The following is a 57,671-nucleotide window of genomic DNA, read 5'->3' on the forward strand; positions in this document are numbered from 1 at the left end:
CAGATTTACGTCTTGATCCAAAGCTATCATAAAAATGATAGTCTTTTAATAAGTTCCCCGTCTTGGGCTCGAACCAACCCCGATAGCTATCGGGGCTCTGATTAACAAGATCCTTTGGAGTAAATATCAAAAAAAAATACCACTTACAATTTGTAAGTGGTATTTAATAAGCTCCCTCTCTTGGGCTCGAACCAAGGACCCTCTGATTAACAGTCAGATGCTCTAACCAACTGAGCTAAGAAGGAATCACCTTAAAGGTAAATATGTTTGCTAAAAAAAGTTGCTCCCCCTCTTGGGCTCGAACCAAGGACCCTCTGATTAACAGTCAGATGCTCTAACCAACTGAGCTAAGGAGGAAGTTGTTGCTCTTTTTAGCGAGTGCAAATATAGTTGATTTTTTAATTTACCAAAAATATTTTAACTCTTTTTTTAATTATTTTTTTTACTTGACAATCGCTTTGTAAATATCGTTTCCGTTAGCAAATAAAAGTAGTGCTATAAGTAGAACGAAACCAACCATTTGGGCATTTTCAAGGAATTTGTCGCTTGGTTTTTTGCCACTAATTATTTCGTACAATAAAAACATCACATGACCACCATCAAGGGCCGGAATTGGCAATAAATTCATAACACCAAGCATAATTGACAATAAAGCCGTGATCGACCAGAATGTTTCCCAGCTCCAAGAACTCGGAAAAATGTTAAAAATAGCTGCAAAACCACCTACTTGTTTGTACGCTTTTGTTTCCGGATTAAAAATCATTTTCAATTGTTTACCATAACCTACTAATTGGTCTTTTCCTTTTGTAAGACCAACCGGAATAGATTCAGCAAAACTATAATGTTTTGTACTTACTTTATAGTAACCTAGTTTTTCTAAAGATTCAATTCCTAATCCACCAACATTTACACCTAATTTTCCAGCCTTAGAAACTTTAACTGTAATTGGTGTTTCTTTTAAATCACGTATTACAACAGCCGGAATTGTTTTTCCTTTATTTGCATCTAAGATCGCTTTTACCTGATCGTAATATTTAGCTTGTTGCCCGTTTAAAGAAACTACTAAATCTTTTGCTTTTAATGAAGTATTTCCAGATTCAGCCGGAACATCTTTAATAGCAAAAGGAAAACGCATTTCTACCAGTGCCGATTTTTCATGTTTTGACAATTGGTCAATAAAATCATTAGGCATTTTAATTGTTTGTTGCTGACCGTTTCTTTCAATCAAAACTTCTTTAGACATGATAATGTTTATATTTAAATCATTATCAAAATTCTCTACTTTTTTCCCGTCAATAGCTACGATTTTATCTCCGGTTTTGAAGCCAGTTTTAAGCATCACCGGATTTTCAATTAAAACACCATCTTTCAAATCAGCATTTGCAACATAAGTATCGCCATAGGCAAAAGCCATTCCGATATAAATAATAAAGGCCAGAATAAAGTTTACCGTAACACCACCTAACATAATAATCAAACGTTGCCAGGCTGGTTTAGAACGAAATTCCCACGGTTGAGGTGGAAGCGCCATTTGTTCTTTGTCCATACTTTCGTCAATCATTCCTGAGATTTTTACATAACCTCCCAAAGGCAACCAACCGATTCCGTAAACAGTTTCGCCAATTTGTTTTTTAAACAATGAATATTTAACATCAAAAAATAAGTAAAATTTTTCGACTCTGGTTTTAAATAATTTAGCAGGGATAAAATGCCCTAATTCGTGAAGAATAATAAGTAAAGATAAACTCAATAGAAATTGAGAGAGTTTGATAACTATATCCATTTTGTATTTTTAGTTCGTAATTTAACGCACAAAAGTAACGTTTCTATTTTAATTTGATAGCGCAATATAAGACATAAGGTTTTAAATGTTTGTTAATTAATAAACATTTAGATTTCTCCTTTTAACAAGATGCTGTAACTTTACTTTTTTATCCGCTATCGTATCTAATAGGTAGCCTAAATCCATTAAAAGTTACATATATATGGCTTCATTATTATTTTCTCCACTTACCATAAAAAAAATCACTTTAAAAAATAGAATTGTTATTTCACCAATGTGTCAATATTCAGCAGTTGACGGATTTGCCAATGATTGGCATTTGGTTCATTTGGGAAGTCGTGCCAGCGGAGGCGTCGGCTTAATTATTCAGGAAGCCACAGCCGTTTCTCCCGAAGCCAGAATTTCGCCTGCCGATTTAGGAATCTGGAAAGACGAACACATTCAGAAATTAAAAACAATCAATCAATTTATAGTTTCTCAAAATTCAATTCCGGGAATTCAATTGGCGCATGCCGGCCGAAAAGCAAGCGTTTCTGCTCCCTGGGAAGGAAATAAAAAATTAGATTTCGCTCAAGGCGGATGGCAGACGGTTTCTTCAAGCGCGATTCCGTATCATGATGATGAACCATTTCTTCCGGAAGCTTTAGATAAGGACGGAATCCAAAAAGTGATTTCTGATTTCAAATCGGCAACCAAAAGAGCTGTTGAAGCAGGTTATCAGGTTCTGGAAATTCACGGCGCACACGGTTATTTGTTGCACCAATTTCTTTCTCCTTTAACGAATAACAGAACCGATGCCTACGGTGGAAGTTTTGAAAACAGAATCCGTTTTACGTTAGAAATTGTAGAAGCGGTTCAGTCAGAATGGCCTTCGGATTTGCCTTTATTTGTGAGAATCTCAGCAACAGACTGGGCTGAAAGTGGATGGAATCCGGAAGAATCAGTAAAACTTTCTGAAATCTTAAAGGAAAAAGGAGTTGATTTAATTGATGTTTCATCGGGCGGATTGGTTTCACATCAACAAATTCCATTGCATCCAAACTATCAGGTTCCGTTTGCAGAAAAAATCAAAAAAGAAGCCAATATTTTAACTGGAGCAGTTGGCCTAATAACACACGCCATTCAAGCCGAAGAAATTTTGAAAAACAATCAAGCCGATTTGGTTTTATTTGCCAGAGAATCACTTAGAAACCCTAACTTGCCTTTAGATTTCGCCAGAGATTTAAACGACGATATTCAATGGCCAAAACAATACGAACGCGCTAAAATTAAATAAAAAAATAGCCACGAATTCACGAATTTTTTTTTAATAAATATATAATTCGTGAATTCGTGGCGAAAAAAAATCATAAAATGCAAAAAATAAGAACAGCACTATTATCATACGGAATGTCGGGAAAAGTTTTTCACGCTCCATTTTTGGACATTCATCCCGGATTTGAATTATTAGGTTCCTGGGAAAGAAGTAAAAACCTTATCCAGGAAGATTATCCTTATGTAAAAAGTTATCCTTCAATCGAGGATGTATTAGCAGATGAGGTCGATTTGGTAATTGTAAATACACCTGTAGGAACCCACTATGAATATGCTAAAAAAGTGCTTTTGGCTGGAAAACACGCCGTTGTCGAAAAAGCTTTTACTACAACTGTGGCCGAAGCGGAAGAATTAGCTTCAATCGCAAAAGAAAAAGGATTAAAATTAGCTGTTTTCCAAAACAGAAGATGGGACAGCGATTTTAAAACAATTCAAAAAATAATTAAAGAGGGGGTCTTGGGAGATTTAGTTGAAGCCGAATTCCATTTTGACAGATACAATCCTTTATTGAGCCCAAAAGCACATAAAGAAACTGTAAATGATGGTGCAGGAATCTTAAAAGATTTAGGGCCACATTTAATCGATCAGGCAGTTTGTTTGTTCGGATCTCCAAAGTCGGTTTTTGCAGATATTCGTTACACCAGAGAAAATTCCCTGGTCGACGACTGGATTGATTTATTATTGATTTATGAAGATTTCAGAGTACGATTAAAAGCCAGTTTTTTCGTGAGAGAAGCAAATCCTGCCTTTACAATTCATGGTAAAAAAGGTTCTTTCTTAAAGCCCCGTGGCGATGTTCAGGAAGATGAATTAAAACTGGGCAAAAAACCAAATCTGGAAGAATGGGGAACTGAATCAGAAGCGTTACAAGGATTATTACATACAGAAGTCAACGGAGAAATAATTCGCGAAAAAGTACCAACACTTCAGGGAAATTACTTCTCCTTTTTTGATGGCGTGTATGATTCCATTGCCAACGACAAACCAGAACCGGTTACCGCGCAAGATGGCGTAAAAGTAATGCAGATTATAGAGGCTGCTATTGCGAGTAGCGCACAACAACGGGCAATTAGCTTATAAGTTTAAACACATAGAAACATAGTTTTACTTTGTCTACAAAGGCGTTTCACTTGTCAAAAAGACACATAGCTATGTGTTTTTGACAAGTGAAACGCCTTTTTTATAGTCAGATAAAAAAACCTTTGTCCCTTTGTTCCTCAGAACCTTTGTTCCTTAAAGAATTTATAAACATATAACGTTATAAATTCACTAACTGGCGGCGTACTGTAGTGTGTAAAGTACATTTTTCGTATTTTTATACTACCAATCCAAAAATACATCATTTTGATCAACTTCAATCCACTATCACTATTCCAAACCAAAGGTAAAATCAAGAAAGTCTATAGAGATGCAAAAGCATCTTATTTAAACCGAATTCGTATTGCTGTTGGAATGTTTTATTTTGGAATGGGGTTAAGTTTTGCAACCTGGGCAAGCCGAATTCCGGATATAAAAACGGCTTTGCATTTAACTGAAGGTGATTTGGGTTCTATACTTTTTGCCTTGCCAATGGGACAATTAGTGATTATGCCTTTTTCAGGAAAAATGGTAACCAAATTTGGTAGTCACCGCATTTTAGTTTTCTCCTTAATAATGTATGTTTTATGCCTCGCCAATTTAGGTTTGGCAACAACAGCATTTCAATTGTCTGTTGGTTTGTTTTTGTTTGGATTGTTTGGAAATTTAGCCAACATTGCAGTAAATACACAAGGAGTTTATACAGAGGTACTTTTCAAAAAAACGATAATGTCTTCTTTTCATGGAATGTGGAGTTTCGCAGGATTCACCGGTGCATTGGTTGGTTTGGGTATGTTAGCATTAAACCTTTCACCACTTCATCATTTTTTAATAGTTGGCGGAATTGTGATTATAATGGTTGTCTTTAACTTTAAATTTTTGGTCAAAGCCAAAGAAAAAATCAAACATAAAACCTCAGAAAAGAAAAAATTATTTGTAAAACCAGACAGTGCCTTAATCTGGCTTGGCGTAATTGGTTTTTGCAGTATGGCGAGTGAAGGTGTTATGTTCGACTGGAGTGGTGTTTACTTTAAAGATATTGTAAAAGCCCCCGGGCCATTGGTGATTTTAGGCTATACGTCATTTATGATTATGATGGCTGGCGGACGTTTTTTAGGAGACGGTCTTATCAATAAATTTGGGCGTGAACGCGTAATGCAAATTAGTGGAGTTATGATTTCAGCAGGACTTTTCACCGCGGTTTTTCTTCCTTATATTATTCCGTGTACAATTGCTTTTATGGCGGTTGGTTTAGGCGTTGCAACTATTGTTCCCACTGTTTATAGTATGGCAGGAAAAAATCCGACAGTTCCACCAGGAGAAGCCCTAACGATTGTTTCGAGTGTTAGTTTTCTCGGATTCTTAATGGGACCTCCTGTAATTGGGCACATTGCTCAAAATTTCGGACTTCAATTTTCTTTTGCGTTTATCGGAATCTTTGGTGTTTTGATTGCTTTTATGGTTTCTAAAATTAGAACGACAACCTAATTTTTTTGAAAAAAAAACAAAAAATGACAAATCTACTTAATTAATTTTAAATTTCAATCAAAACATTAGTAGGAAAATATTTATTTTTTTAAATATTTTATTTACATTTGAATTTCAGATGTCACTAAGAATCTGAATTAGAATACTTTTTTCCAAGAACCAATTTTATCTTTTGAATAGGGATTAATATCCGAAATCTATTTTCAAAATAAATTGGAATTTTTAATGGGAAAAAATCACTTACTCTTTTTTGTTTTACTGCCTTTTAATTTTGTTTTTGCTCAGGAAGAAACAACTTTTTTTGGATTTGTTATTGATGCCAAAACACAAGATCCAATTGAGAATGTGGTGGTTTCTATCCAAAATTCTTCGCTAACACAACTTACATCAACTAACGGAAGATTTGAACTTCATTCTCCAATAAAAGGAGAACAACTACTATTAATTCACAGTCAGGGCTACAAAGATTTGCTTTTAAAACTGGAATCTAATTTTGGGTTTAAGGTTAACCTCGGAATAGTGCAGCTCGAAGATAATTTTTCAGATGAAACACCAGCTGCTTTAATCACATTATTGGATAGTGATCTAACAGATGATAATAGTTCCTCTGAAATGACTTCAGGACTTTTACAGTCTTCAAAAGATGCTTTTATGCAGGCTTCCGCTTTTAGTTGGGGTCAGGCCCGATTTAGAGTCCGCGGACTTGATAGCGAAAACGGAACCATGATGCTCAACGGTATGGTCATGAATAAACTGTATGATGGAAGACCGCAATGGAACAATTGGGGAGGTTTGAATACGGTACTCCGCAATCAGGAATTTTCTGTTGGAACTGCACCTTCCCATTATACTTTTGGAGGCATTTTAGGAACACAGCAAATTTTTACACAAGCGTCGATGTATCGAAAAGGAGGACAGTTAACGTTTTCCGGAAGTAATACTTCATACAATTGGCGCGCCATTGGAACTTATGCTTCCGGAATGAATGCTTCCGGTTGGGCATATGCAATTTCAGCCGGAAAGCGTTGGTCAGATGAAGGCTTTTTTGAAGGAACAAATTTCAAAGCTGAATCTTTATTTATTAGCGTCGAAAAGAAATTAAACAAGAAACAATCTTTGAATTTTACAGGTTTTTACGCGCCTAATTCCCGGGGAAAAAATTCAGCAAATACAAACGAAGTAACGCAACTAACAAACGAAAAATACAATTCGTATTGGGGTTTTCAGAACGGAAAAAAACGAAATGCAAGAATTAAAAAAATTGAGGAACCACTTTTAATGCTCAACCATTATTTTAAAATTGATGAAAAAACAAATCTCAATTCAAGTCTAATGTATCAGTTCGGAAAAGTCGGAAACAGCAATATAGACTATCAAAAGACAGATAGTCCGGATCCAACTTATTACAGAAAGTTGCCTAGTTATTTCAGTTCGCTGTACGCAAAAGATCAGGGAGAATTTTCGGGTGCTTTTACTCCGAATTATGAAAATGCGGAAAAAAACAAAATTTCCTTTTTAGAAAATTCTCAAATAGACTGGAGCGCCATTTATCAGACCAATCAAAAACAACTTGCAAATTCTGATAGTACAATTAGCGACTATGGACCTGCACAAAGCCATTATGTTTTATACGAAGACAGAACAGATGATAAAACTTTTGCAGCAAATTCTAATTTGAATTCACAGTTAACAACCAATATTTATTTTGATGGCGGAGTTACTTTTCGAAACCTGAAATCGCATAATTTCCAATACCTTTTAGATTTGCTTGGTGGGGAATATTTCGAAGATGTTGATCCGTTTTATAAAGGAAATCAGTCACAATCTGATTTACAGCATCCAAACCGGGAAGTAAAAGGTGGCGATATTTACGGTTATAATTATAATTTTCTGGCTAGTAAAATTGATGCTTTTACTCAGTTTCGACTTTCTTATAAAAAGACGGATTTCTATCTGGCACAATCATATTCAGTATCCAATTATCAACGGGAAGGTTTATATCAAAACGGAATTTATCCCACAACTTCTCTCGGCAAAAGCCAAAAAGTAAATTTTGAGAATTTTGGATTCAAAGGTGGATTTACCTATAAAATTTCCGGAAGACAATCTCTTTTTTTGAATGGAGAACATTTGACCAGAGCACCTTCACTCCGAAATACCTTCTCCAATTCACGCTTAAATAATTCAATTGCTAACGGAATTGAAAGTGAGAATATTTCAAGTGCCGAAGCCAATTATGTTTATCATTCGCCCAAGCTAAAAATACGTTCGACAGTTTATTATACTTTGATTAAAAACAGTACAAAAACTTCCTTTTTTTACGCCGAGGGTATTTTTGACAATGGCGCAGGTTACGATGCAACAGATGCTTTTGTGAGCCAGACACTGACACATTTAGACAAGAAAAATGTTGGAGCCGAATTAAGTTTTGAGTATCAAATTTCATCTACTTTGAAATCTACTTTATCTGCAGCTTATGGGAATTATACATTTAACAGTAATCCTGATGTTTTGATCACAAATGATGCAAATGCTGTAAAAGCGGATAAACAAACCACTTTTGATTTCGGGAAGGCCTATATTAAAAATTACAAACAGGCCGGAATGCCACAACAAGCCTGTTCATTTGGGCTAGAGTACAGAGATCCGCAATTTTGGTGGATTGGCGCAAACATAAACTATCTGTCAGAAAGTTATATCGATATTTCTCCAATTGCCAGAACGGCGCAGTTTTATATCAATCCGGCGAATGGTTTTCCTTTTCCGGAAGCGACAAAAGAACGTGGTGACGAATTGTTAAAACAAGAAAAATTTAATCCTATTACATTATTAAATTTTTCAGGAGGAAAATCCTGGCGTGTACACGGAAAATATATCGGCCTTTTTTCAAGTGTAAATAATGCCCTGAACTCTATATATAAAACGGGTGGTTTTGAGCAGGCAAGGAATGCAAATTTTAGAGCTTTAAACCAGGATGTTTCAAGCGGAACGCCATCCTTTGGTCCAAAATATTACTACGGATACGGTCGGACTTACTTAGTAAATCTTACTATTGGTTTATAAACCTGAAAAGAATTGTTATGAAAAAGATATTTTTTAAGTTATTTTTTGCGCTTTCAATATTGCTTATTTGCGGATGTAATAATGATATTGAGACACCCAAATTAGAATGCACCCAACCCGATTTGGCAGTAAATAAAACGGTCGAAAAAGTGCAAGAACTTGCAGGTACGGTTACGAAGCAATACGTTTATGATGATATTATAGAAGCTTATGTGGTGTCTAGTGATGAAGATGGGAATTTTTTTAAGACCATTTCGTTTCAGACGTTGCCAAAAGAGGGAATTCCTGCTACAGGTTTTAGTGTGCCCGTAGATGCTTCAAATACTTATATTGATTATCGTGTGGGAAATAAAGTGTATGTGAGATTAAAAAATCAGTTTACAGATCTATTGTACGGCGGACTCAGAATAGGAAGTTTGAACGTCAGTAATGCGGGCGATCCAACTATTGGCAGAATTTCGCAGAATGATTATAAAAACGTATTGAATGCTTCATGTACAATGATTGATGAAAATCTATTGGTTAAGAAAATTTCTATCGAAGAAGCATTAGACGATACTAAATTAAATACTTTGATAGAACTTACTGATGTAGAGTTTACAGAAGGAGCTTTGGGTCGTCATTATTTTGAAGAAACAAATAATGTAGGAGGTTCTACCAATTGGAATTTGCGTGATAAAACAGGAAATCAGATTATTTTCAGAACCAGTAGTTATGCCAGTTTTTCAGATCATTTAGTCCCCGAAGGAAGTGGAACCGTGCGCGGTATTTTGACAAAATTCGGTTCCGATTATCAAATGGTGATTCGGTCGGAGCAAGATGTCGTAATGAACGGAATAAGAAATACTCCATTTTTTGCTGAAGATTTTCAAACAGTAAAAAACAATGTAAATTTTGCGCTTCCCGGGTGGAGCAATATTGTCGAAAAAGCCTCAAAATTATGGAAAAGTATGGTGTACGGAGGCAACGGTTACGCCGAGTTTAATACCACAAGTACAACAGCTGCAGAAAATATTGCCTGGTTAGTTTCGCCTAAAATTAATATGACAGGTTATAAAAAGGCAACCCTGTCTTTTAGAAGTGCACAACATGATTTGAAGATGGATTCTCCATTAAATGCCTTAGAGGTTTACGTGTCAACAAATTTTGATGGCTCAAATATTTTGAAAGCAAAATGGACAAAATTAGAAGCAAAATTTCCCTCTTTGTCAACACCGGTTCGTGCATTTATAAGTTCTGGTGCAATTGATTTATCTCCTTATTCAGGAAACATTTATATTGCTTTTAAATATATTGGTTCCGGAAAAGACAAAACACTTAATGGTGCATTTATGGTTGATGATATTAAAATTTTTGGCGAGAAGTAAGATATTTTTTTTCTAAATATGTTTAAAGTATTGATTTTTTGAGATGTAATTTAATAGTGTGCTTTTTTTGAGATTTAAACTATTAAAATTTGATGGAATTTTGTATTTTGGTCATCCCAAATCGATACTTAAAATTATGAAAACTTACTTTATCGCCATCCTGATGATGGTACTTCCGTGCTTAGTGCATAGCCAGGACAACACTGCGCCAGTCCGTTTAAAACAAATCAATATTGTAAAAACAAACTATCAGAACTCGACAGATGGTGAAATTATCAATAAAACTGTTGTGTTTAAAGACGGTAAAATACAAACTATCACCACTTCAGATGTTATACAGCATTTCTTTTACAACAAATCAGGATTACTGGATATGACGGTAAAAGACAAAGTTGGAAGCGACTGGAAAGAAGTTGTAAACTACACGTATGATGCAGATAACAACATTACAAAATTTGTAAAAAAATATCAGGAAGGCCCGGATTATATTACAAAAGTGGTCACTTTTGGTTATGAAGGAGCGAGAATAAAAGTAACGACTAAAAAAAGTACCAATCACCAAAACTTAGTTGATGATATTGAATATATTGTTGAAAATGGTATTATTGTCAGACGTACTTCCAGAGATAAAAACAAACAGATTGTTGGTAAAATTGAATATGTTTACACTAATGATAATGTGATAAGACATAAAGGTCTGGTTGGAGATAAAATATCTAAAACCTACACTTTTGATGATAAAAAATCGGTAGATCAACTTATTGTTCAGAGTTTATTTGGTGATAATTACAAAGTAATTGTTCCTATGATTTCTTATCACGAAGATGAGTTTAGTTTTGAAGCAATATCTTATAATAACGAAGTGAACTTTAGTCCTTCGTCTACCGCTTTGGTTGCTGTAAGCAGAAAATATAAATACAACAAATTGAATTTTCCAATTTTCTGTACTCAGATTGAAGAGAACGGAATTGTAAAAACGGAGAAGACATTTATCTACGAATAAAACTGGGTTTTCAGTTTGATTAAACCATTTAGAGTAATTTCTAAATGGTTTTGTTTTTTAAAAAAGCAACAAACTCTTAAATAGAACTTAAAAACAATATTCTATAAGGGTTAGTGTGCTACAAATCATTAAATTTGCACCTTATTCAAAGCTATGTTAGAAAAAGAAGTTATAAATTTTGAAAGAACAGCCATTGTTGGTATTGTGACTCAAAATCAAAGTGAAGAAAAACTTAACGAATATCTTGACGAATTAGAGTTTTTGACTTATACCGCTGGAGGTGAAGTGATCAAACGTTTTTCGCAAAAAATGGAACGCCCGAATCCGAAGACTTTTATGGGAACGGGTAAAATCGAAGAAATCAATCTTTTTGTAAAAGAAAATGATATATCGACTTTAATTTTTGATGATGAATTGTCGCCTTCACAGCAAAAAAACATCTCTAAAATTATTGATTGTAAGATCTTAGACAGAACCAATTTGATTCTGGATATTTTCGCGCAACGAGCTGAAAGTTCTTATGCAAGAACGCAGGTTGAATTAGCGCAATGTATCTATTTATTACCTCGACTTTCTGGTTTATGGACACACCTTGAGCGTCAAAAAGGGGGTATTGGTATGCGTGGACCTGGAGAAACGGAGATCGAAACAGACAGACGTATTGTTCGTGACCGAATTTCATTATTGAAAGAAAAAATCAAAACGATTGACAAACAAATGGGTGTTCAGCGTAGTAACCGTGGTGCAATGGTTCGTGTGGCACTGGTGGGTTATACCAATGTTGGAAAATCGACTTTGATGAATGCTGTTGGTAAAAGTGATGTTTTTGTTGAGAATAAATTGTTCGCGACCTTAGATACAACAGTTAGAAAAGTGGTGATTAAAAACTTGCCATTTTTACTTTCAGATACAGTAGGTTTTATTAGAAAACTGCCAACACAATTGGTAGATTCTTTTAAAAGTACGCTTGATGAGGTACGTGAAGCCGATTTATTATTGCATATTGTAGATATTTCGCATCCTGATTTTGAAGATCATATTGCATCTGTAAATCAGACTTTACAGGATATTAAAGCACATGAGAAACCAGTAATTATGGTTTTTAATAAAATTGATGCTTACAAACATTTGACAATCGATGAAGATGATTTGATGACGGAGAAAACGCCAAGACATTATACGCTTGACGAATGGAAATCAACCTGGATGCATCGCTTGGGAGAAGAAAATGCATTATTCATTTCGGCTACCAATAAAGAAAACTTTGAGGAATTTAGAGAAAGAGTTTACGAAGCGGTTCGCCAAATTCATATTACCAGATTTCCGTATAATAAATTCTTGTATCCGGATTATAAAGATGCAATCGAAAAGGAAGAAGAATAAAAAAAGTAATAAAAAACCCAAAACTTAGTTTTGGGTTTTTTTATGAATCAATTATATTATGCTTTTTTCAATTCTAATTTTTCATCATCCGGAGAGGTGTAAACGTCATCAGACTCACTTTCGTAAGGTTTAAAAGTACCATCGGCATTTTTTACGACCATGATGGCTTCTCCCTGGTATTTCTTAAATGAGATTTCTTTTCCATCTTCAGTTTTAACATTAAACTGATTTCCATTTGGCCAAACATAACCTGCTTTATCAGTTCCTTCATAAATAGCTATTGCAGGAGAATAAGAATCTAAACTAACCATACCGCTTGAACCACTTGAAGCTGGTCTAAATCTTGTAAATTCAAAAGTTCCCACGAATATTTTCTTTTTGTAATAGGCAGTTCCTTTAAGAGTTACGCAATAGGCAGTTCTTGAAGTTATAGTTTCTATTTTGTGTGGAAAATTACTTTGGTTTACAAATTCTAAACGTTGAAGATTCTTTTTAGCATTGTCCGGCCACATAGCTAACATACCAGCGTTATCTTTTGCAATAGCAAGGTATTCGTTTGCTTTTGGAAAATTAACTTTAAAAATTTCAATTAAACTTAAGTTCAAATTAACGATTTTCGTAATTTCTTTATCTTTAATTTTTCCAACAGGTTTTCCAAGATAACCTTTGTAGAAAGTTTGCATTTGATCTAAGTAAGCATCTTCAAATGTAAGTGCTTCAAGTTTACCAAGTAATTCTTGTGTTTTAGTATTAAAATCAACTAATTCAGGGAAGGCTTCACACTTTTCAAAAATTCCGTAATTAAAGGTTAATTCAACTTCATTTTTTGTGATAAGATATCCGTCTAATAAGTCATAAGCCTGAAGACATAAAGCATTAGCCATCTCAGTTTCCTGAACACGTCCTTTAACTCTGTCTAAAGGAATTGTTCTGTTTACAGACGCCATAGTTATTATCTCATTGTTTTTACCTAATATTAAAAAGCTGAGATCACCTGTTACACTTGGCTGACCAGATGAATTAAAAAGGTATTTTGAAGGATTTAAACCTACAATAATTTTCATGTCAGGATTAATAGAATCAATCTGTTTGTCATTTTTGTATCGATCAATGGTAATATCCTTTTGAAAAGTTTCATTTGGAAGAAATTCTCTGGATCGATCCCATTTACTAATACCCTGAACAATGATATTGTATTTTTTAATGGCATTAAAATAATCTGATTTTGGTACAGGAATTTTGAATTTTTTAGTCTCTGTATCTGTCTTTTGAGCATTTACTGCTACAGCGATCATCAAAAAAAAGGCGGCAATGTGAATTTTAGTCATATAATTGGGGATATAGTTTAAGGACGTTAAAAATAATATTTTATTTGTTTGAAAATTAATATGTTTGTAAAAATTTTTCTAATAATTTTTTATTTAAATTTTTTTTACTGACAAACCCTTAATCAACTTAATTTCACTATGAAAAAAATTACTCTTTTATGCTTTTCGTTATTCTCAGTTGCTTCTTTTGCACAAAAAGTTGACCTGGATCGCTTCTATTTTAATGTAAGTTATCAGGATCTTCCAAAAACAATAGTTCCTTTAGAGCAAAGAACTTATGCAACTAATATTATTACTGACGGGCCTATATCTGTTCAGTTTCCAAGTGCGAAAGTTTTAAATAATCAATTAAACATTTATGGTTGGAAAAAACTAACCGATAACGCAAGTGTAACGGTTGATCTTAATTTGGCAGATTTTTATGAAGAAGGAACTACTGTTGAAACGAGAAAAGTAGAAGAAAAAGATAAAGACGGGAAAGTTTTGAGATCATATCCAATGTACACACTTGTTACAACGTACAGAGGTAAAGGATATGCGGTCGTTACTGCGCCAGTTGTGGCTAAAGCTCCTGTTGCTGCGGCTCCGGTAGAAGCAGCTCCAAAACCAGCGAATAGATTTTTGAAAAGCACAAATCAGGAAGCTCCGGCAAGTGATGCAGGTGCAGCTTCAAATACAATGAAATATAATTTCTCTGATCAGTACACTTATAGATCTGCGGAAAATGCCAATCAGTCTTTTCTTGAAAGAGAAAATGCCAAAAACAGATCTGTTAATTTACAAAACAGATTAAGAGAGTATGTTGAAAATGCTATTAAAAGTGCTAATACACAATTGAATTACAATTTCGGTTTTACACCAATCAGTTTTCAGGAGCAACTTTGGATTATGGATTCAAAAGAAGAAGAAGGTGCAATTCAGAAAGAAGCTATAGAAGCTGTTAAGGTGCAATTTGCCGGAATGAGAGCAGATCAGCCAATTGATAAATTAACTCAGGATTTACAACCTTTAATAGAATATTTTGAATCTCTTAAAACAAAATATACAGAAGATAATAAGGGAAGTAAGAAAATCAGATATTCTGCTTACTATAATTTAGGGAAGATTTATTTGTATTTAGATCAACCGGAAAAAACAATAAAAGAAGGTGAAGGATTAATTGCAAATGATTATGATAAGGGAGATGGTAAAGACCTTATTTCAAGCGCAAAAAAATTAATTGATAAATTTAATGCTGCACAAATCAGAACAAGACACAATCCGTCATTGTAAATTTGATTTTAAACAAAAACGGGAACATATTTTTTATGTTCCCGTTTTTGTTTTTTTTAAAATCCGAAATTAAGTCCTAAACCAAAAACTTCTCTGGTTTGAAGACCCTGATAAGCATTGTCGTCATAAATTGCCTGAAATGATAAATTAGCCGACAAAAATTTATTGACTTTCATAATAATATTCAGAGAATAATCAATATCAACATTTTGAGGATCTTCTAAATAATTAGAATATAAATTCAGCGTGTTTTCTGCTGTTACGTTGGTCATAATAGCTAGTTTGTAATAAACAGATGCATAGAAACCTAATTCGTAACGCATGCTTTTTCCTTCATCAACACCAAAATAGTCTCCATCAACATAAGGTAAACCATTTGACTGATTAATTCCTGTGGTATAAGCACTGTCTACAAAAGTGAATTTTGAAGTTAGTGGAGCGAAGTTGATTTTTAGATTAGCATCTTTCGTCCAGTAAATACCCGGACCGGTTGTTAGGTATCCTGGAGACATGAATTTGGTACTTTCCGTTCTGATTTGTTTTCCGTTGTCATCCTGACCATAAATATAGCCAGTTGAAAACTGAGTTCTAAAATTCAGAAAGTAGGAGTAATACCATTGACCGAAAGCTTTTTTTTCAACGATGGAATTGAATTCTAAACGGTCATCTGTTTTTTTTGTGAAGTCATCATTTTTGGTCTGTAAAAGTCCGTAAGAAGCGAGAATTTTATTGTCCCACGTTACATCATCTTTTTTGTAATTGAAATCATAGTTGATTCCCAGAGTTCCGGAAAAGCTATCTTCTCCACCTGCAATCCAGTTATTAAAACTCGATTGATTTAATAAAAGTGATACGGTCCCTTTTGTCTTCCAACCTTCTCCTTCTATAGTGTCATTAATTTTTTTTACTGCTTTTTCAGTATTCTGAATTAATTCTTTTTCTGAATTTTGGGCTTGTACAAAAGTGAAGTTTACTAAAATGAAAAGTAATAATACTAGCTTTCTCATAGTTTTTAGTTTAGAAGTGTGTTAACAAATATACTAAAAACCGTTAAAAGGTCCGAAATTAATTGACTGTAAAAGAAAGTTATTTCTTAGTTTCTTTATATAAGGGAACTGCTGAACATGCTTCTCCGTACATAATACTTCTGGCAAAAGGCTGTAAATATGTTGTAGCTAAAATATAAGCACGCATAGGAACCGGTTTTTTCGAACAGCCTTTTACAATGACAGGTTTGCTTTGGTATGCTGAATAATCAATGTTTTTTAAGATCTCTTCGTATAAACTTCCGTCTAAATCTTCGATAGTTCCATTCACTACTTTTTTGGCATAAGGCGCCAATTGTACCGCTACTAAAATTAATGCCCAGGCAGGAACAATTGCATCTGTACTACAATTTACAGCCACATATTGATCTTGATATTGCGACCAATCGTGGTTTTTTAGGTGCTCTCTAAAGTCTTTTTCTTTCAATAAAAATCCTTCTAAAAGCCATTGCGAAATGTCAATTTGCACGCGCATTCCCTTCGGATAGTAATCTTCTAAATCAAATACTTCTAATGCGCTATTGGCAACTTTATTGATAATTTCTTCCATTTTATGTAGTTTTCAGTCGCAGTTTTCAGTCTCAGTCTCAGTCTCAGTCTCAGTCTCAGTTTTCAGTTTCAGTCTCAGTTTAGTATTGAAAACTGAGACTAAAATTACTTATTATGTCACAGTGAAAAACTGAAAACTGCGACTGAAAACTGTATACTTTTTTAAAGCATTCCTAATTCTAATTTTGCTTCTTCGCTCATTAAATCTTTACTCCACGGCGGATCGAAAGTAATTTCAACATCAACATCTTTAATGTTTTCGATTGTTTTTACTTTTTCTTCAACCTCTCTTGGCAAACTTTCCGCAACCGGACAGTTTGGCGATGTCAATGTCATTAAGATTTTTACTTCGTAGTCTGTGTTTACCATGACGTCGTAAATTAATCCTAATTCGTAAATATCTACAGGAATCTCCGGATCGTAAATGCCTTTTAAAACTCTTACAATTGATTCTCCTAATTCGTTTGTGTCAATTTCTTGTTCCATTTTTTTTGGTTTTTTTTTCCACCATATAAGTGATATAAGTTCATTTAAAAAGGGGCCTTATTATGCAACTCTATAAAATGGTTTTAGATCATTTAAGCGACGGGCTTATATCTCTTAATATTACTTATATGGTTTAATTTTAATTTTATTCTTCGAGCCAGCGATATAATTCGTTGACGTATGTTTTTTGACCCTCGTGATAAATATTTGTAACGTTAAAGTTTATCATTAATCCTATCGGGCATTTTAAAAGTTTCATATAAGACATCAATTTGGCAATATGAACAGGTATAATTTGATCAACAGCTTTTAATTCAAAAACTAAACAATTTTCTATAAGCAAATCACATCTTAAATCTGATTCTAATTCTAAGCCTTTGTATTCAACAGGAATCACTAACTCAGATCGAAAATTTATTCCTCTTAAAGATAATTCCTTGATCATGCATTGATGATAGATATTTTCTAAAAGTCCTGCTCCAATATTTTTATGAACCTCAATTGCTGCTCCATTAACTTGATAAATTAAATCTTTCAAATATTTCTTCGTTATCATTATGCTTTTTCAACAATAATAAGAAATAAAAAAGAAAGATAAAACTTACTTTTTGTTTTTTCCACCATATAAGTAATATAAGTTCATTTTAAAAGGTTGGATTTTACCCCCTTTCTTATATTTTAACTTATTAGCTAGCGTACACAAGCTTATAATTTCTTAAATGCGCTTATATGGTGAAAAATTCGGCACTAATTACTCTTAGCATTAAAAGCCAAAGCGTACATTTTGATGTTTTTGATCATCGAAACCAAACCATTTGCACGTGTTGCAGATAAATGTTCTTTTAAACCAATATCATCAATAAATTGTGTGTCGGCATTTATGATGTCTTCTGCTTTTTGATTCGAGAAAGCACGGATTAAAATCGCGATTATTCCCTTCGTTAAAATCGCATCACTGTCTGCAGTAAAGACAATTTTGTCGTCTTTTTGCTCTCCGTGTAACCAAACTTTCGATTGGCATCCTTTGATTAAATTCTCCTCAGTTTTATACTCTTCATTAATTATAGGAAGACTTTTTCCTAATTCGATGATGTATTCATAACGTTGCATCCAATCATCGAACATGGAGAATTCGTCTATTATTTCGTTTTGTATCTCTTTTATTGTCATAATTATTCTTTAGCAAAATCAGTCAGCAAATTTACCAATTTTTCTATTTCCTTGGGAGGAAAACCATTGTCGAAACCTTGCGTCTGATATGTTTTTTGATTCTGAATTATTGTTAGATTTCCAATTGCCGCGCCATCATAAAATCGCTTTTCAGTTGGTGCTTTTAAAGTTGGAATACTTTCTAAGTTTATTTTCGAAAATTCTGTTGCAATCTGTTTCCATTTTGCATCGTCGATTTTCTTTTCTACCGGTTGAGCATCTCTGCCATTGGTAATAGAAACCATTTTATTCTGAACAATGATCTTTTTATAAACTCCCCGCGATACGGCAGAATATTCTATCTGTGTTGTTGTCATATCCGCAATTTTTTGGCTTGAACAGCTCGTTCCGAAGAAAATCGTCAGGAGTAATAAAGATAGTATTCTCATAAATGTGTTTTAGCTTAACATGGTTTTTGCCTTTTTCACCGCTTCAACCATAGTGTCAATTTCTTCTTTTGTATTATAAAAAGAGAAAGAAGCACGAATAGTTCCCGGTATACAAAAGAAATTCATGATCGGTTGCGCGCAATGATGTCCTGTACGAACAGCAATTCCTAATTTATCGATAATTGAACCAACGTCATAAGGATGAATTCCATCAATATTAAACGAAACTACAGAAGCTTTATTTTTCCCCGTTCCGTAAATTCGTAAACCTTCAATTTCTAATAAACGTTTTGTAGCGTGTTCTAATAATTCGTTTTCGTATTGTTGAATATTTTCGAAACCAATATTGTTTAAGTAGTCAATAGCAGTTCCTAAAACAATTCCACCAGCGATATTTGGAGTTCCTGCTTCAAATTTATGAGGAAGATCAGCGTAAGTCGTTTTCTCAAAAGTCACTTCTTTGATCATTTCTCCTCCACCTTGATAAGGAGGAAGTTTGTTTAACCATTCTTCTTTTCCGTATAAAATTCCGGTTCCGGTAGGACCGCACATTTTATGCCCTGAAAAAGCATAAAAATCACAATCTAATTCCTGAACATTAGGTTTTAAATGCGGAACAGCCTGTGCACCATCAATCAAAACAGCCGCACCAACAGCGTGTGCTTTGTCAATAATATATTTTATCGGATTGATGATTCCCAATGCATTCGAAATATGATTTACGGTTACGACTTTGGTTTTTTCTGATAATAAAGCATCAAAAGCTTCCATAATCAATTCGCCGTCTTCGTTCATCGGAATCACTTTTAAAGTCGCTCCGGTTTTTTCGCATAACATTTGCCAAGGCACAATATTACTATGGTGCTCTAAAGAAGAAACAATTACTTCGTCGCCAGGTTTTAAAATCGAAGCAAAACCGTTGGTCACTAAATTGATTCCGTGTGTTGTTCCTGAAGTAAAAAGAACTTCGTGAGCAAATTTTGCATTAATATGTTGTTGTACTTTACCACGAGAAATCTCGTAAGCATCGGTAGCTAATTGACTTAATGTGTGAACACCTCTATGAATGTTGGCGTTTATTTCCTGATAGTATTTCACTTCGGCATCGATTACAATTTGTGGTTTTTGTGAAGTTGCACCGTTGTCGAAATATACCAATGGTTTTCCGTTTACTTTTTGTGAAAGTATTGGAAATTCAGCTCTTATTTTTTGGATATCTAGCATGTCTTATTTAGAAAAATTCTATCTACAAAAGTACTAAAACTAAATTTGTTTCCACGGCAATTCGATAATTTCCTTTTATAGTGCCATCAATTGCAGGCTTAAATGCCGATTCCGTAAAATTAGATTTGATTTTATAAATTATATGAAACGGAAATCTAAATTAGATCATAATATCGTGATCATAAATTAATTATATTGCATTAAAAATAGCTATCAGTCTTATGAAAAAATTTCTCAAATTACTTGTTCTTGTTTTGGTTCTTGCCTTTTTGTATTTCGGATTTACTACTTATCCAAAGCTGGATTTGATTTCTGGTTTTTCTGCGAAAAGTGTCGCTTCTGGTCATTTTATGGATAATCGACCGTTAGAGTTGATTCAGAAAACGGACAATGATATCGATATGATTGATTTGGCTAAGAATTCAATCGATGATGCTGGTAAGTTTGCAACAGCTTCTGTTTATGGTTTAAAAGAAAGAAAAGCTATTTATAGAGAAGGTTTGGGAGCAACTTTAATTAATGATGATTTTGATGTTTCGAAACCTTATTTGCTTCCGAAAAGAACAAAATTGGTTAACAATCTTCCTTTTCCTTACGGGAATAATGAACCAAAAGATACGACGTTTTCAAATGTTGATTATGCAAAATTGAAAAGTGCTGTTGATAATTCATTCGATAAAAATGGAGGAAAAGCAAAGAGAACACGTGCCGTTGTAGTTTTGTATAAAGATAAATTGATAGCCGAAAAATATGATACTGGTTTTAATAAAAACAGTAAAATTTTGGGATGGTCGATGACAAAAAGTATTACGAGTTCGGCTTTTGGCGTTTTAGCCAAACAAGGAAAAATTGATATTTATAAACCAGCTCCAATTGCAGAATGGCAAAAAGATGATCGTAAAATTATCACGATTAACGATTTGCTTCATATGAATTCTGGTTTAGAATGGGAGGAGAATTACACCAAAATTTGTGATGCGACAAAAATGCTTTTTCAGGCCGAAGATATGGGAAAAGTGCAAATGGATAAGCCAGCTCAGTTTAAACCGAACACGCATTGGTATTACTCCTCTGGAACGACCAATTTATTATCCCGAATTTTAAGAAGCCAATTCAAAACCCAGCAAGAATATCTTGATTTTTGGTACGGTGCTCTAATTGACAAAATCGGAATGAATTCGATGATTGTCGAGCAAGATATGTCAGGAACTTTTGTGGGTTCCTCTTACGGATGGGCAACGCCAAGGGATTGGTCAAAATTTGGATTATTATACCTTCATAAAGGAAATTGGAACGGAGAGCAAATCTTAGATGAAAGCTGGGTAAAATACACCGCAACACCAACAAATACTTCAGAAGGAAAATACGGAGCGCAGTTTTGGCTAAACGCCGGAGGAAAATTCCCGGATGTGCCGCGAGATATGTTTTACTGCAGTGGATATCAAGGACAAATGGTAGCCATTATTCCGTCTTTGGATATGGTAATTGTGAGAATGGGAGTGAAGGAAGAAGAGCCTGGATTTGATTTTAATGGGTTTTTGAAAGGGATAATTGAGAGTGTGAAGAAATAAATTGTAATATATTTCTTTCTTTTTGTATATTGCTTGAAATTTCTATTTATGAGGTTATTTGAAAATATATATTTTATTGGTGGAATTCATGGAGTTGGAAAAGGGACTATTTGTAAAGAAATAACATCTAGAACGGACTTAATTCATATAACTGCTAGTGAAGTTTTGAAGTGGAATGAAATTAGTTTATCAGAGAATAAATTAGTCAAAAATATTTCTTCGACTCAAGAAAGGTTAATTTATGGCTTAGAAAATTTAATCGAAGAAGATAAAGAATATTTATTGGATGGGCATTTCTGCTTATTAAATTCTTCTGGACTTCCAATCAGAATTGATGAAGATACTTTTGATCAAATTAATCCAAAAGCAATAGTAATTGTAATTGATGATGTTGAAAAAATTGCCAAAAGATTAGAGTTGAGAGATAGTAAAATTTATAGTATTCAAATTCTTAATGACTTGCAAGAAATGGAAATAGAATATGCAAAATATCTTTCAGATAAGTATTCAATTCCTTACATCGAAATAAGAGGCGGAAATTATAATCAACTAATTGAAAATATTCGATGAAAATTTTACTAGACACTAATATCATCATTCATAGGGAAGCAAACAAAATATATAAACCAGAAATTGGTCAGCTTTTTAAATGGATTGATAATCTTAAATACTCCAAATATATTCATCCTTTAACACTTGAAGAATTAGAAAGATATAAAGATCTAAATGCTCTTGATACGATGAGTATTAAGATTGAAAGTTATAATTTACTGAAACATCAAGCTCCTTTAGGTCTGGAAATATTAAAAGTTAGCAAAAATATTGATAGTAAAGACAATGATATAAATGATACTCAAATCCTAAACGAAGTTTATGAAGGTCGAGTTGATTTTTTAATTTCAGAAGATAAAAAAATTCACACGAAGGCTAACTTATTAGGTATAGCAGATAAAGTTTTTAAAATTCAAAATTTCTTAGAAAAAGTAACTTCGGAGAATCCTGAGTTAGTTGATTACAAAGTATTGGCTGTTAAGAGAGTTGATTTTGCAGAAGTTGATATTAAAGACTCTTTTTTCGATAGTTTTAGAGAGGATTATACCGAGTTTAATAAATGGTTTAATCGCAAAGCTGAAGAAAAGTGCTACGTTTGTTATAGTGACAACAACTTAACTGCATTCTTGTTTGTAAAAATAGAAAATAAAAATAGTGAAAGTTATTCAGAAATCACTCCAACTTTTATTCCTAAAAAGCGTCTAAAAATTGGGACTTTAAAAGTTTCTAGTAACGGATATAAAATTGGCGAAAGATTCTTGAAAACGATTTTTGACAATTCGATAAAATATGGAGTAGAGGAGATATATGTTACACTTTTCACTAAAAGACCTGAACAAGAACAGCTAATAGAAATGCTTGAAGAATGGGGATTCATATTCTACGGACTAAAAACGACTCAGAATGGAGAAGAAAAAGTTTATACAAGATCATTTGGAAAAAATATACCCGTAAATATTAAAAATCCTAAAATTACTTTCCCTTTCTTATCCAGAAAAACTGATAAATATATAATTAAAATTGAACCACAATATCACACTGAACTTTTTCCTGACAGTATTAACACAAAAGAGGATAAAACGAAATATACTGAAAATGAGCCTCATAGAAATAGAATTAGTAAGGTTTATATTTCTCATTCCCAAGATAGACAATTAAAATCAGGAGATATAATAATCGTATATCGTATGGGAGAAACTACACCCAAAAAATATTCTAGTACAGTAACCAGTATATGTATTGTCGAAAGTGTTCAAAACAATTTCACATCTTTTGAAGATTTTTTTAATGCATGTAATAGACGAACTATGATAGCAAAAGAAGATTTAAAAGTTAGTTGGTGGGATAAATATCCGAATAATAGACCTTTTATTGTAAACTTTTTGTATGCGCATTCTTTGCCTACCCCTAAACCAACTTTAGATGATTTAAATAGATTGGGAGTTATTCCAGATATATTAAATATGCCAAGAGGATTTATTAAAATAACTAATGACCAGTTTAATGATTTGATTAAATTTGCCTATAAATTATAAATTATGAAAGTAGTACTATCAATTAAACCCCAATATGCAAATAAAATATTTGACGGGACAAAAAAATTTGAGTTTAGAAAAGCTATTTTCAAAAATCAAAATGTAACATCAGTTTTGGTTTACGCTTCTTCACCAGTACAAAAAGTAATTGGAGAATTTGAAATAGAGAAAATATTTAATCTTGACCTTAAAGAGCTTTGGGATAAAACTAAAGAATATTCAGGGATAACCGAAGATTATTTTTACGAATATTTCGAAAATAGACAGCAAGGTTTTGCTATTCAAATAAAAAATAAAAATAAATTTGAAGAGCCTAAATGTTTAAAGGCTGATTATAATTTAACACCTCCTCAATCATTTGCATATTGGTCAAATGAAAAAAGATAAAAACAAAAACCGGTAAACTTCAAAAAGCTTATCGGTTTTTATTTATTAAAGAATAGAATTTTTTACAAATCAAATCCTAAATTCACACCCAATTTCATGGCAATGATTTTAGTGATTCTTTGTTTTAATTCCGGTATTTTGATGCTTTCGATTACGGCATTTGAGAATGCGTACATCAATAAAGCTTTAGCTTCTTTTTTAGGAATACCACGTGATTGCATGTAGAACATTGCAGTTTCGTCTAATTGTCCAACAGTACAACCGTGAGAACATTTTACGTCATCAGCAAAAATCTCTAATTGTGGTTTTGCATTGATAGTTGCTTTGTCGCTCAATAAAATATTATTGCTTTTTTGGAAAGCATTTGTTTTTTGAGCTTCTTTTTCTACCAAAACTTTTCCGTTGAAAACTCCCGTCGAACGATCAGAGAAAATTCCTTTATAATCCTGGAAACTTTCGCAATTTGGTGTTGCGTGATTTACCAAAGTATAATGATCAACGTGTTGTTTTTCGCCAATGATTGTGATTCCGTTTAGAGTACTTGTCAATCTTTCTCCAAAATGATAAAAGTTCAAATTGTTACGAGTCAGATTTCCTCCAAAAGAGAATGTATGTACGTAAACATGACTTTCTTGCTGTTGTGAAACGTAAGTGTTATCAATTAAATTCGCTTCAAGATTGTCGTTTTGAATTTTGTAGTGATCTACAATCGCACGTTTTTGAGCAAAAATCTCAGTAACCGAATTGGTTAAAACCGGATTTTCATTCAAACTTTGGTGGCGTTCGATAATTTGAACATGTGAATTCTCACCCACAATAATCAAATTTCTTGGCTGTACCAATAAAGCAGATTCATTTCCTGTTGAGAAATACATGATCTCAATTGGTTTGTCAGCTACTTTCTTTTTTGGAATATTGATAAAAGCGCCTTCACTTGCAAAAGCAGTATTCAACGAAGTCAGACTTTCGTCTTTGCTTGCTACTTTGTTGAAGTAAGTATCAATAATCATTTTATATTTTGGCTTGGTCAATGCCGAAGACATCAAACAAACATCGATTCCGTCATGCGTAGTAGAAGACAAATGCGAACTAAAAACGCCATCAATAAATACTAATTTATAAGTATCTATCTCGTGTAAAAAGTATTTTTTTACCTGATTAAATTCGATTGCATTTTCTTCCTTTGGAAAAACCGTAAAGTCATTTTTTAAGATGGCGTTTAGCGATGTATATTTCCAAGCTTCTTCTTTTTTGGTTGGGAAACCTTTATTTTCGAAGTTTTTTAAGGCATTTGTGCGAATGTCATGCAAATCTGAATGTACATCGACACGCTCTTCAAAAGCCATAAAAGACGATACTAATTTTTCTTTTAAATCCATTGTTCTTGTTAGTCTTAAAGTCGAAAGTCGAAAGTCAAAAGACTTTAGATTGTCGACTATTTTTGTGAAAAAATCATAAACTTAGTTGAGTCTAAACAGACTTTACAACTTTTGACTTTATGACTTTTGACTCAAATATTTAATGAAACCGCTTAATAATTTCGATATTTCAGTTATCGATTCTAAAAGCATTTCAAATTCTTCTTTAATTATATATTCTAAATCAAACGCTAAATATAATTGAGATCTTACTTCTCCTGCAGATGCTTTGGCCACATATAAAAAATAAACAAACTCTTTATCTGTATTTCTCTCAAAACCTTCTGCTATATTTGATGATATAGAAAGTGATGCGCGTCTTATTTGTCTAACGAAATCAAAGTCTTTTTTGAAATTAGAATTTTCAGTAACTAAATATATTTTCTTATTGAAGATTCTGGATTTCTGCCACGAATTTATTTCCTCAAAAGATCTAAATTTGCTCATGCCCAACTTTTGACTTTATGACTTTAGACTTTCAGACTGTATTAATTCTCCGCTTTAATCCAGTCGTATCCTTTTTCTTCCAATTCGTAAGCCAGTTCTTTTCCGCCAGATTTTACGATTCTTCCGTTGTATAGAACGTGAACGAAATCCGGAACGATATAATCTAACAAACGTTGGTAGTGCGTGATAACTATAATTGCGTTTTTCTCGCTTTTTAATTTGTTAACTCCGTTAGCTACAATTCTTAAAGCGTCGATATCAAGACCAGAATCAGTTTCGTCAAGGATAGCTAATTTTGGTTCTAACATTGCCATTTGAAAAATCTCGTTTCTTTTTTTCTCTCCTCCAGAAAAACCTTCGTTTAAAGAACGAGATAAAAATTTACGATCGATTTCTAATAATTCTGATTTCTCACGAATTACTTTTAGCATTTCGTTAGCCGGCATTTCGGCCTGACCATTTGCTTTACGAGTTTCGTTGATTGCAGTTTTCATAAAGTTAGTTACACTAACTCCAGGAATTTCTACAGGATATTGAAACGAAAGGAAAACTCCTTTGTGTGCTCTTTCTTCTGGAGCAAGATCAGCAAGATCTTCTCCGTCAAGGAAAACTTGTCCGTCAGTAACTTCGTAGTTTTCGTTTCCTGCGATAACGGCAGAAAGTGTACTTTTTCCAGAACCGTTTGGTCCCATGATAGCGTGTACTTCGCCAGCTTTAACTTCTATATTAATTCCTTTAAGGATTTCTTTATCACCAATTCCGGCGTGAAGGTTTTTTATTGATAACATTGTTTTTTTATTTTTATATAAATGTCAATTCTATTTTTGTTGTTTGGTTTAGGATGTTGGCATTAAAATGCGCATGTCCTAAATATTCCATGCCTAAATAATCGGCTGTTTTTTTGAACGGAATGTAAAAACTCTCTTCAATTTCGTTGTCATGTGAATTTGATATCACACCAATTTTCTTTCCTCTAAGCTTTCGTCCGGTTTCTTTTTCAATTCGGATTAAATCTGAAAAGCGATCAAAGAAAACCTTCATAATTCCACTCATATTATACCAATAGATGGGCGTTGCAAAAATTAAAGTGTCGTACTCTTCGAGTATTCTTCTTATTAAAGGCAGAAAATCATCTTCTCTGTTTTTGCTTTCGTAATCATAATGAGAAATATTATAATCACTTAAGTCAATCACATCAATTCCCGATTCTTTTGCAATTTCATCGACAATTTTTGTTGTGTTTCCGTTTTTTCTGGCTGAACCTAAAATGATGACTTTTTTGCTTTCCATCTTTCAATTATCCAACAGATCCTTCTAAAGAAATCTCTAATAATTTTTGAGCTTCAACAGCAAATTCCATTGGCAGTTTGTTCAATACATCTTTACTGAAACCGTTTACAATTAAGGCAATCGCTTTTTCAGTTGGGATACCTCTTTGGTTACAGTAGAAAACCTGATCTTCTCCAATTTTACTTGTAGTTGCTTCGTGCTCAATTTTAGCCGATGGATTTTTACTTTCGATATAAGGGAAAGTATGCGCTCCACAATTGTTACCCATTAATAAAGAATCACATTGCGAAAAGTTTCTTGCATTATCTGCTCTCGCACTAATTTGCACTAATCCACGGTAACTGTTTTGTGATTTACCAGCCGAAATACCTTTAGAAATAATAGTCGATTTAGTGTTTTTTCCTAAATGAATCATTTTAGTTCCGGTATCTGCTTGTTGGTAATTATTGGTAACGGCAATAGAATAAAATTCTCCAACCGAATTATCTCCTTTTAATACACAAGAAGGATATTTCCAGGTTACAGCAGAACCTGTTTCAACTTGTGTCCATGAAATTTTAGCGTTTGTTTCGCATAAACCTCTTTTGGTTACGAAGTTATAAACTCCACCTTTTCCTTCTTTGTTTCCAGGAAACCAGTTTTGAACAGTAGAATATTTAATTTCAGCATCATCCAAAGCGATTAATTCAACCACCGCAGCGTGCAATTGATTTTCGTCACGACTTGGAGCAGTACAACCTTCAAGGTAAGATACGTAGCTTCCAGCGTCTGCAATAACAAGTGTTCTTTCGAATTGTCCTGTTCCTGCCTGATTGATTCTAAAATATGTTGAAAGTTCCATGGGACAACGAACGCCTTTTGGAATATAACAGAAACTTCCGTCAGAGAAAACTGCTGAGTTTAATGCTGCATAGAAGTTGTCTTTTTGAGGTACAACGCTTCCTAAATATTTACGAACTAATTCCGGATGTTCTTTGATAGCTTCAGAAATCGGGCAGAAAATAATTCCTTTTTCTCCTAATGTTTTCTTGAAAGTAGTAGCCACAGAAACAGAATCGACCACAATGTCCATAGCGACATTGTTCATCATTTTTTGTTCGTCAACAGAGATTCCTAACTTTTTGTACATTTCTAAAAGTTCCGGATCTACATCATCCAAAGTTTTGTTTGGATCTACTTGTTTTGGAGCTGAATAATAGGAAATTGCCTGAAAGTCTGGTTTTACGTAATGAACATTTGCCCATTCCGGCTCAATCATTTCTTTCCAGGCACGAAAAGCCTCGATGCGCCAATCGGTCATCCATTCCGGTTCTTCTTTTTTAAGAGAAATAGCTCTTACGATATCTTCGTTTAAGCCAATAGGAAACGTCTCAGATTCTATATCAGTATAAAATCCGTATTCGTATTCTTTAGTTTCGAGTTCGATTTTTAAATCGTCTTCTGTGTATTTGCTCATTGTTTTTTTATTGAAAGATTTCAAAATTGAGGGATTTAAATAAAACCACTTCTGTAATTTTTAAATCTTTAAATTTTGCAATCATTTAATTATTTTAAAGAGAGAATGATTCTCCACAACCACAAGTTCTGCTTGCATTTGGATTATTGAATACAAATCCTTTTCCGTTTAGCCCTCCTGAAAATTCCAGAATTGTTCCGGCTAAATATAGAAATGATTTTTTCTCAACTGCAATTGTTATGTCATTGTCTACAAATATTTTATCGTCTTCGCCTTTGGTTTTGTCAAATTTTAAATCATATGACAAACCAGAGCATCCGCCACTTTTCACACCTACACGTACGTAGTCATGTGCGGCATCAAAACCATCATCACTCATCAAGTCGATGATTTTCTTTTTGGCTGTATCAGAAACTTTTATCATTGTTTATGGTATTTGTTTTTTCTTTCATTTTTAATTTGCAATTAAAATAGTAATGAAATTATTACATTTTTAAAGTGCTGTGTTTCAATGTTCAAATGAAATTGTCTGCAAAGATACGACTTAAAAACCTTTTTCCATAACGCTTCACATTATTATAACAAATGTTAAAATAGATAGAAGTTATTTTGTTTTATAAAATTCTATTTTAGGGTAAACAAAATTCATTTTTTTCGGAATTTAAAAGAAAAGGCACATTTTATTTTTAAATACATAATAATATGTCATTTAAGTTAAAATACCGTATTTATACTCGCTGTACCTAGTGAATTAGTATTATTTTTGCACAAAATTATGGGTAATTATGAAAAAACATTACAAAAATGGGTTGGTAAAAACACTTTTTGCAGTATTATTTGTTTTTGGATTAGGTGCTACATTTTATATTTTTAGTAAGGAGTCAGATCTTAACTTTGATTTGTCTAAAGATATAACAGATAAAAAACAAAATACAGTAATATTAAGTGAGATTGAACTTGCTCAAAAAGACATACTAGATTCTTTAAATACTTTAAAACTGGCTTATGATGTTGCCCTTTTAGAAAAAACATCATTATCGCAGCAGTTAGAAATTGAGAAAAAGAATGTTGAAAATTTGATGGAAATCATCAAAGTATCAAAGAATCCTTCGTCGCAACAAATTGGGCTATACAGAATACAACTTTCTGACTTAAAAAATTCATTAAATTCCAATGTACTGGAAGTTAAAAAACTTAAATCTCAAAATAAGAATTTATTGACTGAAATTGAGAGTCAGAATGTGGTTATGTATCAGCAAAAAGCCGAAAATGATACATTAGTTTCTAAGCAAAAAAAATTAGAATCAACTTTAAAAGATGCTTCAAAATTAGCCATGAATAATTTTAAGGTTGTGGCACTTCGCGAGAAAAAATCTGGAAAAGAACTAGAAACTGATAAAGCTAAAAACGCTCAGAAACTTAGAATAAGTTTTACAATTAATGGAAATTCGATTGCAAAAACCGGAAAAAGAGTTTTTTACATTCAGGTTTTGGATCAAAAAAACAAAGTTTTAGGTGAAGATAAATTGATTGAATTTGGAAATGATAAAGCTTTGGTTTACAGTTTTATTGTGGCAGTTGATTTTCAGGGAAAACCTGCAAATGTTTATGGAGTTTTGAATTCTGAAGAAGGTAACTTTCCAAAGGGAACTTATTTTGTTAATTTTTTCGACAAACAAGAAATTTTTGGAAGCGCTTCGATCACACTGGATTAAATTCTTCTAAAAGATTTTTAAATGGAAATTTCTAGCATAAGGAAATTGTATTTCCTAGATTTGTTTTCCTATTAGAAATTTATTCTCATGAAACTTTACCCAATAGAATCCGGAAATTTTAAATTAGATGGAGGCGCTATGTTTGGTGTCGTTCCTAAAACAATTTGGAACAAAACTAATCCTGCAGACGCAAACAATTTAATTGATATTGCAGCGCGTTGTCTGCTAATAGAAGATCAAAATCGCCTGATTTTGATTGATACCGGAATGGGCGATAAACAATCGGAGAAATTTTTTGGTTATTATTCGCTTTGGGGATCACATTCTATCGATAAATCATTGGCAAAATATGGTTTTCACCGGGATGATATTACAGATGTTTTTATGACGCATTTGCACTTTGATCATTGCGGAGGAAGTGTACAATGGAATGCGGATAAAACCGGATATGAACCCGCATTTAAAAACGCTAAATATTGGACCAATGAAAATCATTGGGAATGGGCAACGAAACCAAATCCGAGAGAAAAAGCTTCTTTTTTATCAGAGAATATTTTGCCAATGCAAGAAAGCGGACAACTGAATTTTATTAAACGTCCTGAAGCTGATTTTGGCTTTTCTGAAGAAATGAATTTCGGAATTTATTATGTTGATGGTCATACCGAGAAGCAAATGATTCCGCATATTCAATATAAAGATAAAATGATAGTATTTTGTGCTGATTTATTGGCTACAGCCGGACATATTCCGCTACCTTATGTAATGGGTTATGATACCCGGCCATTATTAACTATGCCTGAAAAAGCAAAGTTACTAAATGCTGCAGCTGATAAAAATTATTATTTGTTCTTAGAACACGATGCTCATAATCAAATTATAACAGTTGAACATACTGAAAAAGGAGTACGTTTAAAAGAGGTTTTAACTTGTGAAGAGGTGCTTTAATCTAATTTCCACCCAAAGGTTGTCTGAAATACATAATCGTCTTTAGCGGCGCCATTTTTTGGTTTATTGTCGTAATTGTAAACAAATGAAAGCTTGATGAAGAAATCGAGTGGCAGATCATATTTTGTATCCAGGTTAAAATCGGTACGGACCCTTTTGCTTTCTGTAATACTAGGAAAAACATTAACTTTTGACTGAATGCTAAAATCGCCAATATCATAAAGATTAAAGTCAGTTCCCAGATAAAGTTCTAAACTTTTATAAGCCTCGCTAGAGTTAAAATAACGTTCGTGATTAAATGATAAGCCGGTCGCAACACCCCAATATTTTTTGTTGTCGCGTAGTATATATTTTCCGTAACCCGCTTTTGAAAGTATTCGAAGCTGAATATCTTGTTCTGTATTAGATAAAGTAGTCACTGATAATGGAATGAAAAAATCCTTGGGAAGTAAGTGTACGTAACTTAAATCTGTGTCAATTCTTCGAATGGGCTCGCTATTATCCTGAATAGACTGAATTTGTTTATACATTCCGGTGGCAAACCATCTTTTTGCCGTGTAGCCTAAGTTTACATTTATTGTTAATTGCTGTAGATTCTCGGCTTTAGTCAATTTTATTCCAACATCAAAACTGGCATCGAGTCGGTCCCAAAAACTATCATCGACGGGTTTTATATAGACGATATCTCTCAAGTTGACTTCGGTTGTAATTTGTGTTTCGACATTTTTAATTTCGCATTTATTGGGTGTTTTGCTTTTGGACAAAATTCCGTTTACTAAAACCCCGGACGTTAAATTTATAATGTGAGTTCTGCTTGAAGAAATAAATTTTACCTCTTTCCATTCCAGTTTAAAATCAGATTTACTGTAGTCGGTCTCAATCTGTAAAACTCCTTTATTCATTGATTTTATTTTTCCAATGATAACATCGTTGTTTTTCAGGACTAAAGTATCGGTCCATTGTTCATGAATTATTTTTAATTCTTTGATTTTAACATCATTATTTTTCAATACCAAAGTATCGGCGGTTTGGCCGCTCATTCTGAAAAAAAATAAAATGAAAAAGAAAAGAATAATTTTGTTCATATGCTGTGTTTAGTTTGTTGGTTATCAGCTTATAAAACTAAGTTAAGGATAATATTTTACAAAAAGGATATTCATGAAAAAATCCCATTTTCATTTAATTGAAAATGGGATTTTTTGTATTATAACTACATTATGCTTTAAAACATTAATTGGTTTTAAACTTCCAGATTTGACCAATTGTTTCTCCACCTTTATTGTCTCTTACAACAACTCTCCAAAAATATTGTTTTGTAGGTTCAACCACAACAGTAGCAGAAAGTGTAGCTATGTTGTCGCTTACTTTTACAGTTGGCGGATTAGCTGTTCCAAAATAAACATCATAAGAGAGAATATCTGCAGTGTCAACATCAGAAGCAGTCCAGCCTAAAGTTGCGCTTGTTCCGGTTAAGACACTGTTTATAACTGGCTGCGTTAAAGCCGGAGCAAATGGCAAGTGATTGACCACAGCAACACCAGCAGTATAAAATTTATAGGTTGCTGTATAAGCACTTGCTAACCCTTTAGCATCTGTTGCTTTTACTCTCCAGTAATAAGCTGTATTTTTATCTAAAGTGGCTGTATGTGTAAGGTTTGATGTAGCATCAAGAGTGGATACAATTTGAGTAAAACCATTGTCTTTTGCTATCTGAATCTGATAAACAACGGCATCTTTTTCAGTATCACTTGATTGATTCCATTGAAAAACAACAGTATTGTCTAAACACAATTTGTTGTCCACCGGACTTGCTAATGCAGGTACTGTTGGTGCAGTATTTACAGGTACCGGTACAGGTGTAGGTTCCGGATCATCTCCGCCGCCACTGCCGCAAGCTGTAAATATTAATGTGATGATTGATAGGTATATAAAATTCTTCATCTTTATTTTTTTATGATTTTAATATATTCTGGAGTTTCCAAATAGATTTTGGCCGCGTAAATTCCTGATGGTTGATTTTCAAGATTTAGTTTTGCAGTTCCATTTTCGATAACATACGTTTTGCTAGAAACTAACTGACCACCAAAATTGTAAAGTTCAATTGTAACTTCATTTTTGTCAGTTGGAATTTCAATCTCAAAACTGCCACTAGTTGGATTCGGGTAAGCAGAAAGAACAGTTCCTAAAATTTCTGATGTCTTAATCTTTTTAGCATAAACTCCTTCGCAGGCTTTTGCAGTTGCCACTTCGATTAATCCGCCTTCGCTAAGTTCTACAGAGAAATTAGAATCTACAGTTTGGAATTGTTCATTTCCGTCAACAAAAACAGTAAATGGTGCAGTACCTTCCGTAATTTCGATAGCTACTTTTTTAGATGCAATACTAGATTTCCCGGCGATTGTACCCCCTTTTGCAATAGTTACAGTAAAGTTTTGTTCGAAAATCATATTAGGAATGCTAATCTTGATTTTGTAAACTCCAGGTGTTAAAGCAGTAACTTTTAAGTTATTGTTTGTAAAAGTATAAGGCTTGTCATTTATAGTAGCAGCATAATCAAATGCTGATTTTGCTATAATGCTTATTTCTCCATTATTTTCACCAAGACAAGATTCTCCTTTAGTTTCAATAGCAAAATTGTTTGAAGGTAAAGTTAATTCTCCAGTACATTCTGTATTAAAAGTTGCGATAACATCTTTATTTCCAGAAAAATTGGCAATAGCAAAAGTTACATCATCAACAAGTATACAAAATAATTGTGGGTTTGTTTTGAATGAAATGTTATAATTTGTCAATAAAGTATTTTTACCATTTCTTAAATTCAGACTTGTTAAATTATTTTCCTGAACATAGAAAGCAAGTAAGGCTGGATTTGTTGTTATATCTACAGCTGTTAATTTGTTTTTAGAAAGATCTAATACTTTTAAAGCTGTTAATTTAGAAAAATCTATAGCTGTTAATTGGTTAGCAGAAACATTTAAATTAGTTAATAGTATGTTTTTTGAAACATTTAAAGTTGTTAACTGATTATTGTTTGCAGTCAAAGTAGTCAAAGCCACATTTGTAGAAAGATCTAAATTTGTTAGCTGATTAGTATACACAGACAAATTCGTTAAAGCCACATTTGCAGAAACATTTAAATTTGTTAGTTTATTATTATGCACATCCAAACTTGTTAAAGCTACATTTTTAGAAACATTTAAATTTGTTAGCTGGTTAGTGTACACAGACAAATTAGTTAAACCCACATTTGTAGAAACATCTAAGGTTGTTAACTGATTGTTATACACAGACAAATAAGTTAAAGCCACATTTGCAGAAACATCCAAAGTAGTTAAAGCATTGCTATAAGCGTATAAAGTTTTTAATTTCAGGTTTTTGGAAATGTCTACTGTTTTTAAACCAGCATTAGATATGTCTAAATTTTCTAATGCAGTAAAATCCTGAAGACCTGTTAAATCAGAAACTTTCAATACAGCGTCACTTAGATTCAGGTTGGTTATGTTTGCAATACTAGATGTAAACACTTTTCCGTTTTCACCATCTTTATCTATATTTCTGGCAATTAATAATTTTTCAAAATTAACATCAGGAATTAATGTGTATTTTCCGTTTACAGGACAAGCTTCAGATGAATATGTTGCCGTTGCATCTTTTGCAATCCAGTTTTTAGTAGAGAAATCAGCATCATCTACCTGAATACAAAGTAAGTTTGGATTTTGTGTGAAGTTTCCAAAAAACACTCTTTCCATGTTCACATTGTTTCCGTTTTTCAAGTTTAAGTTGTACAAATTATTAGATGCACAATCAATTTCTTTTAATACTATATTTTTAGAAATATCTAAATTTTCTAATTGATTGATGCTGGCACTTAAGATCGTTAATTTGGTATTTTTAGAAGTATTTAAAACGGTAAGAGCATTTGTGCTACAGTTTAAATTGTTTAATTGAATAAGTCTTGAAACGTCTAACGTCTTAATCGCATTGTTACTGCAATTTAAACTGGTCAATGATGTAACACCAGAAAGATCGCCTAAAGTTGTAATAGCATTTGCGCTGCAGTTTAAACTAACTAAGCTGTAGTTTGTAGAAACATCAAGAGAAGTCAATTGATTTTTACTTACATTTAAATTGGCCAGCACTCGATTTTTTGAAACATCAATTTTTGTCAATTTATTATCAGCTGCTTCTAACGTAGTCAATGCAGCAAAATTTTGTATTCCGGTCAGGTCCGTAATATTGCTTTTTGATACATTAAGAGAAGTTACAGTATCGATGCTAAAAGTTGCTACTTTTCCGTTTGGACCATCTTTGTCAATTCCAAGAGCGATTAGTTTGTTTTCAAAATTAACATCGGGAATTAGTGTAAAAGGCTCTCCATTTGGACATATTTCCGATGAAAAGTTTGATGTTGCATCTTTGATTGTACTCCATTTTTCGTTTGAAAAAGTAACATCGTCAACAGAAATACAAGTTAGGTACTGGTTTCTTTTTAAACTGGAATAATTGATGTTTATTAAACTATTAGCACCATTTTTTAAATTCAGATTGTATAGTTTATTGTCAGCCACATTTAATTGAGAAAGTTTATTGTTTTTAGACAAATCCAAAGTGTTGATCTGATTTTGAGAACAATTTAATACACCTAAAAGTGGATTATTTGAAACATCTAAAGAAGTTAGTAAATTGCTATAAATAGATAGATACTCCAATTTTGCGTTTTGAGATAAATTGATATTGTTCAATTTATTACTACCAACTTCCAGACGATATAATTTGCTGTTTTTAGAAACTTCTACCGTTGTGAATTGATTGCGGTCAATATTTAGAGTGCTTAATTCTGTATTTTTTGAAACGTCAAGCGTTGTTAATTGATTGCCTGCAATACTAAAAGAGCTTAGTAAAGTATTGTTTGATAAATCAATATCTGTTAATTGATTAGAGGCAAGATCTAAACTAATTAATCCTGTGTTTTTAGAAAGATCAATGGTTTTAATAGTGTTATTATTTACAGTTAATGAAGTCAGGGCTTTAAAATCCTGAATACCTGTTAAATCAGAAACTTTATTCTTACTATCATTTACTGTTAAAGATGTTAATGTTGAAATGCTTGCAGTACGAACCTTTCCATTTTCACCATCTTTATCTAAACCTTTAGCAATTAATATTCTTTCAAAACTTAGATCAGGTATTAATGTTTGCTGTTCGTTTAACGGACAAGCTTCTGATGAATAAGTTGCTGTGGCATCTTTTGCAACCCAGTTTGCTTCAGCAAAGGCGGCATCATCAACTGCAATACATACTAAATGTGGATTTAAGGTGAAATTACCAAAAATCATACGTTGCATGTTTGCGTTATTACCGTTTTTCAAATTAAGATTGTAAAGATCGTTAGAAGCACAATCTAATTCTTTCAAAAGAGTATTTTTTGAAACATCTAAATATTGCAATTTATTAAAACTAGTACTTAACAAAGTAAGTTTCGTATTTTTTAAAACATCAAGTGCCTCAATAGCATTAGAATTACAGCTTAAACTGTTTAATTCTGTGTTTTTTGTAACATTTAAAGCGGTAATCGCATTATAAGCACAATTCAAAGTGTTTAAGGACGTGTTAGTCGCAACATTAAGGGAAGTCAGTTTATTTTCGCTTACATTCAATGTTTTCAGGTCAATATTTTTAGAAATATTGATTGTTGCCAGGTTGTTATTGCTGGCGTCTAAGGATGTTAAAGCTGTAAAATCCTGAATTCCTGTTAAATCTGTAATACCACTTTTTGATACATTTAAACTTGTCAAAGTAACAATATTCATGGTTTCAACTTTTCCGGCTATGCCATCTTTATCAATGCCTAAAGCAATTAATTTAGCTTCAAAGTTGGCATCAGGAATTAAAGTATAAGGTATTACAACCGGACAAGCAACTGAAGAGAAAGTAGCTGATGCATCTTTTTTTGCAGACCAATTTGTATCAGAATAAGAAACATTATCAACTTGTATACATTTCAAATCCGGATTTCCTGTAAAACGCCAACCTCCATTGTTTCCTGATGAAACATCTATTAAAGTATTGGCCCCATTTTTGAAATTTAGATTTACAAGTCTGTTATTATCAGCTAATACCTGAACAATTTTTGAATTCTTAGAGAAATCTAAATTTCTAATCTGATTTCCTTGACACCAAACTTGAAAAACGTCGGGATTTTTTGAGATGTCAAAAGACGTTAATTTGTTATTGTCTGCAAGAATATAAGTCAGTTTTGTATTTGCAGAGACGTCAATTTTACTTATGTTGTTTCTGCCAAATTGTAGCGTTTTTAGATTTAAATTATTAGTCAGATTAATTTCTGAAAGAAGGTTGTTGCTTAAATCGATAGAAATTAATGCTGTGTTTTTTGACAGTTCAATCTTTGATAATTTGTTACTGCTAAGATCCAGGCTTGTTAAAGCGATGTTTTTAGAAAGATCTACTGTTTCTACTGCATTGCCATAACCTTGTAGCTGAAGTAAAGAAGTAAAATCCTGGATTCCTGTTAAGTCAGTAATACCCAGGTTGTATATGTTTATAATAGTGATTTTATCAATATTTTCGGTTAATACTTTTCCGTTTTTACCATCTTTATCAATATTTCTGGAGATCAGATAATCTTCAAATTTAGGATCTGGAATTAGAGTATAAACATTACAGTCTAAACTAAAGCCCGTTGCTGCATCTTTGGTAACAACCCATTTGGAAGCAAGAGTAAGATCTGGTACTTCTACACAAGTCAATGCTGGATTGTTTGATGTATTTAAAGTTGTCAATGCCGTATTTTTAGAAAGATTCAATCTTTTTAATGCATTGCCAGAGGCATTTAAATTTGTTAATGCAGTAAAACCTTCAATTCCTGCCAGGTTAGTAATTCCTTTTGCCGAAACATCTAATGTGCTAACAATATTAATGCTGGAGTTTAAAACTGCACCATTTTTTCCATCAGTATCAATGCCTAAAGCCATCAACTGATCTTCGAATTTTGAATCTGGAATAAGAGTAGAAAGCGAACAGTCTAAAGAAGTAAAATTAGCATCTTTGTCTTTTATTGCAGACCAGTTCGTATTAGAATAAGCAGTATTATCAACTTGAATACAACTTAGTGGATTGCTTCCAAATGATGAATCATTAGAGCTACCCATTGAATTACCGTTAACATTAATGTAACCAATAGAACGACTTAATAAAAAGTTGGCATTATTGCCATTTTTTAAATTCAGACTACTTAGCTTGTTAGAACTACAGTTCAAGGTAATTAGAGCATTATTGCTGCTAAGATCCAAAGATGTTAATTGATTTCCATAGATGGTTAAATCTGTTAATAATTTGTTTTTTGAAAGATCAATGCTCGTTAATTTATTTGAACTGGCATCTAAGACCTTTAATGCCGTATTAGTAGATAAGTTCAAAGAACTAATAAGGTTGCCTGAAAAGCTTACTTGTTTCAGAGCTGTGTTTTTTGTTAGATCTAAACTGGTTAACTTATTACCTCTAAGTTGTAATTCAAGAAGACTTGTATTGGTTGAGAGGTCTAAAGTCGTTAAATAGTTATTTGTGGCCTCAAGATATTGAAGGGCTGTGTTCGAAGTTAGATTAAGCGTCAATAAATTGAGATTAGCGCAGTCTAGAAAAATCAAATTTGGATTTTTACTTACATCAAAGTTTTTTAAACTGTAGTTACCCCCGCAGTTCAATCTAAGCAAGTTAGGATTTTTGCTAAGATCAAGACTTGTTAAACCCGTCTGGCTACAATCTAAAGTAGTTAACGCAGTAAAATCTTCAATACCACTCAAATCACTTATTGAGCTGTTTGAAACATTAAGAGAGGTTAGAGTATTGATGTTTATTGTTGGAACCTGACCATCAGTAGCACCAGAATCAAGACCAAGCACAATTAATCTTTTTTCAAAATTAAGATTAGGAATTTTTGTGTATTGTTCTGTACCTTGAACATAAACTTGAACTGCATCAATCAAAACTTCATAAGAGGCGCTGTCAAAACTAAAAGTAGAAAGCGATAAATTGTATGATAAATCTTTATCTGCGGTAAAAGTAGTTACTTTTTCTGTCCATAAATTGTTTGTAGCAAATGTACTGCTGGACAAAGTGGCTGCAGCTCCCGTTTGGGAAATATTTAGCGAAATAGGATGGTCACCACTATAATTACTACTAACATATTTGTACTTATACTTTATAGTGTAAGTAACTCCTGCTTTCATAGGAACAAGAGTAGTAATTTTTGGAGAAACGGTTGAATAATACAATCTCGCACTATATTGTGATGTTGTATAATCATAATTAGAATTAACAACATTCGCTATAGTCCAATTTTGTATCAATCCGTTGGCGGTAGTAAATTCGCCATTCGGAACCAAATTAATCTGCGCATAAAGCGAAAAATTTGCCAATAACAGCAATAAGAGTAGTTTTGTTTTCATAGAATAAGTTTATGATTCGGTCGCGCAAGTGTACAATTTTTAAACGGACTTTCCTTACGGGAAAACGTAAAGGCTGTGTTATATTAATATAAACACAAAGAAATAATTTGAGCTATAATTTTTACGTAAGAAATAGCTTTAATTCTTTATAAGAAATAGTTTTGCCAGCATTCAGAATTTTCATAAATTACAATCAAAATAGTCATAAGACAGTGTTAACTGTTAGTATTATGTAACAAAAAATCATAATTTAGACCCATATTTTAACTTTTATCCTAATTACAGACATGAGTCATATAAAACCTAATAGTTTATCTGCTTTTGCATTACTTGTTTTAGCAGGTTGTAGTGTAACGCTACAAGCACAAAATTCAACTCCTAAAACAGCGATTACTGCTCCTTTAGCAATTGTAAAAAAAGCTCCGGTTACTGAAAATGAATTAAAAAGATGGAGCCATCTGGATCTGGTAAAAGATACTATAGCGGGAATGAGTGTTGATAAGGCTTATGCTGAATTATTGCAAGGGAAAACAGGTGTAAAAGTAATAGTTGGTATTGTCGATTCAGGTGTTGATATTGAGCACGAAGATTTGAAAGGCATGATTTGGACAAATCCTAAAGAAATTCCGGGAAACGGAATTGATGATGATAAAAACGGATTTATTGATGATGTTCACGGATGGAATTTCCTTGGCGATGCCGTTCATGAAAACCTTGAAATGACACGCGTGGTTAAAAAAGGAGATGATGGTTCTGCCCAATATAAAAATGCTTTGGCACAATATACGGAGCGATATGACAAAGCCATAAAAGACAAACAACAAGTAGACTTTTTATTAGAGGTTCACAATACGATTAAAAAAGAATTAAATAAAACGACTTATAAACTTGAAGATTTAAGCACGATCACGTCTACAGATCCAAAAGTTAGTCAAAGCAAAAAGATCATGACCCAAATTTTTACCAATGCGGGGCCAACTTTTGATCCTGAAGCGGAATTGGAAGAGTACAGAAAACAAGTTTATGGCGAGTTAGATTATAATTTGAATAAAGAATTTGACGGAAGAAAAATCGTAGGCGATAATCCTGATGACATCAAAAATGATCATTATGGAAACAATGTTGTTTTTGGTCCGGATAAAGAAGAAGCACTTCACGGAACTCACGTAGCCGGAATTATCGCGCAAGTTCGTGGTAATAATTTAGGTGGAGACGGAATCGCTAATAACGTTGAAATTTTGACCGTAAGAGCGGTGCCAGACGGAGATGAATATGATAAAGATATTGCATTGGCAATTCGTTATGCTGTTGATAACGGTGCAAAAGTGATTAACGGAAGTTTCGGAAAAAGTTTTTCTCCTCACAAACAATGGGTTTATGACGCTTTAAAATATGCTAAGAAAAAAGATGTTTTAATTGTTCATGCAGCAGGTAACGATGGATACAATATCGATGAAACAAAAAACATCAATTATCCTAATGATTCTGAAGATAACGTAAAAGAGTTTACAGATAACGTAATTACAATTGGTGCGATCAATAAAACGTATGGAGAAAATGTTGTAGCGCCATTTTCGAACTTCGGAAAAATCAATGTAGATGTTTTTGCTCCGGGTGAGGAAATTTATGCAACAGTTCCGAATAATAAATACAAATATTTGCAAGGAACATCAATGGCATCACCAAATGCTGCCGGAGTTGCGGCCTTAATTCGTTCTTATTATCCAAAATTGAAAGCCAATCAGGTAAAACAAATTTTGATGGATTCTGGAGTTGCACTTCCTTCAAAAATAGTTTTGGGAGAAAATCCTAATCCAGATGCAGAACCAGTAGCAGTTTCATCAGCTGAATCATCAAAAACAGCTAAAATGGTCAATGCGTATAATGCTCTATTGATGGCTGAAAAGATGTCGAAGAAATAAATAATATAAAATACTAATCACGATGGAAGAGTGGCAACTCTTCCATTTTTATTAAAACAATGATGCGAAAAATTATACTATTATCCTTTTTGAGTTTTGGTTTAAACTCAGCATTTGCACAAAACGCCCCATATTGGCAACAACATGTTGATTACAAAATGGAGGTTGCTATGGATGTCAAAAACTATCAGTACAAAGGAAAACAAGAGTTGGTGTACACCAATAATTCTCCTGATACTTTAAGAAAAGTATTTTACCATTTATATCCAAATGCTTTTCAGCCAGGAAGCGAAATGGATGCACGTTTGCACTCCATAAAAGATCCTGATGCAAGGATGGTAAACAAAATTAAAGATGCTGATGGCAAAGAGATAAAACAAAGCCGTATTGAAACTTTAAAACCAAACGAAATTGGTTTTTTAAAAATTACTAATTTCAAACAAGATGGTGTTACGGCTCAAACCAGAACGTCATCTACAATTTTAGAAGTGACTTTAGCGAAACCAATTTTGCCAAATTCTAAAACAACTTTCACCTTAGATTTTGATGGACAAGTTCCGGTTCAGGTTCGTCGTTCAGGAAGGAATAATAAAGAAGGTGTCGAATTATCGATGTCACAATGGTACCCAAAATTAGCCGAATTTGATTTTGAAGGATGGCATGCTGATCCGTATATCGCGAGAGAATTTCACGGAGTTTGGGGAGATTTTGATGTAAAAATTACCATTGACAAAGAGTACACAATTGGTGGTTCTGGATATTTGCAGGATAAAAACACCATTGGTCATGGTTATGAAGATGCTGGTGTAAATGTTGTTTATCCAAAAAAAGCAAAAACTTTGACATGGCATTTTATTGCACCAAATGTTCACGATTTTACATGGGCTGCTGATAAAGAATATACACACGATATTGTAAAAGGACCAAATGATGTTGATTTGCATTTCTTCTATAAAAATGATCCAAAAACTACCGGAAACTGGAAACAATTAGAGCCTTTAATGGTAAAAGTAATGGATTATTATAACCACAGAGTAGGAGCTTATCCATACAAACAATATTCATTTATTCAGGGCGGAGACGGTGGAATGGAGTATGCAATGTGTACTCTAATGTTAGGAAGCGGAACTCTTGAAGGAATTTTAGGAACAGCAACACACGAATTAGGACACTCTTGGTTCCAGCATATTCTAGCTTCAAATGAATCAAAACACCCGTGGATGGATGAAGGTTTTACAACTTACATCGAAGACAGTGCTTTGAATGAATTGAAAGGAGATAAAAAAGAAGAAAACCCGTTTAAAGGAAATTATGCTGCTTATTACAGTTTAGTAAATTCTGGTAAAGAACAACCGCAAACAACTCATGGTGATCGTTACGACGAAAACAGACCGTACAGTATTTCATCTTATGTAAAAGGAAGTATCTTTTTATCGCAATTGGTTTATGTAATTGGTCAGGAGAATTTAGATGCAACTTTAAAAAGATATTTTCACGATTTTAAATTCAAACACCCAACTCCCAATGATATCAAAAGAACAGCGGAGAGAGTTTCCGGAGCTGAATTGGATTGGTATTTAATTGATTGGGCTGAAACCGCCAATACGATTGATTACGGAATCAAAGACGTAGCGGATAACGCAGGAAAAACGACTGTAACGTTAGAAAGAATTGGAAGAATGCCAATGCCTATCGACTTAAAAGTTGACTATGCTGATGGAACTTCTGAGACTTTTTATATTCCGTTAAGAATGATGAATTTCATCAAACCAAATCCAAACCCGAATGTTAAAAGAACTGTTTTGGAGGATTGGGCATGGGCGCAATCCAACTATAGTTTTACAATCGACAAAAAGAAAACAGCAATCAAAAAAATCACAATTGATCCAAGCGGATTAATGGCAGATGTAAAACCTGCAAATAATGTTTTTGAGGTGAAATAAGTTAAAATATTCTTTACATAAAAAAGCCCTTAAAAAATTATTTTTAAGGGCTTTTTGTTTTTCAAATTTTATCTAAAAGTGAGATTATACTATTTTCATTTCAGTAGCAACCTCAGATTGTGTTTTCTTAAAAGGAAACCATTGCCTGTAACTGGCGCATCTCCACAGCCATTCAATTGGTCCGTAATTGTATTTAGACAACCACCATTTGCTTATAAATAATTGAAGAGTAAAGACAAAAACGGCTAGTGCAAAGAAAAACCAATAGGGCATTGTAGCTTTGATTCCCAAACCAATTCCAGAAAAAATAAAGGCAGCCAAAATATTTTGAGTGATATAATTGGTCAAGGTCATTTTACCACCAGCAACAAAATAGCTGAAGATGGTTTTGAATTTACCGTTAATGTATAATAAACTAATTCCGCTTGCAATAAAAACCATTGTACTTAAAATAAGCCAGAAATAAGGGTGAAAAAATTTAAGAAAATCAGCTCTGTTTTCAATGGCAAAGAAAAAAACAATACCAATTATAACGGCAATAATTAAGCTGCTTATCAGTACATATTTTAAAAGCTTTTTCATTTCGTTTAAACGATTAAAAAACTCTATTTTTTGAAGCATAACACCAAAAAGCATGCAAGCCAGCATAACAATATGAGCCGTTATTGCATAGCCAGGAGCAATGATTTGTTGGTAAAAAGAAGCTAATAGATTGAATTTAAAAAAGTCGAGCCAGTTTCCGGAATAATAGAGTTTTAGGTATTCAGGATTTGAAATAATGTCTATCCTTTCAAAATTAAAGCTTTTGATATAAGCCATTACAAAAGGAATACTAAGAATAAGTATAGCCGAAATAATACCTAATGTTTTTGCCTGACATTTATAAAAAAGCAACAACACAAGTCCTAAAAAAGCATAATCTTTTAATATGTCTCCAAACCAAAAAGCAGAATGAATAAAAGCCAAAATGAATAGCAAAAGCATTCGCCAGCTAAAAAAGGTAATAGGGTTTTTGCCTTTTGCGGTGACATTATTAATTAAAATAGCAAAGCCATAACCAAATAAAATGGTTAATAAAGTCCAGGATTTTCCAGAGAAAAAAAATTGATCGAATTTAGATAGTATTTCAGATAATAGACTATTGGTTTCGTTTGGCAAACTAATGTGTGGAAGACCAGAATAATTGCCAATAGCAACGCCCAAAATAGCCCAGCCGCGAAGAATGTCGACAATAGCAGTTCGTTTGCTTTGTTCGAGAGGATGATAAGAATTTGTCATTTGATTAACATTTTGTTTGTGATTGATTGATGATTTTAGATAAAATTTGAAATTATTCTAACGCAACCAAAAGTAAGAAAATTATGTAATCAATAACTTTTGTCTAAAAATATATTTAAAAAGAAAAGCGTGTTATCCTAAAGGAATTTCTTTAGAATAACACGCTTTAAATTATTTTGGCAATTTCAGTTTAACCCAAATGCTCCAGCATATCTTTAGTCATAGTTTCAAGATCGAAAGTATGTTTCCAGTCCCAGTCTTTTCTTGCTTCAGTATCGTCAATACTGGCCGGCCAGCTGTCAGCAATTTTTTGACGGAAATCAGGATTGTACGTAATCTCAAATTCCGGAATATGTTTTTTAATTTCTGCAGCAATTTCAGTTGGTGTAAAACTCATTGCAGCCAAATTATAAGACGAATGTATTTTGATTTTTTCAATAGGTGCTTTCATAATGTTGATGGTTGCATCAATGGCATCATCCATATACATCATTGGCATTTTAGTCTCTGATGACAAAAAGCACTCGTATTTTTTATCGGCAATAGCCTTATAGAAAATATCAACAGCATAATCGGTAGTTCCGCCACCCGGAGGCGTAGACCAGCTAATTAAACCAGGATAACGGATACTTCGAACATCAACTCCATAAATGTTATGGTAATATTCGCACCATCTTTCACCGGCTTGTTTACTAATTCCGTAAACTGTAGATGGTTCCATAACCGTATATTGTGGAGTGTTCTCTTTTGGAGTTGTTGGTCCAAAAACCGCAATACTGGAGGGCCAGAATATTTTTTTTATTTTTTTTGCTTTCGCTAAATTTAAAACGTGAAATAGCGAATTCATATTCAAATCCCAGGCAAATGCAGGATTTTTTTCGGCTGTAGCAGACAAAAGTGCCGCCATTAAATAAATATCAGTAATTTGATGTACTTCTACAAGATGTTCGATTTGGTTAAAATCTAAAGCATTGACCACTTCAAAAGGACCGGAATTTACAACGTCAGTATTTAATTTTCGGATGTCAGAAGCGATTACATTTTCTGTTCCGTATAACTTACGCAATTTCTGGGTTAATTCTGTCCCAATTTGACCGCAAGCGCCAATGATCAAGATTTTTGGATTCATTTTGTAGTTTTTTTTAGAGATACAAATATAACGTTTTCGCAATTACATACGTTTTTTAGAATCATAAATTATAAATTCAATAACGAAAAAGTTTGTTTGTTGGATAATTCTCTTTTCCAGAGGTGTGTCTTTGTGCCTGCATGAATGTGTCTTTGTGCCTTTGAAAATTCTCTGCTAAAATTATTTTTATTGATAAATGGCCCAAAATAAAGTCTCTTAATTTGTCATACCGATAGTGATCTGGAGTAGCAAAAAAACAACCTTAATTTATAGATTCTTTAGCAAAAATCAGAATTCGTAATTGTAAATTTACTTTGTAACTTTGTAGCTTAATGTTTTACCAAATGAAATATAAAATATCTCTTTTTTTGCTTTTGATTTTTTCGTTGAATTCATGTCAAAATGATAATGAAAAACGTCTTGCTGAAAACGCAAAAGAAGAAAAGAAGAATGAAAAAATCTTCAATAATATCAATAAAGCCTGGGTTTTTATCGACGAACCAATTAATGAAGCTTCAGAGAAAAATGTAAGTGCGTGGAATGAATGGCGTGAATTTCTGAAAGAAATTGGTGAAAAACCAAGAAAGACAATTGGTGCATTTCAGAAAAAATCAACTGCTATTTCAAAAAAAGCAATAGCACTAAACAATAATATTCCTGCAGAATTTAATCAGCCTCAAATAAAAAGCCGAATTTCTATTTTGATTACGAAAGTCAAAATGATGGATTTATTTATTCATTTGAGTTCAATTCCAGACGAAAAAGTGACTTTTTTAATTGGAGAAATCAACAAAGAACTGGTTTCTTTAGAAAGACAAATGGATAAGATTGTTGAGAAAAATAAAATTCCAAAAGAAGAAGGAGAAGCTGATTTCTTAAAAATGTTAGATACGACTCGCGCCATTCCAAATTCAGGACCTGTGCCGCCAATACAAAATTCGCCTAAAGTTGAGTAAAAACGCCTTATATACCACCTACGACAATCTGCCAAAAACAGAGCAGATTGCCACGCCATTACTAGAGCAAAATCAGGTAAAAATGCATCTTAGCGGTTTGTTGGGATCAGCAGTTTCTTTTATAATTCGTGCTGTTTTCAAAAAAACCGAATTGCCTTTTTTAATTGTTTTAGACAATAAAGAAGAAGCCGCTTATTATTTGAACGATCTAGAACAAATGATTGGCGAGCAGGATGTGTTGTTTTATCCGGCTTCATTTCGTCGCCCGTATCAGGTTGATGAAACGGATAACGCCAATGTTTTGCTTCGCGCTGAGGTTTTAAACCGAATTAATTCACGTAAAAAACCAGCCGTAATTGTTACCTATCCGGAAGCGCTTTTTGAGAAAGTAGTAACCCGACAACAATTGGATAAAAACACTTTGAAAGTGGCACTGAGCGATAAAATTTCGATCGATTTTATCAACGAAGTGTTATTTGAATATGAATTCAAAAGAGTTGATTTTATTACAGAACCGGGAGAATTTTCCGTTCGTGGAGGAATTGTCGATGTGTTTTCTTTTTCGAATGATCATCCATATAGAATAGAGTTTTTTGGTAACGAAGTCGACAGCATCAGAAGTTTTGATGTAGAGACACAATTATCTGTAGAAACGCATAAAAAAATCACGATTATCCCGAATGTCGAAAACAAGGTATTTCAGGAAAATCGCGAAAGTTTCTTAGATTATATTTCAGAGAAAACGGTTCTTTTTATTCAAAATACCGACGGACTTTTCAGTCAGTTAGACAAACAATTCGCAAGAGCGGAAGAAGCTTTTGAGAAACTTTCAGGCGAAATAAAACACGCTACTCCAGAACAATTATTCTTAAATCAGAGTTCGTTTATCAAACGGGCCTTGGATTTTTCGATAGTAGAATTGGCCTCAAAATCAATTTTCAAAACCACTAAAAAGGTTGAATTTCATTTTCAGCCACAGCCTTCTTTCAACAAACAATTTGATTTGTTGCTGAATAATTTGAGCGAAAATCATTTTAACGGGTATAAAAATTACCTTTTTTGTTCGAATGAAACGCAGGCAAAACGTTTTCACGATATTTTTGAAACTTTAGACGAAGCCAATTCAGAGAATATTAGAAAGCAATATCATACGATAGTTTTGCCTTTGTACCAAGGTTTTATTGACGAAGAAAATCAAATTACGGCGTATACCGATCACCAGATTTTTGAGCGTTATCATAAATTCAACATCAAAAACGGTTATTCTAAAAAGCAAAATATTACGCTGAAAGAATTAACGGCACTTTCGGTTGGCGATTACGTAACCCACATCGATCACGGAATTGGAAAATTCGGTGGTTTGCAGAAAATTCAGGTGGAAGGCAAAACGCAGGAAGCCATAAAATTGGTTTATGCCGATAATGATATTGTGTATGTAAGCATTCACTCGCTTCATAAAATCTCCAAATACAACGGAAAAGACGGAACACCTCCAAAAATCTATAAACTAGGATCGAACGCCTGGAAAATTTTAAAACAAAAAACCAAAGCGCGTGTCAAACATATTGCATTCAACTTAATTCAGCTTTATGCAAAACGCCGTTTAGAAAAAGGTTTTCAATTTGCACCTGACAGTTATCTGCAAAACGAATTAGAAAGTTCGTTTATTTATGAAGATACACCAGATCAAACCAAATCGACACAAGAAGTAAAAGCCGACATGGAAAGTGATCGCCCAATGGATCGTTTGGTTTGTGGAGACGTAGGTTTTGGGAAAACAGAAGTTGCGATTCGTGCTGCTTTTAAAGCCGTTGATAATAGTAAGCAAGTTGCCATTTTGGTTCCAACAACTATTTTAGCCTACCAACATTACAGAACTTTTACCGAAAGATTAAAAGATATGCCGGTTTCGATTGGATACTTAAACCGATTCAGAACTGCCAAACAAAAAGCACAAACTTTAAAAGATTTAGCCGAAGGAAAACTGGATATCGTAATTGGAACGCATCAATTGGTCAACAAAAATGTCGTTTTCAAAGATCTTGGTTTGTTGATTGTCGATGAAGAACAAAAGTTTGGTGTAAACGTAAAAGACAAATTAAAAACGATTGCCGCAAATGTTGATACCTTGACATTAACCGCAACGCCAATTCCGAGAACACTTCAGTTTTCATTAATGGCAGCGCGCGATTTGTCAGTAATTACAACGCCTCCGCCAAACAGATATCCGATAGAAACAAATGTGGTTGGGTTTAATGAAGAGATCATTCGTGACGCAATTTCGTATGAAATTCAGCGAAACGGACAGGTTTTCTTTATCAATAACCGAATCGAAAATATAAAAGAAGTAGCAGGAATGATTCAGCGTTTGGTGCCAAATGCCAGAGTCGGAATTGGTCACGGGCAAATGGAAGGCGCGAAACTTGAGGAATTAATGTTAGGTTTTATGAATGGCGATTTTGATGTTTTGGTAGCAACCACAATTATCGAAAGTGGTTTGGATGTACCAAATGCTAACACGATTTTCATCAACAACGCCAATAATTTCGGATTGTCAGATCTGCATCAAATGCGTGGGCGAGTAGGGCGAAGCAACAAAAAAGCATTCTGTTATTTCATCTGTCCGCCGTATTCTTCTATGACTGAAGATGCCAGAAAACGTATTCAGGCTTTGGAGCAATTCAGCGAACTCGGAAGTGGTTTCAACATCGCCATGAAAGATCTTGAAATTCGTGGTGCGGGAGATTTATTGGGTGGTGAACAAAGCGGTTTCATTAACGAAATTGGTTTTGATACCTACCAAAAAATCATGAACGAAGCCATCGAAGAATTGAAGGAAAACGAGTTCAAAGATTTATATCCGGAAGAGAACGATATTGAAACGAAGGAATACGTAAAAGATTTACAAATCGATACCGATTTTGAATTGTTATTTTCTGATGAATACATCAATAATGTTACAGAGCGTTTGAGTTTATACAACGAGTTGGGTTCTGTAAAAAATGAAGAAGAACTGGTTATTTTTCAAAACAAATTAATTGACCGTTTCGGGCCAATGCCTCCGCGTGCCAATGCCTTGATGAACAGTATACGCATTAAATGGATTGCAACCAACATTGGAATCGAAAAACTGGTAATGAAAAAAGGCAAAATGATTGGCTATTTTGTCTCCGATCAACAGTCAGATTATTATCAATCTTCTAAGTTCAGAAAGGTTTTACAATTTGTTCAAAAATACAGCTCACTTTGTCAAATGAAAGAAAAACAAACGCCTAATGGTTTACGACTTTTATTGACTTTTGAAAATGTAAAATCTACTAAACGAGCGTTGGAATTGATGGAGATGTTGGGAGAGGAATAAGAGATTATTTTATCAGGTAATCATATTGTTTTAACAACCCTGATTTTCTAATTTCAAACAAATCTTCAATATAGTAGCCATATTCTACTGTAATTTTTCCATCGTTTATTTTAGTATAGACTTCAGGGAAATTTTCTTTGATTTGTTTAAAAAAAACATCTTGATATTCAAACTCAATTGGAGTTATGAAATTTATTTTTTTTGGTGTAAAAAGGTCAGTAAAGATTGTATTGTATAATCCTTTTGGTTTTAAAGGAGATGCCCATTTACCTTCTTTTGTCATATAAACATCATCAAAAACATATCTTGTTTGAATTAATTCTCCTTTGTATTCTAGCACGTATAACAAACAATAATCGTATTCGGTAAAACTAGTTTTAAATGGACTATAATTTTGTTGAAGTGGAGCTGAATGCGGGGGGGTAGGTTGTAAATTGAATAGTGTCTTTTTTAAAATCGCCATAGATATTTTTAACTACCAGATATTTTGATAAAACTCTAGAAGTTAAAGCGCCAACATTGCAGTAACTTGATGGAGATTCCCAAATTTTAATTTTCTTACCAATAAAGACATACATTTTGGTTGGTTTTTCTGGATGTGCAGGCCAAACTTCACAGGGTTCTAATTTTGCGATTTCTTGTGAAAACACTAATTGAAATGTTAGCAAAAACAATATAAGATATCTTTTCATTTTTATATTATAGATGAGTCATAAATATACGATTTCTATTAAGGGTTTTGATTAAAATATTTCAGGGTTTTTGCAATGTAAAATCAACCAAAAGAGCTTTAGAATTAATGGAAATGCTGGGAGAATAATTTTATTTAGAAGCAGAAGAATTAAGTTTCAAAAGACGACCAGTCCCGCTATCCCTTGCAAACGAAGTTCACTGAACTCCAAATAAAATTAAAATTTAGTGAAGTAATCTTTTGTCCCGAAGCCCGGGACAAAAGGATTTCCAGTCCTATCGGGGCTAAAAGAGAGGTTTAGTAATTCTATTGACGTTGCTTTGAAAGAATAAATAAAAATGCCGGATGAAATTTTCATCCGGCATTTCCTTTTTTAAAAATATTAATTCACACTAATTCGTGAATTCGTGGCAAAAAAAAACATTATTTAATAATCAGTTTCTTCGACACATTAAATTCATTAGAATTAATATTTACGATATAAATCCCCGAAGCTAAATGATGATTAATTTGTCCTGAAGTCAAAAGTCTGTCTGTTAAAACCGTTCTTCCATTCATGTCCGAAACCGTGATCGAAGCCACATCTCCAGCTTGTAATTCAGGCATTAAGACATGAAATTCACTGTCAGTCGCCGGATTCGGATAAATTCCGATTACTTGATCAGTTTCTGAAACAGCATCAATTTTTAAAGCCGATTTACCTGTTCCAACTGTTGTTGGTTCTAGTTGCCACTGTGCACTAAACCAACCATCTTGTGAATTGCCATATTGTGCAGAACCCGTTTGGTTTTCAACATGAATAATGTTTCCAGACTGCCATCTGTTTCTTAATCTTGTCCATGTTCCATCGATATAATCGCTTGACCATTGTGCACTCCAAAATGTTGTATCGGTAATATTACACTGAACACTTCCAGTTTGACCTTCAATATTAATCAATTCTCCGGTTGCTACATTCTTCAATACAAAATAAGTCGCATCTATAGCAATTTTTTGCCATTTGTAATTGTTGCCAGAAACGGTAGTTCCGTAACCAACATTTGCTCCGGCATCAGATAAATAAGCTCCGGTCCATCTGTTTTTGATCGTGTAATAATTTCCTGTTGCAGTTGAAACCGTTACGGCGCAAGTACTTGTTTTACTGCCATCAACAGTTGTAACCGTAATTGTCGAAGTTCCGTTTGCAACCGCTGTAATTAACCCTGAAGTATTTACAGTTGCCACAGCTGTGTTACTTGAACTGTAAGTAACGTTTTTGTTTGTTGCATTAGCAGGAAGAATTGTCGGTGTCAATTGTTGCGTTCCGCCAACAGCCAATGAAGTTGTAGCTGGACTCAAACTTACACTGGTTACCGCAACATTTGTTGCATTAACAGTTACGGCACAAGTTGCTGTTTTTGCTCCGTCTTGCGTTGTTACAGTGATCGTTGAAATACCCGCTGCGATGGCAGTTATTAATCCAGTTGCATTTACAGTTGCGATGGCAGTATTGCTTGAACTATAACTAACAGTTTTGTTAGTTGCTGTTGCAGGCGCAACTGTTGGTGTTAGTTGTTGTGTTGCACCAACCAATAAAGTTGCCGTTGTTGGCGATAAAGTAACTCCGGTAACCGCAACAACAGTTCCTGGATTCGAATCATACCAGGTATTGTTCATGTACCAGCCTGTTTTGTTTCGGCTTAAATCGGCAGTTTGACTGGTTCCGTCATTGAAAATTAAATTAGTCGACGTTACATTGGTGAACGTATAACTGTACCAGCCATTTCCTGTATCCGTCATATTAACTCCCGGCCAGGTTGCATTTGCTAAAACTCCCGCTGGCAAAGCACTCCAATAATAAATTTTAATTCCAGTTCCCCAGTTTGATGGTTTGTAGAAATAAACAGTAAAATTACTATTTGGATTTACTGTAATTGCAGCAACTGCGGTTTTATTTCCATCTTGCGTTGTAGTGGTAATATTGGCTGTTCCTGCTGAAACTGCTGTTACAAGTCCGCTAGAATTTACAGTTGCAATTGCAGTATTGCTTGAACTATACGTAACATTTTTATTAGTAGCATTTGCCGGTAAAACGGTTGCTGTAAGCTGTTGCGTATTTCCTGCGTATAAACTTGCCGTAGTTGGTGTAACACTTACAGAAGCCACTGGAATTGCCGCAACTGTTATAGCTGAAGTTGCGGTTTTGTTTCCGTCAACAGTTTTTACTGTAATAGTAGTTGTTCCTGCAGCAACTGCTGTAACTAAACCAGAAGTATTTACGGTTGCAACCGCTGTATTACTTGATGTCCAGGTTACGTTTTGGTTTGTTGCATTTGCCGGAGCCAAAGTTGCAGTTAATTGTTGCGTAGATCCCAAACCAACAGTCGCTGTTGTTGGACTAACCGAAACGCCTGTAACAGCTACAGTAGCAACATTTGTATTAGTTAAAACAATATATTGAAAAGCATTGAAAGATTGTGTAGCTCCTGAAACCAATGTTACTGTAGCACCAGTATAGGCATCTTTATAGCTTCCTGCTAATGCTGCCGGAATCACAAATGTTTTACTGGCATTTCTAAGATTGGTCATCACAATAACTTTCTCTGTTCCTAATGTTTTTGTAAAGGCACAAATATCATCACTTGCATAAGGAGTCATTGTACCACGACGAATGGCTGCACTGCTATTTCTAAAGTTAAGAATTTTGGCAAATTCTGGTGTGGCAGCGGTATTGCTCCAGTTGATTTTTACAGTGGTATAAGGCCATGGAATTACCTGATTGAAGGCTACCTCTTGGCCGCTGGTTAAAAAAGGAACCCCTTTCATATAACCCGAAACTAAGAAATTTGCTACTACTCCGGCATTACTTTTAAATACGGTAAAAGGAGCAGTATCACTGTTGTTTTCTGAGTCATGGTTTGCAGTCCATCTCACTTCTTGCTGACTTCCTGTTGCATAGGTATATTCCATGTCATTGGTGGTTTGGAATCTTGTAGAAACCGGACCTCCTCCTGCAACATTTTTTAATGCATCATAAAACCACTTATCTCCAAAATTCATATCAAATCCGGCTTGAAAATTTTGTAAACGATCTCCTTCTGCAAGCATTAATAAGTTATGAGAAGTAATACCTCTTAAATTGCTAATAATTTCTGTCCAAAAATCAATAGGAGGATTATTGGCAAAATCGCAACGATACCCATCAATATTGGCTGCAAAAATCCAATAACGCATGGCGTCTTTCATTGCTGCGCGAAGTGCAGTATTGTTAAGATCCAGTGCGGCTATATCACTAAAGTTTGCCAACTGATTAATGGTTGTTCCGGTTCTTTGATAATATTCAGGGTGAGATACCGTCCAGGGATGATCCCATGAGGTTCCGTTTACAGCAATATCAAGCATTACTGCCATACCTTTGGCATGAGCCGCATCAACCAGATTTCGCATATCTGTTAGCGTTCCATATTCAGAACCTACAGATTTGTAATCTTTGATACAATAGGGAGAGTTTGAACTCCTTGAATCGGTTCCATAAGGGTAAATAGGCATTAAATAAAGTACATTAATACCAAGTGATTTGATTCGGTCCAAATCTGAAGTAACTGCGGCTAAAGTTCCGGAAGCACTATGGGGACGAATGTGAACCTGATAAATATTTGCATCTCGTGGGTCAGGAACTCCTGTATAAGGTGTGCCGTACTGAGCGGGATCTTGCGCATACACTGAACTTGCAAATAGTAATAGAAAACAGACTATTGTTTTCGTGAAATGAAATAATCTAGTGGTAATTTTGATTTTCATAATTTCGGTTTTTTGCATGCTTGTCAGCATCTCTAACTAAAATTCATTCTCACTCGCATTGGGTTTTAAATTTGACAAACATTTTGTGGTTAATAGTTTTCAAGTTTTTTGTTTTTAATATGCCCAAAATGGGCAATAGTTTTTTTTCGCCACGAATTCACGAATTTTTTTAATCTTATATAAATTAATAATTCGTGAATTCGTGGTGGAAAAATTAGTTACAAGGAGATTTTGTAACGATCTATAATTTTTTCAATCCCTTTAATTCTGATGTATTTCCTTCTTTGATGCTGATAGCAACACCACCGCCTGGAGCCAAATACTGTTTTAAAATTGTTTTTGAGGTTATAACAACTTTTGTGACAGTATATTTTTGTGGATTTTTATCCCAGTTGGCTTCTTTAGCATCAGCATAAATAGTGGCAATGAATTTTTTTCCGGCAGGTAAATAATCAAAAGTAATGTTGGCTATTCTCGCATTTTCGTCTGTGATTCCTCCCACAAACCAAGCATCTTTTTCTTTAGCTTTACGGGCAATCGTGATGTAATCTCCTGGCTCAGCTTCTAAAATATAGCTGTTGTCCCAATCGACAGCAACATCTTTAATGAACTGAAAAGCATCTGGAAAGCGCTCGTAATTCCCCGGAATATCAGCCGCCATTTGTAACGGACTGTACATCGTAACATAATATGCCAATTGTTTTACTAAAGTTGTGTTGACACGTTGTGTACTTCCAGTTCCGTAATACGAAAGATCAGTTTGGAAAATTCCCGGCGTATAGTCCATTGGACCTCCCATTAATCTTGTAAATGGTAAAATTGTAGTATGATCCGGTGCTAAACCTCCCATCGATTCAAACTCCGTTCCGCGTGCAGATTCCTGTGCAATCCAGTTCGGGAAAGTTCTGTTTAAACCTGTTGGTCGAACCGCTTCGTGACTGTCGATCATAATTTTATAATCGGCGGCACGTTTGGCTACATTGATATAATGATTCACCATCCATTGTCCGTCATGGTGTTCGCCACGCGGAATAATTTTACCTACATATCCTGTTTTTACAGCATCGTAACCGTTGTCATTCATAAATTGAAAAGCACGATCTAAACGACGTTCGTAATTCGTAGCAGATCCTGAAGTTTCATGGTGCATGATAATTTTAACTCCTTTAGAAGCCGCATAGGCATGAACTGCTTTCACATCAAAATCAGGGTAAGCGGTTACGTAATCAAAAACTTCTTCTTTCCAGTTGTTGATCCAGTCTTCCCAGCCAATGTTCCATCCTTCAATAAGGATTGCATCGAAACCATTTTTAGAAGCAAAATCAATATATTCTTTCGCTCTTTCTGTTGTAGCTCCGTGTTTTCCATTCGGCGTAAGCTTGGTGAAATCATCTGTCAACTTTACGTTGTTTTCTTTTCCGAAAGCCCACGTACTTCTTCCTGCTACGAAATATTCCCACCAAATCCCGATAAATTTTACCGGTTTGATCCAGGAAACATCTTTATAACTTGTTGGTTCGTTGAGGTTCAGAATTAATTTTGAAGCCAAGATTTCAGTGGCTTTATCACTAACGACAATAGTTCTCCAAGGCGATTGGGCATCTGTCTGTATATACCCTTTTGCACCAACTGCGTCTGGCGCTAAATGACTGCGCATTTTGTTGTTTACGGCATCAACTTCAAGATACATTGCCGGATAATTGATTAAACCAGCTTCGTGAATGTTGATGTATAAACCGTCATCAGATTTCATCATTGATGGCGTTTGGACAGCAAGTTCTTTTATTGGCCATTGTGAATTGATTTCAATCGTTGCTTTTTTCATCAACGAAGGAATCTCAGAAATTTTTGAAGTCGTATAAGCATATTCATTGGTATCATAATCTCCCGGAATCCAGAAAATTTTATGATTTCCAGCCAAATTAAATTCAGAACGCTCTTCTTTTATCACAAAATAACTCAGGTCATTTTGCTTTGGAAATTCATATCTAAAACCTAATCCGTCGTTGAATAAACGGAAACGAATGCGAATATATCTGTTGTTATTTTTTGCTTGCGCTAAAGTGACAACCAATTCGTTATAATGATTACGAATGGTTTTTTCTTCACCTAAAACCGGATTCCAACTTTCATCAACAGAAGATTGTGCTGTATTTGTAACGGTAAAACCATCCAAAAACGAAGGCATATTTTGAAGTTCTAAACCCAAAGAACTTGGTTTTATAACTGCTTTTTGTTTATATGATAATTGGTAAGACGGAATTCCGCCTTCTTTCAATTCAAATTTTAAGGAAAGATTTTTGTCCGGCGAAGTTATTTCCTGTGCCTGAATCCATAAAGAATTCACACATACAAAAAGTAAAAGCGCTAGTTTTTTGCTCAAACGAATTTGAAGCGGCATTTTGTGGGATTGAAAATTCATTGTTATTTAGTTTTTTGCAAATCTAATTTTAAAAATTGCTTTAATATTAGTTTTTTAAGACTAAATATTGAAAAGGTTGTAGTGTTAAGTCGGCACCAACAGTTACGGAAGTTCCGGTAAAAGCATCTTTCCATGTTCCTTTTAATGAAGGAGCAACCAGATATTTAACTGCTGAACTTGTTAGATTCGAAAGAACCAAAACTTTTTCTGTTTCGTTTACCATTGTAAAGGCGCTTATTTCAGTACTGCTATATCCAGTATAAGTTCCTTTTTTTATAGCATTGCTCGAATTTCTAAAAGCGATTATTTTTTTGTATTCTGCTAAAACAGAAGCATCCGCAGTAGTCCAGTCGATTGGCGTTTTTGCGAAATAATTGATTCTTTTATTATAACCAACTTCTTGTCCGTTGTAAATCATTGGAACAGA

43 protein-coding genes and 2 tRNA genes (1 of these 45 running past the window's edge) are annotated in these 57,671 nt (G+C 33.8%); 18 read left to right on the forward strand and 27 right to left on the reverse strand.

Annotation, left to right across the window (positions count from 1 at the left end):
- Nucleotides 1–171 precede the first annotated feature (171 nt).
- The 3 genes from B0A65_RS17765 to rseP form a co-directional block, all read right to left on the reverse strand.
- Nucleotides 172–245: transfer RNA gene (locus tag B0A65_RS17765), tRNA-Asn, on the reverse strand.
- 38 nt (nucleotides 246–283) lie between these two features.
- Nucleotides 284–357, reverse strand: a tRNA-Asn gene (locus B0A65_RS17770).
- An 85-nt stretch (nucleotides 358–442) separates the two neighbouring features.
- Nucleotides 443–1,783 (reverse strand): RIP metalloprotease RseP, encoded by a 1,341-nt coding sequence (rseP, locus tag B0A65_RS17775; RefSeq protein ID WP_074662401.1) that lies wholly within the window; start codon nucleotides 1,781–1,783, stop codon nucleotides 443–445.
- 202 nt (nucleotides 1,784–1,985) lie between these two features.
- Between rseP and B0A65_RS17780 the strand changes: the two genes are divergently transcribed.
- The 7 genes from B0A65_RS17780 (at nucleotide 1,986) to hflX (ending at nucleotide 12,478) form a co-directional block, all read left to right on the forward strand.
- Nucleotides 1,986–3,059 (forward strand): NADH:flavin oxidoreductase/NADH oxidase, encoded by a 1,074-nt coding sequence (locus B0A65_RS17780; RefSeq protein ID WP_074662404.1) that lies wholly within the window; start codon nucleotides 1,986–1,988, stop codon nucleotides 3,057–3,059.
- Between the two features lie 77 nt (nucleotides 3,060–3,136).
- Nucleotides 3,137–4,177, forward strand: a complete 1,041-nt coding sequence (locus B0A65_RS17785) for a Gfo/Idh/MocA family oxidoreductase (RefSeq protein WP_074662806.1) — start codon at nucleotides 3,137–3,139, stop codon at nucleotides 4,175–4,177.
- 264 nt (nucleotides 4,178–4,441) lie between these two features.
- Nucleotides 4,442–5,662, forward strand: a complete 1,221-nt coding sequence (locus B0A65_RS17790) for an MFS transporter (protein ID WP_083370499.1) — start codon at nucleotides 4,442–4,444, stop codon at nucleotides 5,660–5,662.
- A gap of 225 nt (nucleotides 5,663–5,887) precedes the next feature.
- The gene (locus B0A65_RS17795) at nucleotides 5,888–8,725 is read left to right on the forward strand and encodes a peptidase associated domain and porin domain-containing protein (protein ID WP_074662406.1); all 2,838 of its coding nucleotides are present in this window, start codon (nucleotides 5,888–5,890) and stop codon (nucleotides 8,723–8,725) included.
- Between the two features lie 17 nt (nucleotides 8,726–8,742).
- A complete protein-coding gene (locus B0A65_RS17800; RefSeq protein WP_074662409.1) occupies nucleotides 8,743–10,092 on the forward strand; it encodes a DUF5689 domain-containing protein in 1,350 nt (449 codons plus the stop codon).
- A 136-nt stretch (nucleotides 10,093–10,228) separates the two neighbouring features.
- Nucleotides 10,229–11,095: a hypothetical protein gene (locus tag B0A65_RS17805; RefSeq protein WP_074662413.1), complete on the forward strand. Its 867-nt coding sequence runs from the start codon at nucleotides 10,229–10,231 to the stop codon at nucleotides 11,093–11,095.
- Nucleotides 11,096–11,248: 153 nt separating this feature from the next.
- Nucleotides 11,249–12,478: a GTPase HflX gene (gene hflX / locus B0A65_RS17810; RefSeq protein ID WP_074662416.1), complete on the forward strand. Its 1,230-nt coding sequence runs from the start codon at nucleotides 11,249–11,251 to the stop codon at nucleotides 12,476–12,478.
- Nucleotides 12,479–12,534: 56 nt separating this feature from the next.
- Here the strand turns inward: hflX and B0A65_RS17815 are convergent, their stop codons facing one another.
- Nucleotides 12,535–13,806 (reverse strand): hypothetical protein, encoded by a 1,272-nt coding sequence (locus tag B0A65_RS17815; RefSeq protein ID WP_074662419.1) that lies wholly within the window; start codon nucleotides 13,804–13,806, stop codon nucleotides 12,535–12,537.
- A gap of 138 nt (nucleotides 13,807–13,944) precedes the next feature.
- Here B0A65_RS17815 and B0A65_RS17820 point away from each other — a divergent pair, with 138 nt between their 5' ends.
- Nucleotides 13,945–15,078, forward strand: coding sequence for a hypothetical protein (locus B0A65_RS17820; RefSeq protein WP_074662421.1), 1,134 nt, complete (start codon nucleotides 13,945–13,947; stop codon nucleotides 15,076–15,078).
- 56 nt (nucleotides 15,079–15,134) lie between these two features.
- Here B0A65_RS17820 and B0A65_RS17825 read toward each other — a convergent pair whose 3' ends face one another.
- From B0A65_RS17825 to B0A65_RS17855, 7 genes are all read right to left on the reverse strand, one after another.
- Nucleotides 15,135–16,085 carry a DUF3078 domain-containing protein gene (locus tag B0A65_RS17825; RefSeq protein ID WP_074662424.1) on the reverse strand — a complete coding sequence of 317 codons (951 nt, stop codon included), beginning with the start codon at nucleotides 16,083–16,085 and terminating at the stop codon, nucleotides 15,135–15,137.
- A gap of 79 nt (nucleotides 16,086–16,164) precedes the next feature.
- Nucleotides 16,165–16,674, reverse strand: coding sequence for a DUF2480 family protein (locus B0A65_RS17830; RefSeq protein ID WP_074662426.1), 510 nt, complete (start codon nucleotides 16,672–16,674; stop codon nucleotides 16,165–16,167).
- Nucleotides 16,675–16,835: 161 nt separating this feature from the next.
- Entirely contained in the window at nucleotides 16,836–17,159 is a 324-nt protein-coding gene (locus tag B0A65_RS17835) for an SUF system Fe-S cluster assembly protein (RefSeq protein WP_012023258.1), read from the reverse strand.
- 145 nt (nucleotides 17,160–17,304) lie between these two features.
- Nucleotides 17,305–17,715 carry a GxxExxY protein gene (locus B0A65_RS17840; RefSeq protein ID WP_207556451.1) on the reverse strand — a complete coding sequence of 137 codons (411 nt, stop codon included), beginning with the start codon at nucleotides 17,713–17,715 and terminating at the stop codon, nucleotides 17,305–17,307.
- 191 nt (nucleotides 17,716–17,906) lie between these two features.
- On the reverse strand, nucleotides 17,907–18,329 hold the full coding sequence (locus B0A65_RS17845) for a SufE family protein (RefSeq protein WP_074662431.1): 423 nt from the start codon (nucleotides 18,327–18,329) through the stop codon (nucleotides 17,907–17,909).
- Nucleotides 18,330–18,331: 2 nt separating this feature from the next.
- Entirely contained in the window at nucleotides 18,332–18,757 is a 426-nt protein-coding gene (locus tag B0A65_RS17850) for a protein kinase family protein (protein WP_074662434.1), read from the reverse strand.
- A gap of 9 nt (nucleotides 18,758–18,766) precedes the next feature.
- The gene (locus tag B0A65_RS17855) at nucleotides 18,767–19,981 is read right to left on the reverse strand and encodes an aminotransferase class V-fold PLP-dependent enzyme (protein ID WP_074662437.1); all 1,215 of its coding nucleotides are present in this window, start codon (nucleotides 19,979–19,981) and stop codon (nucleotides 18,767–18,769) included.
- Nucleotides 19,982–20,202: 221 nt separating this feature from the next.
- Here B0A65_RS17855 and B0A65_RS17860 point away from each other — a divergent pair, with 221 nt between their 5' ends.
- From B0A65_RS17860 to B0A65_RS17875, 4 genes are read left to right on the forward strand one after another with little or no spacing between them, the layout of a single operon-like run.
- Nucleotides 20,203–21,552 (forward strand): serine hydrolase domain-containing protein, encoded by a 1,350-nt coding sequence (locus B0A65_RS17860; RefSeq protein WP_074662441.1) that lies wholly within the window; start codon nucleotides 20,203–20,205, stop codon nucleotides 21,550–21,552.
- A 48-nt stretch (nucleotides 21,553–21,600) separates the two neighbouring features.
- Nucleotides 21,601–22,122: an ATP-binding protein gene (locus B0A65_RS17865; protein ID WP_074662444.1), complete on the forward strand. Its 522-nt coding sequence runs from the start codon at nucleotides 21,601–21,603 to the stop codon at nucleotides 22,120–22,122.
- Nucleotides 22,119–23,639, forward strand: a complete 1,521-nt coding sequence (locus B0A65_RS17870; RefSeq protein ID WP_074662447.1) for a PIN domain-containing protein — start codon at nucleotides 22,119–22,121, stop codon at nucleotides 23,637–23,639. Before B0A65_RS17865 ends, B0A65_RS17870 begins: the two co-directional genes overlap by 4 nt.
- 3 nt (nucleotides 23,640–23,642) lie before the next feature.
- On the forward strand, nucleotides 23,643–24,026 hold the full coding sequence (locus B0A65_RS17875) for an ASCH domain-containing protein (protein ID WP_074662450.1): 384 nt from the start codon (nucleotides 23,643–23,645) through the stop codon (nucleotides 24,024–24,026).
- A gap of 62 nt (nucleotides 24,027–24,088) precedes the next feature.
- Here B0A65_RS17875 and sufD read toward each other — a convergent pair whose 3' ends face one another.
- The 6 genes from sufD to B0A65_RS17905 form a co-directional block, all read right to left on the reverse strand.
- Nucleotides 24,089–25,405: a Fe-S cluster assembly protein SufD gene (sufD, locus tag B0A65_RS17880; RefSeq protein ID WP_026982551.1), complete on the reverse strand. Its 1,317-nt coding sequence runs from the start codon at nucleotides 25,403–25,405 to the stop codon at nucleotides 24,089–24,091.
- A gap of 117 nt (nucleotides 25,406–25,522) precedes the next feature.
- A complete protein-coding gene (locus tag B0A65_RS17885) occupies nucleotides 25,523–25,891 on the reverse strand; it encodes a four helix bundle protein (RefSeq protein ID WP_074662453.1) in 369 nt (122 codons plus the stop codon).
- Between the two features lie 41 nt (nucleotides 25,892–25,932).
- Nucleotides 25,933–26,679 carry a Fe-S cluster assembly ATPase SufC gene (gene sufC, locus B0A65_RS17890; protein WP_065451637.1) on the reverse strand — a complete coding sequence of 249 codons (747 nt, stop codon included), beginning with the start codon at nucleotides 26,677–26,679 and terminating at the stop codon, nucleotides 25,933–25,935.
- A gap of 13 nt (nucleotides 26,680–26,692) precedes the next feature.
- Nucleotides 26,693–27,181 (reverse strand): flavodoxin family protein, encoded by a 489-nt coding sequence (locus B0A65_RS17895; protein ID WP_072970166.1) that lies wholly within the window; start codon nucleotides 27,179–27,181, stop codon nucleotides 26,693–26,695.
- A gap of 7 nt (nucleotides 27,182–27,188) precedes the next feature.
- Nucleotides 27,189–28,637 (reverse strand): Fe-S cluster assembly protein SufB, encoded by a 1,449-nt coding sequence (gene sufB / locus B0A65_RS17900; protein ID WP_074662456.1) that lies wholly within the window; start codon nucleotides 28,635–28,637, stop codon nucleotides 27,189–27,191.
- A gap of 94 nt (nucleotides 28,638–28,731) precedes the next feature.
- A complete protein-coding gene (locus B0A65_RS17905; RefSeq protein ID WP_026982558.1) occupies nucleotides 28,732–29,061 on the reverse strand; it encodes a HesB/IscA family protein in 330 nt (109 codons plus the stop codon).
- Between the two features lie 361 nt (nucleotides 29,062–29,422).
- On the opposite strand from B0A65_RS17905, the gene B0A65_RS17910 reads away from it, so the two are divergent.
- Both B0A65_RS17910 and B0A65_RS17915 read left to right on the forward strand, forming a co-directional pair.
- Entirely contained in the window at nucleotides 29,423–30,352 is a 930-nt protein-coding gene (locus B0A65_RS17910; protein ID WP_074662459.1) for a hypothetical protein, read from the forward strand.
- A gap of 87 nt (nucleotides 30,353–30,439) precedes the next feature.
- Nucleotides 30,440–31,297 carry an MBL fold metallo-hydrolase gene (locus tag B0A65_RS17915; RefSeq protein WP_074662462.1) on the forward strand — a complete coding sequence of 286 codons (858 nt, stop codon included), beginning with the start codon at nucleotides 30,440–30,442 and terminating at the stop codon, nucleotides 31,295–31,297.
- Here B0A65_RS17915 and B0A65_RS17920 read toward each other — a convergent pair.
- The 3 genes from B0A65_RS17920 to B0A65_RS17930 form a co-directional block, all read right to left on the reverse strand.
- Nucleotides 31,294–32,382, reverse strand: coding sequence for a DUF481 domain-containing protein (locus B0A65_RS17920; RefSeq protein ID WP_083370500.1), 1,089 nt, complete (start codon nucleotides 32,380–32,382; stop codon nucleotides 31,294–31,296). The two genes, B0A65_RS17915 and B0A65_RS17920, sit on opposite strands and share 4 nt — an antisense overlap.
- A 145-nt stretch (nucleotides 32,383–32,527) precedes the next feature.
- On the reverse strand, nucleotides 32,528–33,238 hold the full coding sequence (locus tag B0A65_RS17925; RefSeq protein ID WP_074662465.1) for a glycoside hydrolase family 78 protein: 711 nt from the start codon (nucleotides 33,236–33,238) through the stop codon (nucleotides 32,528–32,530).
- Between the two features lie 2 nt (nucleotides 33,239–33,240).
- On the reverse strand, nucleotides 33,241–39,762 hold the full coding sequence (locus B0A65_RS17930) for a T9SS type A sorting domain-containing protein (RefSeq protein ID WP_074662468.1): 6,522 nt from the start codon (nucleotides 39,760–39,762) through the stop codon (nucleotides 33,241–33,243).
- Nucleotides 39,763–40,049: 287 nt separating this feature from the next.
- On the opposite strand from B0A65_RS17930, the gene B0A65_RS17935 reads away from it, so the two are divergent.
- Together B0A65_RS17935 and B0A65_RS17940 are read left to right on the forward strand one after the other, a co-directional pair.
- Complete coding sequence (locus B0A65_RS17935; protein WP_074662471.1) at nucleotides 40,050–41,684, forward strand: S8 family peptidase; 1,635 nt, start codon at nucleotides 40,050–40,052, stop codon at nucleotides 41,682–41,684.
- Nucleotides 41,685–41,746: 62 nt separating this feature from the next.
- Nucleotides 41,747–43,627: a M1 family metallopeptidase gene (locus tag B0A65_RS17940; RefSeq protein WP_074662473.1), complete on the forward strand. Its 1,881-nt coding sequence runs from the start codon at nucleotides 41,747–41,749 to the stop codon at nucleotides 43,625–43,627.
- Between the two features lie 84 nt (nucleotides 43,628–43,711).
- On the opposite strand, the gene B0A65_RS17945 is transcribed toward B0A65_RS17940, so the two are convergent.
- Both B0A65_RS17945 and B0A65_RS17950 read right to left on the reverse strand, forming a co-directional pair.
- A complete protein-coding gene (locus tag B0A65_RS17945; protein ID WP_074662476.1) occupies nucleotides 43,712–44,905 on the reverse strand; it encodes a DUF418 domain-containing protein in 1,194 nt (397 codons plus the stop codon).
- A gap of 190 nt (nucleotides 44,906–45,095) precedes the next feature.
- Complete coding sequence (locus B0A65_RS17950; RefSeq protein WP_074662479.1) at nucleotides 45,096–46,034, reverse strand: L-threonine 3-dehydrogenase; 939 nt, start codon at nucleotides 46,032–46,034, stop codon at nucleotides 45,096–45,098.
- 344 nt (nucleotides 46,035–46,378) lie between these two features.
- Here B0A65_RS17950 and B0A65_RS17955 point away from each other — a divergent pair, with 344 nt between their 5' ends.
- A complete protein-coding gene (locus tag B0A65_RS17955; protein ID WP_074662815.1) occupies nucleotides 46,379–46,990 on the forward strand; it encodes a hypothetical protein in 612 nt (203 codons plus the stop codon).
- Nucleotides 46,983–50,351, forward strand: a complete 3,369-nt coding sequence (mfd, locus tag B0A65_RS17960) for a transcription-repair coupling factor (RefSeq protein WP_074662482.1) — start codon at nucleotides 46,983–46,985, stop codon at nucleotides 50,349–50,351. The genes B0A65_RS17955 and mfd overlap by 8 nt, the downstream gene beginning before the upstream one ends.
- Before the next feature lie 4 nt (nucleotides 50,352–50,355).
- Here the strand turns inward: mfd and B0A65_RS17965 are convergent, their stop codons facing one another.
- From B0A65_RS17965 to B0A65_RS17990, 5 genes are all read right to left on the reverse strand, one after another.
- The gene (locus tag B0A65_RS17965) at nucleotides 50,356–50,700 is read right to left on the reverse strand and encodes a hypothetical protein (RefSeq protein ID WP_123890371.1); all 345 of its coding nucleotides are present in this window, start codon (nucleotides 50,698–50,700) and stop codon (nucleotides 50,356–50,358) included.
- Nucleotides 50,701–50,737: 37 nt separating this feature from the next.
- On the reverse strand, nucleotides 50,738–51,043 hold the full coding sequence (locus tag B0A65_RS17970; RefSeq protein WP_074662488.1) for a hypothetical protein: 306 nt from the start codon (nucleotides 51,041–51,043) through the stop codon (nucleotides 50,738–50,740).
- Between the two features lie 422 nt (nucleotides 51,044–51,465).
- Nucleotides 51,466–54,822 (reverse strand): Ig-like domain-containing protein, encoded by a 3,357-nt coding sequence (locus B0A65_RS23565; protein WP_242670306.1) that lies wholly within the window; start codon nucleotides 54,820–54,822, stop codon nucleotides 51,466–51,468.
- A gap of 241 nt (nucleotides 54,823–55,063) precedes the next feature.
- Nucleotides 55,064–57,244: a glycoside hydrolase family 97 protein gene (locus B0A65_RS17985; RefSeq protein ID WP_074662493.1), complete on the reverse strand. Its 2,181-nt coding sequence runs from the start codon at nucleotides 57,242–57,244 to the stop codon at nucleotides 55,064–55,066.
- A 46-nt stretch (nucleotides 57,245–57,290) separates the two neighbouring features.
- A protein-coding gene (locus B0A65_RS17990; RefSeq protein WP_074662495.1) for an alpha-amylase family glycosyl hydrolase crosses the window boundary here: on the reverse strand, nucleotides 57,291–57,671 show its 3' portion. It continues 1,005 nt past the right edge of the window; the window shows 381 of its 1,386 coding nt (coding positions 1,006–1,386); the start codon falls outside the window, past its right edge; the stop codon is at nucleotides 57,291–57,293.

Source organism: Flavobacterium frigidimaris, from assembly GCF_002217275.1.
Classification (GTDB): Bacteria; Bacteroidota; Bacteroidia; order Flavobacteriales; family Flavobacteriaceae; genus Flavobacterium; species Flavobacterium aquidurense.

What these genes read in the sequence shown, in the direction of transcription:
- B0A65_RS17915 (WP_074662462.1), top strand. Translation starts at nt 30,440, where the DNA reads ATGAAACTTTACCCAATAGAATCCGGAAATTTTAAATTAGATGGAGGC.
- B0A65_RS17895 (WP_072970166.1), bottom strand. Translation starts at nt 27,181, where the DNA reads ATGGAAAGCAAAAAAGTCATCATTTTAGGTTCAGCCAGAAAAAACGGA.
- B0A65_RS17795 (WP_074662406.1), top strand. Translation starts at nt 5,888, where the DNA reads ATGGGAAAAAATCACTTACTCTTTTTTGTTTTACTGCCTTTTAATTTT.
- B0A65_RS17940 (WP_074662473.1), top strand. Translation starts at nt 41,747, where the DNA reads ATGCGAAAAATTATACTATTATCCTTTTTGAGTTTTGGTTTAAACTCA.
- B0A65_RS17985 (WP_074662493.1), bottom strand. Translation starts at nt 57,244, where the DNA reads ATGAATTTTCAATCCCACAAAATGCCGCTTCAAATTCGTTTGAGCAAA.
- B0A65_RS17800 (WP_074662409.1), top strand. Translation starts at nt 8,743, where the DNA reads ATGAAAAAGATATTTTTTAAGTTATTTTTTGCGCTTTCAATATTGCTT.
- B0A65_RS17820 (WP_074662421.1), top strand. Translation starts at nt 13,945, where the DNA reads ATGAAAAAAATTACTCTTTTATGCTTTTCGTTATTCTCAGTTGCTTCT.
- B0A65_RS17860 (WP_074662441.1), top strand. Translation starts at nt 20,203, where the DNA reads ATGAAAAAATTTCTCAAATTACTTGTTCTTGTTTTGGTTCTTGCCTTT.
- B0A65_RS17780 (WP_074662404.1), top strand. Translation starts at nt 1,986, where the DNA reads ATGGCTTCATTATTATTTTCTCCACTTACCATAAAAAAAATCACTTTA.
- B0A65_RS17950 (WP_074662479.1), bottom strand. Translation starts at nt 46,034, where the DNA reads ATGAATCCAAAAATCTTGATCATTGGCGCTTGCGGTCAAATTGGGACA.
- B0A65_RS17935 (WP_074662471.1), top strand. Translation starts at nt 40,050, where the DNA reads ATGAGTCATATAAAACCTAATAGTTTATCTGCTTTTGCATTACTTGTT.
- sufB (WP_074662456.1), bottom strand. Translation starts at nt 28,637, where the DNA reads ATGAGCAAATACACAGAAGACGATTTAAAAATCGAACTCGAAACTAAA.
- B0A65_RS17970 (WP_074662488.1), bottom strand. Translation starts at nt 51,043, where the DNA reads ATGAAAAGATATCTTATATTGTTTTTGCTAACATTTCAATTAGTGTTT.
- B0A65_RS17835 (WP_012023258.1), bottom strand. Translation starts at nt 17,159, where the DNA reads ATGGAACAAGAAATTGACACAAACGAATTAGGAGAATCAATTGTAAGA.
- B0A65_RS17865 (WP_074662444.1), top strand. Translation starts at nt 21,601, where the DNA reads ATGAGGTTATTTGAAAATATATATTTTATTGGTGGAATTCATGGAGTT.
- sufC (WP_065451637.1), bottom strand. Translation starts at nt 26,679, where the DNA reads ATGTTATCAATAAAAAACCTTCACGCCGGAATTGGTGATAAAGAAATC.
- B0A65_RS17955 (WP_074662815.1), top strand. Translation starts at nt 46,379, where the DNA reads ATGAAATATAAAATATCTCTTTTTTTGCTTTTGATTTTTTCGTTGAAT.
- B0A65_RS17910 (WP_074662459.1), top strand. Translation starts at nt 29,423, where the DNA reads ATGAAAAAACATTACAAAAATGGGTTGGTAAAAACACTTTTTGCAGTA.
- B0A65_RS17785 (WP_074662806.1), top strand. Translation starts at nt 3,137, where the DNA reads ATGCAAAAAATAAGAACAGCACTATTATCATACGGAATGTCGGGAAAA.
- B0A65_RS17945 (WP_074662476.1), bottom strand. Translation starts at nt 44,905, where the DNA reads ATGACAAATTCTTATCATCCTCTCGAACAAAGCAAACGAACTGCTATT.
- B0A65_RS17850 (WP_074662434.1), bottom strand. Translation starts at nt 18,757, where the DNA reads ATGAGAATACTATCTTTATTACTCCTGACGATTTTCTTCGGAACGAGC.
- B0A65_RS17930 (WP_074662468.1), bottom strand. Translation starts at nt 39,762, where the DNA reads ATGAAAACAAAACTACTCTTATTGCTGTTATTGGCAAATTTTTCGCTT.
- sufD (WP_026982551.1), bottom strand. Translation starts at nt 25,405, where the DNA reads ATGGATTTAAAAGAAAAATTAGTATCGTCTTTTATGGCTTTTGAAGAG.
- B0A65_RS17815 (WP_074662419.1), bottom strand. Translation starts at nt 13,806, where the DNA reads ATGACTAAAATTCACATTGCCGCCTTTTTTTTGATGATCGCTGTAGCA.
- B0A65_RS17840 (WP_207556451.1), bottom strand. Translation starts at nt 17,715, where the DNA reads ATGATAACGAAGAAATATTTGAAAGATTTAATTTATCAAGTTAATGGA.
- B0A65_RS17870 (WP_074662447.1), top strand. Translation starts at nt 22,119, where the DNA reads ATGAAAATTTTACTAGACACTAATATCATCATTCATAGGGAAGCAAAC.
- B0A65_RS17905 (WP_026982558.1), bottom strand. Translation starts at nt 29,061, where the DNA reads ATGATAAAAGTTTCTGATACAGCCAAAAAGAAAATCATCGACTTGATG.
- B0A65_RS17825 (WP_074662424.1), bottom strand. Translation starts at nt 16,085, where the DNA reads ATGAGAAAGCTAGTATTATTACTTTTCATTTTAGTAAACTTCACTTTT.
- B0A65_RS17845 (WP_074662431.1), bottom strand. Translation starts at nt 18,329, where the DNA reads ATGACAATAAAAGAGATACAAAACGAAATAATAGACGAATTCTCCATG.
- B0A65_RS17925 (WP_074662465.1), bottom strand. Translation starts at nt 33,238, where the DNA reads ATGAAGAATTTTATATACCTATCAATCATCACATTAATATTTACAGCT.
- B0A65_RS17875 (WP_074662450.1), top strand. Translation starts at nt 23,643, where the DNA reads ATGAAAGTAGTACTATCAATTAAACCCCAATATGCAAATAAAATATTT.
- B0A65_RS17855 (WP_074662437.1), bottom strand. Translation starts at nt 19,981, where the DNA reads ATGCTAGATATCCAAAAAATAAGAGCTGAATTTCCAATACTTTCACAA.
- B0A65_RS23565 (WP_242670306.1), bottom strand. Translation starts at nt 54,822, where the DNA reads ATGAAAATCAAAATTACCACTAGATTATTTCATTTCACGAAAACAATA.
- B0A65_RS17920 (WP_083370500.1), bottom strand. Translation starts at nt 32,382, where the DNA reads ATGAACAAAATTATTCTTTTCTTTTTCATTTTATTTTTTTTCAGAATG.
- B0A65_RS17830 (WP_074662426.1), bottom strand. Translation starts at nt 16,674, where the DNA reads ATGGAAGAAATTATCAATAAAGTTGCCAATAGCGCATTAGAAGTATTT.
- rseP (WP_074662401.1), bottom strand. Translation starts at nt 1,783, where the DNA reads ATGGATATAGTTATCAAACTCTCTCAATTTCTATTGAGTTTATCTTTA.
- hflX (WP_074662416.1), top strand. Translation starts at nt 11,249, where the DNA reads ATGTTAGAAAAAGAAGTTATAAATTTTGAAAGAACAGCCATTGTTGGT.
- B0A65_RS17885 (WP_074662453.1), bottom strand. Translation starts at nt 25,891, where the DNA reads ATGAGCAAATTTAGATCTTTTGAGGAAATAAATTCGTGGCAGAAATCC.
- B0A65_RS17805 (WP_074662413.1), top strand. Translation starts at nt 10,229, where the DNA reads ATGAAAACTTACTTTATCGCCATCCTGATGATGGTACTTCCGTGCTTA.